The organism is Paenibacillus sp. J31P316, from assembly GCF_056269105.1.
Map to the genome: position 1 here is coordinate 230,687 of NZ_JBWDNI010000001.1, position 57,671 is coordinate 288,357.

47 protein-coding genes and 1 riboswitch (2 of these 48 running past the window's edge) are annotated in these 57,671 nt (G+C 56.6%); of the genes, 13 read left to right on the forward strand and 34 right to left on the reverse strand.

Annotated elements, in window-relative coordinates:
- The 5 genes from AC0YNU_RS00950 to AC0YNU_RS00970 form a co-directional block, all read right to left on the reverse strand.
- A protein-coding gene (locus AC0YNU_RS00950) for an ABC-F family ATP-binding cassette domain-containing protein (protein ID WP_475752445.1) crosses the window boundary here: on the reverse strand, nucleotides 1-1,434 show its 5' portion. It extends 123 nt beyond the left edge of the window; 1,434 of the gene's 1,557 nt are visible here — the first part of the coding sequence; the start codon lies at nucleotides 1,432-1,434; the stop codon falls past the left edge of the window.
- Between the two features lie 225 nt (nucleotides 1,435-1,659).
- The gene (locus AC0YNU_RS00955) at nucleotides 1,660-2,781 is read right to left on the reverse strand and encodes a Ger(x)C family spore germination protein (protein WP_475752446.1); all 1,122 of its coding nucleotides are present in this window, start codon (nucleotides 2,779-2,781) and stop codon (nucleotides 1,660-1,662) included.
- Nucleotides 2,778-3,893: a GerAB/ArcD/ProY family transporter gene (locus tag AC0YNU_RS00960; RefSeq protein WP_475752447.1), complete on the reverse strand. Its 1,116-nt coding sequence runs from the start codon at nucleotides 3,891-3,893 to the stop codon at nucleotides 2,778-2,780. The genes AC0YNU_RS00955 and AC0YNU_RS00960 overlap by 4 nt, the downstream gene beginning before the upstream one ends.
- Entirely contained in the window at nucleotides 3,890-5,449 is a 1,560-nt protein-coding gene (locus tag AC0YNU_RS00965; RefSeq protein WP_475752448.1) for a spore germination protein, read from the reverse strand. Before AC0YNU_RS00965 ends, AC0YNU_RS00960 begins: the two co-directional genes overlap by 4 nt.
- A gap of 233 nt (nucleotides 5,450-5,682) precedes the next feature.
- A complete protein-coding gene (locus AC0YNU_RS00970) occupies nucleotides 5,683-6,783 on the reverse strand; it encodes a threonine aldolase family protein (RefSeq protein ID WP_475752449.1) in 1,101 nt (366 codons plus the stop codon).
- Nucleotides 6,784-7,014: 231 nt separating this feature from the next.
- Here AC0YNU_RS00970 and AC0YNU_RS00975 point away from each other — a divergent pair, with 231 nt between their 5' ends.
- The 3 genes from AC0YNU_RS00975 (at nucleotide 7,015) to AC0YNU_RS00985 (ending at nucleotide 9,771) form a co-directional block, all read left to right on the forward strand.
- Nucleotides 7,015-7,302: a hypothetical protein gene (locus AC0YNU_RS00975; RefSeq protein ID WP_475752450.1), complete on the forward strand. Its 288-nt coding sequence runs from the start codon at nucleotides 7,015-7,017 to the stop codon at nucleotides 7,300-7,302.
- 115 nt (nucleotides 7,303-7,417) lie between these two features.
- Complete coding sequence (locus tag AC0YNU_RS00980; RefSeq protein ID WP_475752451.1) at nucleotides 7,418-8,026, forward strand: thymidine kinase; 609 nt, start codon at nucleotides 7,418-7,420, stop codon at nucleotides 8,024-8,026.
- A 278-nt stretch (nucleotides 8,027-8,304) separates the two neighbouring features.
- A complete protein-coding gene (locus AC0YNU_RS00985; protein WP_475752452.1) occupies nucleotides 8,305-9,771 on the forward strand; it encodes a DHA2 family efflux MFS transporter permease subunit in 1,467 nt (488 codons plus the stop codon).
- 400 nt (nucleotides 9,772-10,171) lie between these two features.
- Here AC0YNU_RS00985 and AC0YNU_RS00990 read toward each other — a convergent pair whose 3' ends face one another.
- The 4 genes from AC0YNU_RS00990 to AC0YNU_RS01005 form a co-directional block, all read right to left on the reverse strand.
- The gene (locus AC0YNU_RS00990) at nucleotides 10,172-11,299 is read right to left on the reverse strand and encodes a hypothetical protein (protein WP_475752453.1); all 1,128 of its coding nucleotides are present in this window, start codon (nucleotides 11,297-11,299) and stop codon (nucleotides 10,172-10,174) included.
- Between the two features lie 45 nt (nucleotides 11,300-11,344).
- Nucleotides 11,345-12,529, reverse strand: a complete 1,185-nt coding sequence (locus AC0YNU_RS00995; RefSeq protein WP_475752454.1) for a hypothetical protein — start codon at nucleotides 12,527-12,529, stop codon at nucleotides 11,345-11,347.
- Nucleotides 12,530-12,742: 213 nt separating this feature from the next.
- Nucleotides 12,743-13,444, reverse strand: a complete 702-nt coding sequence (locus AC0YNU_RS01000) for an SDR family oxidoreductase (protein WP_475752455.1) — start codon at nucleotides 13,442-13,444, stop codon at nucleotides 12,743-12,745.
- A gap of 122 nt (nucleotides 13,445-13,566) precedes the next feature.
- Nucleotides 13,567-15,369: a stalk domain-containing protein gene (locus AC0YNU_RS01005; protein WP_475752456.1), complete on the reverse strand. Its 1,803-nt coding sequence runs from the start codon at nucleotides 15,367-15,369 to the stop codon at nucleotides 13,567-13,569.
- A gap of 235 nt (nucleotides 15,370-15,604) precedes the next feature.
- On the opposite strand from AC0YNU_RS01005, the gene AC0YNU_RS01010 reads away from it, so the two are divergent.
- Nucleotides 15,605-15,775: a hypothetical protein gene (locus AC0YNU_RS01010; protein ID WP_170312128.1), complete on the forward strand. Its 171-nt coding sequence runs from the start codon at nucleotides 15,605-15,607 to the stop codon at nucleotides 15,773-15,775.
- 237 nt (nucleotides 15,776-16,012) lie between these two features.
- On the opposite strand, the gene AC0YNU_RS01015 is transcribed toward AC0YNU_RS01010, so the two are convergent.
- The 5 genes from AC0YNU_RS01015 to AC0YNU_RS01035 all read right to left on the reverse strand — a co-directional run bounded on the left by AC0YNU_RS01015 (nucleotide 16,013) and on the right by AC0YNU_RS01035 (nucleotide 20,813).
- Complete coding sequence (locus tag AC0YNU_RS01015; RefSeq protein ID WP_475752457.1) at nucleotides 16,013-16,555, reverse strand: DUF1697 domain-containing protein; 543 nt, start codon at nucleotides 16,553-16,555, stop codon at nucleotides 16,013-16,015.
- A 94-nt stretch (nucleotides 16,556-16,649) separates the two neighbouring features.
- A complete protein-coding gene (locus AC0YNU_RS01020; RefSeq protein WP_475752458.1) occupies nucleotides 16,650-17,624 on the reverse strand; it encodes an EamA family transporter in 975 nt (324 codons plus the stop codon).
- 81 nt (nucleotides 17,625-17,705) lie between these two features.
- Nucleotides 17,706-17,802, reverse strand: a riboswitch (purine riboswitch).
- Nucleotides 17,803-17,876: 74 nt separating this feature from the next.
- Nucleotides 17,877-19,058: a glucosaminidase domain-containing protein gene (locus AC0YNU_RS01025; RefSeq protein ID WP_475752459.1), complete on the reverse strand. Its 1,182-nt coding sequence runs from the start codon at nucleotides 19,056-19,058 to the stop codon at nucleotides 17,877-17,879.
- 203 nt (nucleotides 19,059-19,261) lie between these two features.
- Nucleotides 19,262-19,690, reverse strand: coding sequence for a DUF2203 domain-containing protein (locus AC0YNU_RS01030; protein ID WP_475752460.1), 429 nt, complete (start codon nucleotides 19,688-19,690; stop codon nucleotides 19,262-19,264).
- 151 nt (nucleotides 19,691-19,841) lie between these two features.
- Nucleotides 19,842-20,813: a Gfo/Idh/MocA family protein gene (locus AC0YNU_RS01035; protein WP_475752461.1), complete on the reverse strand. Its 972-nt coding sequence runs from the start codon at nucleotides 20,811-20,813 to the stop codon at nucleotides 19,842-19,844.
- 194 nt (nucleotides 20,814-21,007) lie between these two features.
- On the opposite strand from AC0YNU_RS01035, the gene AC0YNU_RS01040 reads away from it, so the two are divergent.
- The 6 genes from AC0YNU_RS01040 (at nucleotide 21,008) to AC0YNU_RS01065 (ending at nucleotide 32,229) form a co-directional block, all read left to right on the forward strand.
- Nucleotides 21,008-21,565 carry a superoxide dismutase family protein gene (locus AC0YNU_RS01040; protein ID WP_475752462.1) on the forward strand — a complete coding sequence of 186 codons (558 nt, stop codon included), beginning with the start codon at nucleotides 21,008-21,010 and terminating at the stop codon, nucleotides 21,563-21,565.
- Nucleotides 21,566-21,735: 170 nt separating this feature from the next.
- Nucleotides 21,736-22,188, forward strand: a complete 453-nt coding sequence (locus AC0YNU_RS01045) for a cupin domain-containing protein (protein WP_475753906.1) — start codon at nucleotides 21,736-21,738, stop codon at nucleotides 22,186-22,188.
- 315 nt (nucleotides 22,189-22,503) lie between these two features.
- Entirely contained in the window at nucleotides 22,504-22,941 is a 438-nt protein-coding gene (locus tag AC0YNU_RS01050) for a C40 family peptidase (RefSeq protein WP_475752463.1), read from the forward strand.
- 194 nt (nucleotides 22,942-23,135) lie between these two features.
- Nucleotides 23,136-23,774: a class I SAM-dependent methyltransferase gene (locus AC0YNU_RS01055; protein WP_475752464.1), complete on the forward strand. Its 639-nt coding sequence runs from the start codon at nucleotides 23,136-23,138 to the stop codon at nucleotides 23,772-23,774.
- A gap of 104 nt (nucleotides 23,775-23,878) precedes the next feature.
- Complete coding sequence (locus AC0YNU_RS01060; protein ID WP_475752465.1) at nucleotides 23,879-30,553, forward strand: DUF7507 domain-containing protein; 6,675 nt, start codon at nucleotides 23,879-23,881, stop codon at nucleotides 30,551-30,553.
- Nucleotides 30,550-32,229: a hypothetical protein gene (locus AC0YNU_RS01065; RefSeq protein ID WP_475752466.1), complete on the forward strand. Its 1,680-nt coding sequence runs from the start codon at nucleotides 30,550-30,552 to the stop codon at nucleotides 32,227-32,229. The genes AC0YNU_RS01060 and AC0YNU_RS01065 overlap by 4 nt, the downstream gene beginning before the upstream one ends.
- A gap of 56 nt (nucleotides 32,230-32,285) precedes the next feature.
- Here AC0YNU_RS01065 and AC0YNU_RS01070 read toward each other — a convergent pair whose 3' ends face one another.
- Both AC0YNU_RS01070 and AC0YNU_RS01075 read right to left on the reverse strand, forming a co-directional pair.
- Nucleotides 32,286-33,305, reverse strand: a complete 1,020-nt coding sequence (locus AC0YNU_RS01070) for a TIGR03943 family putative permease subunit (protein ID WP_475752467.1) — start codon at nucleotides 33,303-33,305, stop codon at nucleotides 32,286-32,288.
- Nucleotides 33,302-34,219, reverse strand: coding sequence for a permease (locus tag AC0YNU_RS01075; protein WP_475752468.1), 918 nt, complete (start codon nucleotides 34,217-34,219; stop codon nucleotides 33,302-33,304). Before AC0YNU_RS01075 ends, AC0YNU_RS01070 begins: the two co-directional genes overlap by 4 nt.
- Nucleotides 34,220-34,395: 176 nt before the next feature.
- On the opposite strand from AC0YNU_RS01075, the gene AC0YNU_RS01080 reads away from it, so the two are divergent.
- On the forward strand, nucleotides 34,396-35,202 hold the full coding sequence (locus AC0YNU_RS01080; protein ID WP_475752469.1) for a 3'-5' exonuclease: 807 nt from the start codon (nucleotides 34,396-34,398) through the stop codon (nucleotides 35,200-35,202).
- A 270-nt stretch (nucleotides 35,203-35,472) separates the two neighbouring features.
- Here the strand turns inward: AC0YNU_RS01080 and AC0YNU_RS01085 are convergent, their stop codons facing one another.
- The 7 genes from AC0YNU_RS01085 to abc-f all read right to left on the reverse strand — a co-directional run bounded on the left by AC0YNU_RS01085 (nucleotide 35,473) and on the right by abc-f (nucleotide 44,907).
- A complete protein-coding gene (locus tag AC0YNU_RS01085; RefSeq protein ID WP_475752470.1) occupies nucleotides 35,473-36,969 on the reverse strand; it encodes a response regulator transcription factor in 1,497 nt (498 codons plus the stop codon).
- Entirely contained in the window at nucleotides 36,966-38,705 is a 1,740-nt protein-coding gene (locus tag AC0YNU_RS01090) for a cache domain-containing sensor histidine kinase (protein ID WP_475752471.1), read from the reverse strand. Before AC0YNU_RS01090 ends, AC0YNU_RS01085 begins: the two co-directional genes overlap by 4 nt.
- An 11-nt stretch (nucleotides 38,706-38,716) precedes the next feature.
- Entirely contained in the window at nucleotides 38,717-39,535 is an 819-nt protein-coding gene (locus tag AC0YNU_RS01095; protein ID WP_475753908.1) for a carbohydrate ABC transporter permease, read from the reverse strand.
- Nucleotides 39,535-40,476 (reverse strand): carbohydrate ABC transporter permease, encoded by a 942-nt coding sequence (locus AC0YNU_RS01100; protein WP_475752472.1) that lies wholly within the window; start codon nucleotides 40,474-40,476, stop codon nucleotides 39,535-39,537. Before AC0YNU_RS01100 ends, AC0YNU_RS01095 begins: the two co-directional genes overlap by 1 nt.
- Before the next feature lie 69 nt (nucleotides 40,477-40,545).
- Nucleotides 40,546-41,895, reverse strand: coding sequence for an ABC transporter substrate-binding protein (locus AC0YNU_RS01105; protein ID WP_475752473.1), 1,350 nt, complete (start codon nucleotides 41,893-41,895; stop codon nucleotides 40,546-40,548).
- Between the two features lie 236 nt (nucleotides 41,896-42,131).
- Nucleotides 42,132-42,881 carry a hypothetical protein gene (locus AC0YNU_RS01110; protein ID WP_475752474.1) on the reverse strand — a complete coding sequence of 250 codons (750 nt, stop codon included), beginning with the start codon at nucleotides 42,879-42,881 and terminating at the stop codon, nucleotides 42,132-42,134.
- 196 nt (nucleotides 42,882-43,077) lie between these two features.
- Nucleotides 43,078-44,907, reverse strand: coding sequence for a ribosomal protection-like ABC-F family protein (abc-f, locus tag AC0YNU_RS01115; protein WP_475752475.1), 1,830 nt, complete (start codon nucleotides 44,905-44,907; stop codon nucleotides 43,078-43,080).
- A gap of 383 nt (nucleotides 44,908-45,290) precedes the next feature.
- Between abc-f and AC0YNU_RS01120 the strand changes: the two genes are divergently transcribed.
- The gene (locus AC0YNU_RS01120; RefSeq protein ID WP_475752476.1) at nucleotides 45,291-45,503 is read left to right on the forward strand and encodes a hypothetical protein; all 213 of its coding nucleotides are present in this window, start codon (nucleotides 45,291-45,293) and stop codon (nucleotides 45,501-45,503) included.
- 132 nt (nucleotides 45,504-45,635) lie between these two features.
- Here AC0YNU_RS01120 and AC0YNU_RS01125 read toward each other — a convergent pair whose 3' ends face one another.
- The 11 genes from AC0YNU_RS01125 to AC0YNU_RS01175 form a co-directional block, all read right to left on the reverse strand.
- Nucleotides 45,636-45,917: a YqkE family protein gene (locus AC0YNU_RS01125; protein WP_475752477.1), complete on the reverse strand. Its 282-nt coding sequence runs from the start codon at nucleotides 45,915-45,917 to the stop codon at nucleotides 45,636-45,638.
- 69 nt (nucleotides 45,918-45,986) lie between these two features.
- Nucleotides 45,987-47,015, reverse strand: a complete 1,029-nt coding sequence (locus tag AC0YNU_RS01130) for a HoxN/HupN/NixA family nickel/cobalt transporter (RefSeq protein ID WP_475752478.1) — start codon at nucleotides 47,013-47,015, stop codon at nucleotides 45,987-45,989.
- A gap of 248 nt (nucleotides 47,016-47,263) precedes the next feature.
- Complete coding sequence (locus AC0YNU_RS01135; RefSeq protein WP_475752479.1) at nucleotides 47,264-48,694, reverse strand: sulfatase family protein; 1,431 nt, start codon at nucleotides 48,692-48,694, stop codon at nucleotides 47,264-47,266.
- Nucleotides 48,695-48,713: 19 nt separating this feature from the next.
- Nucleotides 48,714-49,598, reverse strand: a complete 885-nt coding sequence (locus AC0YNU_RS01140; RefSeq protein ID WP_475752480.1) for an AraC family transcriptional regulator — start codon at nucleotides 49,596-49,598, stop codon at nucleotides 48,714-48,716.
- A gap of 55 nt (nucleotides 49,599-49,653) precedes the next feature.
- On the reverse strand, nucleotides 49,654-51,078 hold the full coding sequence (locus tag AC0YNU_RS01145) for a sulfatase family protein (protein ID WP_475752481.1): 1,425 nt from the start codon (nucleotides 51,076-51,078) through the stop codon (nucleotides 49,654-49,656).
- A gap of 1 nt (nucleotide 51,079) precedes the next feature.
- A complete protein-coding gene (gene cysC, locus AC0YNU_RS01150; RefSeq protein ID WP_475752482.1) occupies nucleotides 51,080-51,640 on the reverse strand; it encodes an adenylyl-sulfate kinase in 561 nt (186 codons plus the stop codon).
- A gap of 31 nt (nucleotides 51,641-51,671) precedes the next feature.
- Nucleotides 51,672-52,670 carry a Gfo/Idh/MocA family protein gene (locus AC0YNU_RS01155; RefSeq protein WP_475752483.1) on the reverse strand — a complete coding sequence of 333 codons (999 nt, stop codon included), beginning with the start codon at nucleotides 52,668-52,670 and terminating at the stop codon, nucleotides 51,672-51,674.
- Complete coding sequence (locus tag AC0YNU_RS01160) at nucleotides 52,663-54,102, reverse strand: sulfatase family protein (RefSeq protein ID WP_475752484.1); 1,440 nt, start codon at nucleotides 54,100-54,102, stop codon at nucleotides 52,663-52,665. The genes AC0YNU_RS01155 and AC0YNU_RS01160 overlap by 8 nt, the downstream gene beginning before the upstream one ends.
- A gap of 22 nt (nucleotides 54,103-54,124) precedes the next feature.
- On the reverse strand, nucleotides 54,125-54,928 hold the full coding sequence (locus AC0YNU_RS01165) for a sugar phosphate isomerase/epimerase family protein (protein WP_475752485.1): 804 nt from the start codon (nucleotides 54,926-54,928) through the stop codon (nucleotides 54,125-54,127).
- Nucleotides 54,929-55,115: 187 nt separating this feature from the next.
- Nucleotides 55,116-56,222: a Gfo/Idh/MocA family protein gene (locus AC0YNU_RS01170; RefSeq protein ID WP_475752486.1), complete on the reverse strand. Its 1,107-nt coding sequence runs from the start codon at nucleotides 56,220-56,222 to the stop codon at nucleotides 55,116-55,118.
- A 72-nt stretch (nucleotides 56,223-56,294) separates the two neighbouring features.
- Complete coding sequence (locus AC0YNU_RS01175; RefSeq protein WP_475752487.1) at nucleotides 56,295-57,359, reverse strand: Gfo/Idh/MocA family protein; 1,065 nt, start codon at nucleotides 57,357-57,359, stop codon at nucleotides 56,295-56,297.
- A 278-nt stretch (nucleotides 57,360-57,637) separates the two neighbouring features.
- Here AC0YNU_RS01175 and AC0YNU_RS01180 point away from each other — a divergent pair, with 278 nt between their 5' ends.
- A protein-coding gene (locus AC0YNU_RS01180) for a hypothetical protein (protein ID WP_475752488.1) crosses the window boundary here: on the forward strand, nucleotides 57,638-57,671 show its 5' portion. It continues 113 nt past the right edge of the window; the window shows 34 of its 147 coding nt (coding positions 1-34); it begins with the start codon at nucleotides 57,638-57,640; its stop codon lies beyond the right edge, outside the window.

The window sequence follows — 57,671 nt, forward strand, 5'->3', positions numbered from 1 at the left end:
CTCTTCCTTCGCGTCGACGTCCAAGTGGTTGGTCGGCTCATCGAATACGAGCAGGTTCGACTCGCGGTTGATCAGCTTGCACAGCCGCACTTTCGCTTTCTCGCCGCCGCTTAATACGGCGACCTTGCTTTCGATATGCTTCGTCGTCAGGCCGCATTTGGCCAGCGCCGCACGAACTTCGAATTGCGTAAAGGATGGGAATTCCTTCCACACTTCCTCGATGCAAGTGTTGTAATTGGCGTCCTTCACTTCCTGCTCGAAATAGCCCACCTGTTGATGCTCGCCGCGTTGAACCGTCCCGGAGATGGCCTGAATCTCGCCGAGGATGCTGCGCAGCAGCGTCGTTTTCCCGATACCGTTGGCACCGACGAGCGCGATCTTCTGTCCCCGTTCCATGCGCAGATCGAGCGGTCTGGACAGCGGTTCGTCATAGCCGATGACCAGCTGGTTGGTTTCGAAGATCAGCTTGCCGGATGTCCGGCCTTCCTTGAAATTGAACTGCGGCTTCGGCTTCTCCTTCGCCAGCTCGATGACGTCCATCTTGTCGAGCTTCTTCTGACGGGACATCGCCATGTTCCGCGTTGCGACGCTTGCCTTATTCCGCGCGACGAAGTCCTTCAGGTCCGCGATCTCCTGCTGCTGGCGTTTGAATGCCGATTCCAGCTGCTGCTTCTTCATCTCGTATACCTGCTGGAAATGCTCGTAGTCGCCGACATAGCGGTTCAGTTCTTGATTTTCCATATGATAGATCAAGTTGATGACGCTGTTCAGGAACGGAATGTCATGGGAAATCAGGATGAACGCATTCTCGTATTCCTGCAAGTAGCGCTTCAACCACGTGATATGCGTTTCGTCGAGATAGTTGGTCGGCTCGTCGAGGAGCAGAATGTCGGGCTTCTCGAGGAGAAGCTTCGCCAGCAATACCTTCGTGCGCTGGCCGCCGCTCAAATCCGTAACGTCCTTGTCGAGTCCGATGTCCGTCAAGCCGAGGCCGCGAGCGGTCTCGTCGATCTTGGCGTCGATCATGTAAAAGTCCTGATTCGTCAGCGTGTCTTGAATCGTGCCGACGTCCTCCAGCATTTGCTCCAGCTCTTCGGGCGTTACTTCGCCCATCCGGCCATACATATCGTTCATTTCTTGTTCCATGTCGAACAAGTATTGGAACGCGCCTTTCAGCACGTCGCGCATCGTCATGCCGCGCTGCAGCACCGCATGCTGGTCCAGATAACCGACGCGCATCCGCTTCGACCATTCGACTTTGCCGTCGTCCGGCTGCAGTTTTCCCGTGATGATGTTCATAAATGTGGATTTGCCTTCGCCGTTCGCGCCGATCAATCCGATATGCTCGCCCTTCAGCAGACGGAAGGACACGTCGTTGAAGATCGCACGGTCGCCGAAACCGTGGCTGAGTCGCTCTACGTTTAATATGCTCATGAGTACACCTTTTCTGTTAGACTTTTTCTCGTTATATTATAGCGTCAAGGCAGACACAACTCAACGTCAATCTGCGGAAGAACAGCAGCGGCCGCAAGCGTAAAAAAGCAGGCACCCCGAAGGCTGCCCGCTGGGACAAGACTGACGCAAGACTGAATAATGAACAACGTCGGAACTGATTTCTCCGTCGTTCGTGGCGATACCCATTTGCCGGCTGCCGATGCATTAACGGATCTCGCCCATGTCGGTGATATCGGTACGGACGCGGATGCGGATATCGGCGTTCTTGAATGCCTCTCCCCACTGATCCTGCACCTTCTTCCAGTCCCGGTATTTGTAGGCGCGCGCGAACAGGCCAAGGCCGATCGGATCCACGGCATGCTTCTGCAGCTTGTCGACGACCTCTTTCAACTGCGCTTGCAGATGCTTATCGATCTGCTTCTGCAGCTCCCCCGCATCCTTGGCCACGTCGAACGTAAACAATCGCTCCGTCAGCCGGATCGGCAGATAGAAGTCGAGATCGAACCGGAATTTTCCGTCGGCATAACGAGTACGTACCTTTCTCTTCACGTCAATGACATAGAAGCTGAGCGCGCCTAGGTTCAAAACCTTGTCCGCGCCGTCCTTTTCCGGCAGCACATACGTCAGCGACAGGTCGGAATGTTTGTCGTCCTGCAAGATTTGCAGCATTTCGTTCTCTTGTAAATCCAGCGTAGAGACGTACATGCCCCTGTTGTCCAACAGTATGCTCTTGTCGGCCACGATCTCCCGCGGCGTCTTGCGGAGTCCCGTTATAACGGGCATCTTTCCTCGTTCTAGCAGCTGCTTATTGAAATCGAAGAGCGTAGCCTCCTCGACCAAATTCCGCACATGCGCGGTATCGACCAGCTTGGCGATATGAAGCGAGAGCCTGCGTTTGTTCGGCGGCGCGAAATACATCACTTCGCTCACGGGTCCATCGACGGCGATCAACCTCGCGTTCATGCGCGTCTTGGAATCGCGGTAGGCAACATCGAGAAGCTTGATCCATCCGGGATGCTGCAGCAGCTTCCTGCCGATGAGAATGTTCTGAAGCTTGCCCGTGCTGATCAGCGCCGACACGCGGGTCTCGAGCTTCCCTCTGGACTCTCGAAGCGAAACGGCGTTGACCTGCGTCACTTCGTTCTTATCCTTCGCTTCTTTGCTGAAGACCGGACTGGAGGCATAGACGACGAGATTATTATGTTCATCCAGGTCGATGCCCATCATGAGCACGAGCGTCACGTTCTCCAAATCGACCCGATCCCTGCAGCCGGGAAGCGTCAGCAGCATGGCCGCCGCAAGCAGGACCGATAACGCTTTTCTCATGTTTGCCACCTCTTGAAGCGAAGCATGACGGACAAGACGCCCCAGAGCAATACGGGCAATATATAGGCGACCGCAAGCCCCATTTGGCTGAACCATTTCATCGCGCTCATGCTTTGATTCCAATTCGGATCCCAGATGAACGTAATGACTATCGCGACGGCAAGGAAAAGCGACGTGTACAACTTCGGATTTCCGAGGACCAGCAGGCGCTTCGTGCTGTAAACCGCCATATATAACGCCGGAATCCAGGTTTTGGATATGACCAGCAGATAACAGGTCAGCATAATGATGTCGAACCGCTCCATGAACCGAAATTCGATGATCTTGACGACCGATAGCATGGATTCGTTGAACTGCGTGATTTGATCCGGACTGTAGACCAGGAAGCAGATAAGCGTAATGAACAGATAAATGGCGAGCGTGTACGTATTGGCGGCCAACACCCCCCAGGATGCATGCTGCTTCTTATCCATATGCGGATACAGGAAGAACACCGATTCGAATCCGAGAAATGAAATGATCGTCGTATTGACCGTCTTGAATATCGGCATCCAGCCTTCCTTTACGATCGGCAGCAGATGCAGCCAATTGCCTTCCTTTAGCAGCAGAAGCAAGGCGGCCAGCATCCATAAAGATAGCATCACCACGATCTCCGCATATCGGCCGATGATCCGAACGCCTCCCGTGACAATTACGTAAGCGGGCCCGACGAACAACAGCATGAGGACGTACGATTCGGATTGCTGCATGATCCAGCTTTGGATCAGGATGACCATCCGATCCAGGATCAAGTAGGCGAATATGCACATGTAAACGCCGAATAGCAGCGCGGTCAGTTTGCCCATCCATTTGCCGAAGAAGTGGGCCATCAGCTCGATGATCGTGCCTTTCGGATATCGCTTCATGATTTGAACGATGATCAAGCTCGCGATGCTGGAAGCCATCCAACCGAAAATCAAGGCGATCCAGCCGTCCGTTCCGCTGGTGCGAGCTAGATCGCCGGGCATGGACAACGCGGCGACGCCAAGCTGCATGCTGTGAATGGTCAAGATGAATTGCAGCGTCGTGATGCTGTTCTGCTTGGTGTCGGGTTTTAAATAATCGATGCTCATCCGCCTTCTCCTCCATGCTCTTCGGAACCCATTCGCTGCTTCTGCAGCGATCGCACGCTTCTCGGACGCCGGGACATCGACCAAAGAGGGAGGCGAAGGAAGACGTCCTTCCAATCCCTGATTCGCAGCGGAGCAATCGGGACGGTGTACGATTCGCCCAGGGAACGCATCCGGAGGACCCTCGCGATGAAAAACATCACGCAGGCGATGATGCCGATGATGCCGAACAACGAGGCCATGATCATGACCGGAAATCGGATAAGCCGAACCGCGGCTGCCATGTCATAGTTCGGAATAATGAACGAGGCGACCGCCGTCGAAGCGACGACGACGACCATCAGGTTGCTGACGATGCCGGCTTGCACGGCCGCTTGGCCGATCACGATGCCGCCGACGATGCCGACGGTTTGCGCGACGGGCGCGGGCAGCCGAATGCCCGCTTCCCGCAGCATCTCCAGCGTGATTTCCATGATCAGCGCCTCGATGAATGGCGGGAACGGAACCGCCGCGCGGAATTGGCCGATGGATAGAATCAAATCAAGGGGAATGACCTCGAAATTAAACGAAATGCACGCGATATAGATACCCGGCAGCATCGCGGCAATGAAGCAGGCGAAGAACCGCAGCAGGCGCATGAAGCTCGCGATCGGCCACCGCGTGCTGTAATCGTCGATGCCATGGAAGAAAGAGATGAAATTGACCGGGGCGATCAGTACGCTGGAGGAACGGTCTACGACGACGCAGACGCGGCCTTGCAGCAGATGGGAGGCAGCCGTATCGGGCCTCTCGGTCGTGATGAGCTGCGGAAGCAGGGAAAATGGCTGATCCTCGAGCAATTCCGCCAATTCGCCCGTATTCAGAATGCAGTCCGTCTCGAGCTTCTCGATGCGCAGCGACATCGTCCGAATGAACTCGGGCTCCGTCAGGTCCTCCATGTACATGAGCGATACTTTGCAGGGCACCCGGTCGCCGACGATCAATTCCTTGATTTTCAACTCGCGGGTGCCGAGCATCCGTCGGATAAGCGCGACATTGGACTCGCTCGTCTCGACGAATCCTTGATGGGCGCCCTTCAACGTGGCTTCGATCTGGGAATCGGCGATGGCGCGCTGCGGCCAGCCTTGCGTTGCCAAGGCGAAGATACGGTCCGTGCCGTCGATCAGAAGCAGGCTCTGCCCATTCAGGATGGCATATTCGATCTGCGCCCAGCTCGAGCACGTCTCCACTTTGCCGACCGTAACGGGAAGAATGCCCGGCGTCCCTTCTTCCTCGTCCACCTGCATCAATTCATGCAAAACATTGTTGTTGATCGAATTCTTGTCCGACAGGCCGGACAAGTAAGCCAAGGCCGCCCTGCGGCCCGTCTGTTTATAGGGAAAGGTACGAATGATAAGATCGGGCGTCTCGGTGAAGATGCGCTTCAGATCGGCCAAATTGCGGTCCATGCTGGTCGAAAGCGGAGCATGCCGGTCGACCGGGCCGCCGTTTGCCTTCTTCCGGCCGGAGGCTTGCTTGCCTGTGCCCATCAGCTTGAAAAATCGGCGGATCAATGTCATGTTCGCATCCCCTCCTTTTTCTTGCTTCGATAGTTTATTTTGCCAATCGCAGCCGATCTTTATGCGCGGCGCGCCATCGCCGCAGCTGCGGCGCAGAGTGCGACGGAGAGGGGATGCAGCACAAAAAGAGCAATCAGCGAGTGACTGCTCCATCTTATGTAAATGCTTGTATCACTTGTTTCATTGTCTGACTTGTTTCTTTGTCTCACATGTTTCTTCGTATCGCTTGTATTCTACTGCTCAGCAGCCTTACGCAGCTCCTGGTCCAGAAGGAGAAACGCTTCGCGCAGCTTGTCTTTCGGGACGAGCCGGTACCGGTCGCCCAGGCTGATCTCGTAATTGCAGCTCTGCTCCGATGCTGCATTGATGTTGTGCGTCAAGCCGACGCCCGTCCGTTCGATGATCCCGATGATGATGGACTCCGCAGTCGCCTTGGAAACGTCCAAATGGACGTGAAACATATTCGATACCGGCACGACAGGCATCGTCGCGGCGCCGGAGCAGCCATTATACATCGCCGCGAGCTCGACGGCGTCCTGATAGTACTGTTCCATCTTCGGCAGACGCTGCCGGAAATAATGCGCCGCGGGCACGATGTAAGGGTACAACCCGATCAAATCGCCGCCATGCCGTCTCTTCCATACTTTGGACTCTTCCGTGAAGTCTGTGTCTCCTGCCAGAATCGCGCCAGCTATACCGCCGATTCCCTTATAGAACGAGACATAGACGCTATCGAAGAGCGCGCACACCTCCGAGGCACTCTTGCCGTAATAAGGCAGCACTTCAAACAGCCTGGCGCCGTCCAGGTGAAGCTTGATTCCTCTGCTGCGGCAATGCGCCGCGATCGTTTCCAGCTCGCCGTAATCCGGCAGTTGGCCACCGATCTCCCGTTGCGGCAGCTCCAGCAGCAGGCACGAGACGTCGTCCGGCAACGCCTCCACATCCTGCAGCGTGATGAGCCGGGACTTGTCCGCCAGAAGAACCGGTTCCAGCCGGTGCAGCTCCCGCAAGCCGTTCTGTTCGTGAATTTCCAAATGGCAGAGCGGATGGTACGCGACCTTGGCCTTGCCGCTCCGGTCGCTCCAGATCCGCAGCGCGATCTGCTGCGCCATCGTTCCGCTCGGGAAGAATACCGCGGACGGTTTGCCCAAGTAGCTCGCCATTTCCGTTTGGAAATCCTCGATCATTGCTCCTTTTCCGTACGTGTCGCTATCTGTATCTCCGTCAATCCCCTCGAACGCTTCCAACAGCACGTTCAGATTGCGTTTGCCGTGACCGCCGACGGGATGAGCCGATTCGTTGAAAGCTTGCTGCAATGTCTTGATTTCGTTCATGTCCTTGCTCCTTTTCGTCAGCGTACGCTTTCTATTTTACACGCGCCCGTTCAATTCATCTATGGTTTTCCCAAGGCGGCACCGTTATTCCTGTTGCAGCTGTTGAACGTCTCCAGCCTGTTCAGCGCCCCCCCTCCTTCGACAAAATCAGCGTTGTCCCAGTACAACCTGAACGCCGCCGGCATATGATAACGTATGCAATTACTCTTCCCGGCGGGGAGGTGATTTCAAATGACATTCGCACTTACGGATTGGATGCTGTACTCGATGTGGATCGTGCTCGGAGCCATGGGGCTCAATTTCCTGCTCGGTCTCTATCAATCGCTTAAAAGCGGCACGTTTTCGAGCGATTTGATTACGAAGTATCTCACGGATCTCCTGATGCTCGTATTTCCGTTGTTCCTGCTCGCAGGCATGACCGCATTCGACAAAACCGATTGGATCATGGAAACAGCTTACTACATTGGAGCTTTCGGCGTCGTCGTCAAATATTTGATGGATCTGAAAGGCAAATTGTAAACGCCTACAGGACAGCTGCCGGATTCCGGCGGCTGTTTCTTTTTGAAGCGGCGCCTTGCCAGCGGCGATTAAATCTGTACAATAAGGAAAGACATCTTGCTGAGGAGAGGTTCCATTGGCACAGCTTTATTACAAATACGGGACGATGAACAGCGGCAAATCGTTCGAAATCATTAAAGTCGCCCACAACTACGAGGAACAAGGCAAACGGGTGCTCATCTATTCCCCTTCCTTCAGCGCCAGAGGCACGTCGCAGCTGGTCGGCTCGCGCGTCGGCTTCGAGCGGGAAGCGATACCGGTGGAAGAGGATACCGATTTGTACGAGAACGTCAAATCCCATCTGTCTTCGTCAGGCCCCAAGCAGATTTACTGTATCCTTATCGACGAAGCGCAGTTTCTGAAGAAGCATCATATCTTGGCGCTTACGCGCGTCGTCGACGAGCTGAACATTCCCGTCATGGCGTTCGGGCTGAAGAACGATTTTCAAAATCAGCTCTTCGAGGGCAGCTACAATTTGCTCGTCCAGGCTGACAAAATCGAGGAGATCAAAACGATCTGCTGGTATTGCGACCGCAAAGCGACGATGGTCATCCGCTTCCGCGACGGCAAGCCAGTCAACTCCGGCGAGCAAATCCAGATCGGCGGCAACGAAGATTATAAGCCGGTCTGCAGGCGCTGCTGGAATCAGGCATTCCAGGTTGTCGACACGACGCTGGAGCCTTAGTTGACGACTGAGCTGCGAAGTGACTGCTTAACCGAAAACCGCCCGTATTCGTACGGGGAAACCAATCGTTTGCTTGCAGACGGTTGGTTTTTTGTTTGCGTCCAGCAATCCCGCCTCTCGCTTCGCCTCTCTCTTCGGCCGCGCTTCTAAAGAAGTCTAGTAGCCCTGTCACCCCAATGTTCGTCACCATTAAGTGAAGTTGACACGCCGAATTTTTCTTTTGACTTCCAGCCTAGGCAGCTATAAAGTGGAAGCAAATAGAAATTTAGGAGGCTTTTATGTCCGCCATACGTTCCAAAACAGCCGAGCTGCCTTACACCTCCATGCGTCAATTAGCAGGCCCTCTCATCGCCATTATCGTCGGTATCTTCATGGTTATTCTGGACAGCACGGCCGTGAACGTAGCGGTTCCCAAGCTGGTTGACGATTTCCACAGCAAACTCGAAACCGTCCAATGGACGATTACCGGTTACGCGCTGGCGCAAGCCGCCGTCATTCCCCTTGCCGGCTGGATGACGGACCGTTTCGGTTCGAAACAGATTTTCATCCTGTCGCTCGTGCTGTTCACGCTCGGTTCTATTCTGTGCGCGACCGCCCAAACCGTCGACCAGCTTATCCTTTACCGGGTGCTGCAAGGTCTTGGCGGCGGGATGGTCAGCCCGATCGCCTTTGCGATGACGTATCGGTTCAGCCCGCCGGAGAAAGCGGGTTCGATCATGGGCTTGATGGGCATGCCGATCCTGCTCGCACCCGCGCTCGGCCCGATCATTTCCGGTTATTTGGTCGACTATGTCCAATGGGAGTGGATCTTCCTAATCAACATCCCGGTGGGTATCGTCGGCGTCATTCTCTGTGCGCTGCTCCTTCCTAGTCTGCCGAAGAAAGCCTCGACCTCGTTGGACATGCTAGGCATCATCCTCGGACCGCTGGCCTTCTCGGGATTGTCCTACGGTCTTAGCGAAGGCTCGACGAGCTGGACCTCCGACAAAACGATCATCGGCCTCATCGTCGGCGTCGTCGCGCTCGCCGCTTTCATTATCGTCGAGCTTACGCGGAAGAAAGAGCCGCTGCTGGAACTGCGCGTCTTCCGTTCTTCGCTCTTTACCCGCGGTATTCTGATTCAGTGGGTGCTGCAGTTCGTGATGTTCGGCATCATCTTCTCCGTGCCGTTCTTCATGCAGAAACTGATGGGCATGTCCGCGTTCGACGCAGGCATGTGGACGTTGCCTCAAGCCATCGCGGCAGGCTTGTTCATGCCAATCGGCGGACGGCTGTACGACCGCATCGGCGCTAGGCCGCTCGTGCTGGTCGGGCTCACGATCGTCGGCGTCGGCGCGTTCCTGATCGCCCAGATCGACCCGCACGACAGCGCCTGGCAGTTCTTCCTTCCCCGCGCGATGCTCGGCATGGGAATGGGCCTGTCGTTCCTAGCGCTCAACACGCATCTGATCCAATCGGCGCCCAGCAATCTCGTCAGCCGCGTCACCTCGCTCACGAGCGCCACGCAGCAGGTGGTTACGTCGTTCTCGGTGGCAGGCTTGACGACGATCATCGCGAACCGCACGGCGCACTATGTATCCGACGGCGAGAAGCCGATGCCTGACGCGATGGCGCATGGGTTCCATGATGCGTATCTCGTGCTCGTCGGATTGGCTGTCTTCGGCATCCTATGCGCGACCACGCTGAGAAGACCGAAGACGGAACACGGGAACACGCCGGTTGCGCATTCGGTAGATATGGGTTAACTGCATCGTTGAAAAAGCGTTCCGAGCCTCTGCTCGAAACGCTTTTTTATTTTAGTTATACTAGCCAGGTTTCGAAGACTGCAGCAGTATGTCTTAGGTGAAAGCTGTCAAATGGCAGCTTTTACGCGCAATTTGAACACTTGGAGCCCTCAATTCTGCTGTTCGGCAGCTTTGAGGGCAGCAATGCCACTTAAGAGGACGAAAAAGCTGCCAATCGGCAGCTTTGAGGGCAGCAATGCCACTTAAGAGGACGAAAAAGCTGCCAATCGGCAGCTTTTCATCGTATTTCGAGCAAATGGGCCTTTCAAAACTGGATGCTGGCAGCTTTGAAAGGCGGGGCTAACTTCTAAGAATGGAAAGCGTTCCGTGCATTAGCCCGGAACGCTCATTAGTCCTATTCTTATGACATCACATGATAGCTGTCTTGCGTCCAAGTTTGTGCATGTAGGGTACCGTTGGCGTTGTTTTCGGTAGAAATCGTTCCGTGTTCGGAACCGCGATCCTTTTCATGCGAAGCATAGCTGGATACGGAGTCGTTCGAGGCGCTGGCGCTAAAATCAGCTTGTGCACGACTCTCGGTAGAAGACTCGTACCAATCGCGGTCGTTCTCGAGATTGTCGAAGCGCTCGCTCTTAGTTGCCGTCATCGCATTCGCACTCAGCCCGAGACCGGCTTGCGCGCTAGTGCTCTCGCTCGACTTGTTCCAGTTGCGTTCGCTTCCGTTGTTGTCGGAACGCTCGCTCTTGGTTGCCGTCATCGCGTTCGCATTCAGACCGAGACCAGCTTGCGCGCTAGTGCTCTCGCTCGACTTGTTCCAGTTGCGTTCGCTTCCGTTGTTGTCGGAACGCTCGCTCTTGGTTGCCGTCATCGCGTTCGCATTCAGACCAAGACCGGCTTGCGCGCTAGTGCTCTCGCTCGACTTGTTCCAGTTGCGTTCGCTTCCATTGTTGTCGGAATGCTCGCTCTTAGTTGCCGTCATCGCATTCGCGTTCAGCCCGAGACCGGCTTGCGCGCTAGTGCTCACGCTCGACTTGTTCCAGTCAAGGTTTTTCTCGTCACTCGAACGCTCGCTCTTGGTTGCCGTCATCGCGTTCGCACTCAGCCCGAGGCCGGCTTGCGCGCTAGTGCTCTCACTCGACTTGCTCCAGTTGCGGTCTTTCTTGATACTCGAACGCTCGCTCTTGGTTGCCGTCATCGCATTCGCATTCATGCCTAGATCCACGTTCCCGCCGGCGCCGGAGGAATTCCAATCGCCGTCGTTCCACTCGGAACGCTGGCCATTGATCATCGCATCCACGTTCGCGTTCAAGCCGAGATCCAAGCCGCCGTTGTAGGAATTACGATCCGACGAATCGGCATTCGCCGAGCTGCTATCCGAATGCAAGCCGATACCGAGTCCAAGATTTAAGCCCAATCCAGTATCGCTGTTCGCGGAAGACGCGTGCGTCACCGTCGAAGCTCCAATTAGCGCCAGCAGAAACGAACCCGAAAACACCGTTACTTTCATCCATTGAGGTACCTTTTTCATTTGATATGCACTCCTTCTCGATTGTTTGTTGGTTGGCAATTGCGCCTACAAATCAACGTGTGAGAAAGAGTCATATCGCGGCGGCTGCTGCGGTGGAGCCTGAGACCACTGGTCCGTTCCGACTTGATACGTTACGGGCAAGGCGTAACCGATGCCGAAACGGACGAGTTTATTCATCTGTTCCAGCACCGTAGGCGGATACGCAACTCCCGTCGACGAGCCTCCGCTGCCAGGGGCCGAAGCCGAACCTCCCAAAGGGCTTGGCGCCACATTGCCGGTCAGAGCAGGCAGCGTGGCAGCCGTTCCCGATGTACTTGTCCCGCGAGAAGCGGCATTGGGATTTCGCTTGCCACCATCGCCCTCAGAGGAATCTACGATTCTGAGACTCGACTTATCGCTTGCATCTGGCAAACTGGCTTCCATTGCCGGGACAGGTATTCGGATGATCGGATGAACGACCGGTTCAAGCGTATTGCTTGATGGAGCAGGCGGCTCCACGGGAAACACCTCGTCGGAATCCATACTCGGCTCCGAATCCGGTGTGACCGTCGTTTCAGGCAATGAAGGATTCGTTGGCTCCCAATTCGTTTCAAGCGCAGCAGAACTCGGTGACCCCGTTACGACATACGATGGCGACGTAAACGTTTGAGAAAGTGAAGCCTTAACAGTCGGCTTCTTGATCTCCACCACGACTGGCGGCTTAGTGCCGTCTTGGCTGACTTTCGACCTCAGCCCGATCACAGGCGTCGTAATCGCAACCGGCAAGAGCGGTAGTCGCACCTCCGCCGGCACGGCCGAGACCGACACGCCGTCTGCCTGTCCCGTATTTGCGCTGACTTCCGGAGTAACGATCTCGACGATCGGCGCCGTCACGCTTGCCTGCCCGACATCGGCATCCACGCCTAGGTTAGAAGCTTGTACCGACACCGGAGGAGTGGCAACGTTAACGACCGACGTATCGACTGTAACTTCAGGCAGCGTAACCTTCGCTTTCTGCAAAGCCGCTTCGCCTGAACCAGCGTCCGTAACAGTCGGAACGGTTACTTCGACAAGCGGCACTTTCACTGAAAATGCCGATTGTTCCGTATGCGCCTGCTTTGGCAGCAAATTCGGTACGGAAGCCGACGCTTTGCCCGGATGCCCGACCAAGACCGTCAACCCGATTCCCACGGTCAGGCTTGCCAGCGTGACCGTCACGGTACCCCATCGCCTAGATTGGCGAAATGTCATGCGCATTTCACCTCCTTCCGCGGCAGTATCCTTTGCTTTATGCCAAGACTTGCTTGGCTCTGAGCCATGCTTATATATAAGCGCTTCTCGCCCGCCTGAAACCCCAGCCTCTCTATGCGAACTCTCCTTTTAGCTAAAACCCGCAACTAAAAAAAAGCCACGATCCCCTGTCGCTAAACAGGAAACCATGGCTGTCATTCATGAATGGTTGCATTAAATTGGCAATTCCAACCCTGCTGGGCTAACGAATCCGTATTTGACCTTAAGCGGGCGTACGCGCTCCAGAAGACCGATCAGCTGCTCCGCCGATTGCACGGGATCGCCAGGCGCCTGCTCGCCGCCCATATCGGTTCTGATCCAGCCCGGGTGGATGGCCAGCACTTGAAACCCTTGAGGCTCAAGCTCTTTGCGAAGCTTCTCGGACAGGTAGGTAAGCGCGGCCTTCGACACTCCGTACGGGTAATCGCCGCCGCTGGCCGACGCATAGGAACCCGCATCGGACGAAATATTCATAATGGACGGCAGCGTTGCTTTGCGGAGAAACGGAAGTAGCGCTTGGATCATCTTGATCGGCCCGAACAGATTCGTATCGAACGATGCCGACAAATCCTCCAGATCCATGGACTCGATGCCGTGGTCGCGTCCGCGCAGAATGGCCGCATTGTTCACGAGCGCATCGATGGATGCTTCGCGGTCACGCAGCATGGAGGCAAAGTCCGCGATCGATGCATCATTCACCACGTCCAGCTCGACAAGCTCGATGAGTGCACGAAGTTTCGCATCCAGTCTATCGAACTTCGATCCGGCCTCCTGCATGTTGCGAACGCCAGCGAGAATCTGATGTCCTCGGCTAGCCGCGGCGACAGCAAGCTCGTACCCTAATCCACGGCTTGCTCCTGTAATGGCGATTCTCATAAACTATCAGGCTCCTCTCCGATCGGTTTCCCTTCTTAGTATAACGCTTTCATGACGTGAAAAGCCAATCAGGCCGTCCCCTCCAAAATGCACCAGGCAAAGGGGACAGCCACGATTGGAACTTATTGCACGACCAAGCCGGGAAGCGAAGCGTTCGAATCGGTAATGTCGAATTCCACCTTCGGCGATTTCCGCAGCCCGTCCGCGGAGACGGCATAGATCCGGCCCTGCTTGTTCTCCTGCATCGGGATGGTAAAATTGCCGCCGGCATCCGTTCTCGCCGCTGCCGATCGAACCGTCGCGCCTCCGACCGTGAATTCGACATAAACGTTTGCTCCGGATTCGATCAAGCCCGAGCTGGATTTAACTTTTCCGGACACATACCGCGAACCAAGCGTAACCTTGAATGCCGCTTCCGCCATGCCCGGTTTGTAGACGAACGTATAGGGCTGCGCGGAAGATTTGATGATGCTTACGAAACTAATCGCATCGCTGCTATAGAAGTCGGATCCCAGCAGCGACCACGTGTATTGCTCCCCCTCTTCCATACCGCCGATCGCTGCATAGCCGTCCGAATATGCAATGGCTTGACCGACGTAATTGCCGCTCGCGCCCTTCAAGCTGCCCAAAGCTGAATGCGGCTTTCCATCACCGTCTGTCAGTCGACCGATCATTTGAATGCGGTTCAAGGTAAACGCGCCAAGGTCCATCGGAGAGCCACTGTACGTAAACGTCTTCATGTTAGAAGGCATAAAATCGCCGATGAGCGGTTTCTCGCGTGTCGGCACCGAAACGCTGTACGCATATTTTTGTCCGCTCACAAGTCCGCGGAAAGCGAAGCTGCCGTCCGATTCCGTCTTCACCGCCACGGAAGGGCCGTCTTGATCGGTCTTCGAGATGTTTACCGTCTTGTCTGCCAATGGCTTGCCGGCCTCGTCGACCAATTTCCCGGTCGCCTGCGCGTCCGGAAGGTCCGCAAGCCGAAACTGATGGATGACATGTTCGCCGGCGTGATAGGTGAACGTATATGGAACGCCAGGCGTGTAGCGACTTTCCAGTTCCGGCGGCAGCTGTACGGACGCGGTATACGTTTCTCCGTCCTTGAGCGTATCCCAATTGAATACATCGATATTCGGCCTCGTATATTCATTGTATGCTGTTCGTTCCAGCCTGATTTCGAGCGTATAATCAAAGATCGGGTTGCCGTTCGGATCCAACACCCGGAAAGTCGCCTGATGATCTTCCAGGGCCACTTGCGAGCAATTGCCCATGTTCCGGTACTTGAAGGTACAGGTTCGGATATCCGCGTTATCCGGCCATACACCTGCGATGGCGTAGTCCTCTCCCTTTTCCAAGCCGTCAAAACGATAATTGCCATCCGCGTCAGTCACGACGTCCGCAATCTTGCGCAGTTCGCCGTCAGCGAATTGCAGCAACTGAATCGCCCTGCCGTTCACTTTGCTTCCGGTAAGGCGGCCTTGCATACCGGAACCCATGGTAATATCGATCCGCCTTGCTGCCTGATTCCAGGACACGACGTTTCCCGTCTGTTCCCCGACGAAGCGAAGCGGCACGAAGAGCGCGCCGTCTTTCAGCATGGCGGCCGTCTCCATGCCGACCTCATTGTTATTCACGAGCGCGGTTCGGTTGCCGGCTGTCAATTTTACCGACGACCAATCATTCGTTCCGGCGACCGTTTGCGCGGACTTGTCCCACGCAACCTGCAAATGCAAGGCTTCGAATATGGGTCTGAACGGCACCATGGTTACTCCTTCTTCTATGTAAGGCGACGCCGTCATTTCAAGGCGCTTCCCGTCCAAATAAACGGAAAGCAGCTGCGGCTGGGCTTCCGTTCGGCCGATCGGAATCATCGAACCGAGCAGTGCGGCGGCAGCGATCGCCGGTATCCAAAGTTGACGCTTCATCTCGTAATCTCTCCCATGTCATGTCCTGATTTCCAGCAATTGAATTATAGCTTACTCGACCAGAGGCCGCTAGACGGAATTCGGGAGAAGCGTACCCGCGCTGTTTTATCCGGCCGTCGTGAAGGGCACTCGAATAAATGAAGAAATCGTGAAGACGTATAATATCCGGTTCTTCATGGGCATTATAGTTTTTGTTGCCAAAAGCAGCCATAGGATCAGCCAAGGAGGTGTACACATGTCGAATAATCAAAATCAAGTCTCCAAAGCAGACGTACAGTCTTCCGAGCTGAACAAACTGCCTGTACCCGGTCAGGAAGACACGGAGTTCTCCGCTGAAGAAGCAGCAGAAGCGTTCGAGAACAACCAGTCGGCGAACCACTCCGCACAGAACGAAGAGCAGGAATAAGCATAGATTGAAGTCTTGGGCGGAATCCCCCCTCTGCCCTGCTCGTGCTGCCTTACGTACCGCTCTTATATCCGGCTTCGTTCCGGATAACGGATTGGAACAACGAAGAAGCCTCCCGGCACGCCGGGAGGCTTCTTCGCGCTATAGCTCAATCATACGCGTGCGCTAACCATGGTGGGCCAACAATTCAGCCGCTTTCATCGCGTCTTACGCTGTATCCCCGCTATTGGACGGAGCTCATGATTTCATCGCTTCGACCATCGCTTGCAGCTTCAGCACCGTGTTCCAGTTGCGCGTCGTGGTACCGTCCCCGAGCTTGGCGATATTGCCCGCCAGCTTGGAATCCAGCACGCTCTGCCCATAGTGGCAATAGAGCGCCGTACCGTCCGCATAATAGCGGTCCAGTTCCGAGAGACCGACGTTCAGCTTCTCAAGCTGCTTCTCGGTGAGCGGCTCGTTCAACGCCGTCAGATGAACGCTCTTCCCTTCCACGCGGGCTTCATCCGCATAGGGACAGCCTGCGATAATGGCATTCAGCTCGGATTCCGTTCGAATCATCACCTTCGTCGCGATTCCCGATATGCGCGTAATCGCTGCTTCGATCTCCGCTCCCAGCCGCTGTGCATCCTTATCCGACCGAAGCACGATATTGCCGCTTTGAATGTACGTCTGCACGCGCTCCAAGCCGATTGCTTCCAACTCGCGCTTCAAATCCGCCATGGCCAGCTTGTTCTTCCCGCCGACATTGATGCCTCGAATCAGCGCAATATAATTCGTCATTTAGACAGCCACTCCGTTCGTTCCAGCTTTCCGACATGAAACCACTATACCGCGAAGAAAATTGGATGACAATGGAAAGCGTCAGGCTGCGAAATTACGCTCTGTGACTGTGGGCATAGCCCTTCGCCCTTGTCCGCGGCAGCCGCTTCACCAGCTCCGGCAGCGCGACGCCGAGCAAGACGAGCACGACGCCCGCCCATTGCAGCGCGCTCACGCTCTCATGAAGAACGATCGCCGACAGCATGACGGCGACCGGCAGCTCCGAGGCGCCGAGAATGGCGGCCATGCCTTCGCCGATATGCGGAACGCCTGCCGCGAACAGCACCGGCGGGATAAAGGCGCCGAACAGGCCGAGAAGCAAACCGAACAGCAGCAGATGACCCCAGATCAACCCGTTAAACAGAAAAGCCGGCGGGAACAGAATGAATACGAGAATCAGTCCGCCAGTAATCATCCATGCGCTGCGGTAAGCAGGCGCTGCGGAAGGCACGGCCTTGCCGCTGAATAACACGAACAAGGAATAGCTTACGGCTGCGAGCAGCCCCAGAACGACGCCGAGCGCATCGAAATGGCTCATGCCTTGGTCCACGATACCGGCCGCGAGCAGCGTGCCGCCAAACAACACAACCAACGTGATCAGCATCATATTGCTTGGCCGTTTGCGGTTCCTTAGCGAATGGATCAGCACGCCCATCCACGTAAATTGGAATAATAAAATGATGGCAAGCGAATTCGGGATATAGCGCAGCGACTGGTAATACAGCAAACCGGTAAGCGCCGTCGGCATGCCGGCAGACATCAGCAGCAGACGCTGCTTCCATGTTAATCCGGGCCGCGTCGTGCTCGCGGAAGCCGAAGCACCTGCGGCCGCTCGGCGAGACGTATTTCGTTTCCGCGCCGAGTGAATTTTCGTAAACAAGGCAAGCAGCCAAGAAAGCACGAATCCGACCAACAGCTGCGAACCAACCACCTCGCCCAATTGATAACCTTCGCCGTAAGCCTTTACGACGATCGTAGATAAAATGCCATAGCTGACGGCACCCAGAAAAACGGCAATTGCATATTTCATCTCTAAGCTGTCCCCTCTCTTGAGCAGGCAGTCGGGTTATGCGGACGCAAAAAAACTTCCTAACCGCAAATATGGAATCCGCTGAGGATCGTCCATATTCGTAGTTAGGAAGTTACGGCTTCCTGTAGAAACCCCCGCCCTGCTGCGAGGCTATACGAATGAATTCCGAACTGCTAATAATACTCACTTCCCGAAATATTACATGACAAGTAAGCTCTTGTCAACCGCGTCTTGCTTCCATTTCGTATAAAATCAGGTCAGTTTGCCGAAGTCGCCGCGCATGATCGTTCGGACATGCCCTGCCCATAATCCGTTGGCCGGGCAGTACTTTCGCGCCACCTTATCGATCGTCGTAAATCCCTTCGCTACGTAATTATCGTTGATGAGTTGTCCGAATTTCCGGATGCTGTCCCCCTTGGTCGCGAAGCTGAACGCCTTTTTACGCGCGTTGCCGGTGACCGCATTCAAACCGAAGAGATTGTTTTTCGTACGGGCAAGCGTGCTCTTGCCGTTTCCGCTTTCCAGCTTCATAACCGCGATCGTGAAGAAAGCGTTGATGCCATATTGTTTCTCTACGCCGAGAATGACATCCTCGAGTCCCAGCCCCTGCAGCTTCGTTCCCTTCAACAGCGCGGCGATATGAGACTTCGTCAGCCCGGAATCGGACATCACCTTCGAGGTCGGCTTCAGCGGATTGCCAGCTTCATTGGAGACGGATCCGTCTGCGGTGTCGGTTGGAACAGCAATCTTCGTAACGCCGGCTTTCGTCGATACGGCTTGCTTCGCTTGATTCGGCGCAGTCTGCTCCGAGCTGTCGAGCGTTGCGGCTCCGGTCGCTGCAATGAGCGGAATCGCTGCCCCGGCAATTGCCGCGGACGATGCAGCTTCCTTCGCGGCGAGAGCCCCTGTCTCCAGAACGGCATAGCCTCCGTGAACGTAGCCTCCGCCTTCCAGCGTCAACCATCCATTCGCGGTCTGGGCTTTCACCCGAAGAAGCGTGCCCTTCTCCACCGCCTTAAGAATCTTGGACTCCGCATTCGGCAAGGCGCGGACATTGAGATAATACGAGGTAACTCTATATGTAGGTAGAGGTTTCGCAACGGGAGGAGCGCTGACCTTCGCTGCATCGACCGGAACGGCCTTGGCTGTAGGAGCTGTAGAAACAGCAGGAGCGGTAGGAGTGACCGAAGGGGATTTGGGAATGACCGTGGCGGGCTGATAGCTGGATTTCGGGGATAATGGATGAACGGGCGCGTGCCCGACGTCAGGCACGAACGAGGTTTTCGTTTTTAGCCATAACGGGTAATTGACATCTGCGGCGCTTTTATGCGACGACACGCTATTCATGGACAGATTAAACGAGAAGAATAACGACGCGAGTAGCGCCGCGACAATCATATAAGCCACTGCATTCCACTGGAGACTCCGAGACATTGAAACACCTCTTCCTAGGATTTTTAGGGCCTTTCCGATATAGGTTAGATTGTAAAGGCTGTCAACTGAAAAGCATGTCAAAGCTTCTGTAAGAATCGTATGATCTTTTGTCGACGGACATGCCTCTTGTGACGAAACAAAAAGAAGCCTGATTGCTCAGGCTCCTTAAATGAGAAATTTCCAATCTTTTTTCAAAACCGCCGTCAATTCGTCAAACCCGCGTCAGGATAACGTTTGCGGCCCATATATCCGTCGTCGTAGCCATGATAATGGGTCGCTCGCTCCTCTCCTTGCTTCCAACAGATTAGAATTTCCTCACCATTGAGTATCGAAGGGAAATCGATCAGTCCAGGATTGATCATTTTGAGCAGTACGCCCTGTCGTTCGAAGTTGCCGACGGCGAGCTCGACTTCCATTCGCATGAATTCCAGCTGGCTTTCCAGCTCGAAGAACGGGTCCATTCCGTCGCCGTTTGCGGGCAGCAAGCCTTTACGGTGCTTATCCTTCAGCTGATGCAGCATTTCGAACTTCATTTCAAATTGCTGCGTCAACAATTGAAGCTTGATTAAATCTTCCTGCAGCCGAGGCAGCAGTCGATTCGCTTCTTCTAATGTAAACGTAACCGGCTTCATCGCGTCCATCCACTCCTTACAGCCAAGTTTACTGCATATCGACACAAAATGCCATTCTGCGGCGCTCCTGCAAAAGAATCAAAAAGGCGTACAAAAAAAGCCGGAGTCCCCATCAAGGAGGCTCCGGCTGTTCAGCCGTGATTATAGCGGATTACACGCTGGCGAGCGGCGCGTAGCCTGCCGATTCATAAATCATTTCCGACAATTTGACGACCTTCAAGGCAAACTCGCCCGGAACCAGTACCTCATGCCGGCCGAGAATCGCATCGATGAAGCTCTTGTCTTGGTTCGTGGTCGCTTGAGGAAGCTCAGGCGTCACATGCTCCTGCCCCTTGCGGCGAAGCGTGATTTTGCCGTTATCGAAGAATATGCCGCCCGTTTCGCCGCAGAAGACGAAGGTTTCATGCCAGCATGGCGCATTGCCGACGAGATTGAGTCCCGCCACGGCACCTTCCGCGAAGCGAATCGACGTGAACGTGTCGATCTCGACTGGCGTGCCGTGCATTTGCAGCTGCGGCTTCACTTCGATCGGCGTCAGGCCCGTCGTCCAGAGCAGGACGTCGATGATATGGCTGCCGGAATCCATCAGGAAGCCGCCGCCGGACAATGCAGGGTTCTGCCGCCACGAGCCGACCGTTCCGACCTGCCATTCCTGGTAGAGGGACGCGGTGACGGACGTGAGCTTGCCGATTTCGCCCCGGGCGATCGCGTCCCGGATGTACAGGTATTCAGGCTGAAAATGACGCTGGTACGACACCTGCATGATTTTGCCGGCATCCTCGGCGATCTGAATCAATTGACCGGCTTCGACGGAAGAGCAGGTCATCGGCTTCTCGATCATGACGTGCAAGCCCTTGTGAAGCGCATCGCTCGCCTGCTGGAAATGCAGCGTGTGCGGCGAACAAATAATGACCGCGTCCACTTCCCCGGAATCCAACAAATCCCGGTAATCCGCATACGTATGTACGCCGCTCAAGCCATGTTTCTCGATAAAACTGTTCCTGTTCTGCTCGCTCGTATCCGCGAGTGCCGTAATGACCGCGTCCGGCAGTTCCAGCAGCTGACGTGCATGCCAGCCCGCGATGCCGCCTGTTCCAATAAAACCGATGCGAATTGCTTTCACCTGTTTCGCCTCCCGATGAGTAAAAGATAGCGCTATCATCACTAAAGTAGCACACTTTGCTAGTCCGACCAATCCAATATTGCGCCAACATCAGGAGTGCCTGCCAAAAATAGATGTTTGCCGAACGCCGATGCAGGAAATGATAAACGGGAAACACGACTACCCGGAGCTGTACACAGGAGGATGATTCCGATATGAAACAGGCAAGATCGTGGAAAGGAATAACCGCTTGCGCGTTGATTGCCAGTCTCGCAGCCGTGAACCCAATTCACGCGCTGGCGAGCGACCACCATCATCAACAGGCGCCGCAAGTTACGGTGAAGCTCATCAACACGAAAGGAGAAGCGATCGGCACCGCCTCGCTCACCCAGAAGGATGATGCCGTCGTGGTTCGCGTGGAAGCGAGCAAGCTGACCCCTGGCGATCACGGGCTCCACTTCCATCAGGTCGGCAAATGCGAGGTACCCGACTTCAAAACCGCAGGCGCTCACTTCAATCCCGCGGACAGGCAGCATGGCTTCAACAATCCGAAGGGCTTCCATAACGGGGATCTTCCTAATCTGAAGGCAGACGCCGGCGGCAATGCCAAAGCCGAATTCGAGACGAAGGTCGTGACGCTGGCGAAAGGCCAGCCGAATTCGCTTCTGAAGGACGGCGGCTCCGCCCTTGTCATTCATGATAAAGCCGACGACTATGTAACCGATCCGTCCGGCAATTCCGGCGATCGGATCGCCTGCGGGGTTATTCAATAAAGAAGCTTCACGCGCAAACGCTGCGAAGCCATGGCAGAGGAATCAACTGCCTTGGCTTCTTTCGTTTACTTCAGGAACAAAATCCGCTACATTGATACTATTGAATTAAAGAGAGATAGATAGAGAGAGACTAGAAATGGATAAGGAGAATGGACATCAACATGAACAACATGACGAAAGAATTATCCCCTTGGGTAAAAGCACTGGATCTGTCTCCGCACCCGGAGGGAGGCTGGTACAAGGAGCTCTGGAAGGCATCGTTCGAAATTCCGCGCGACGTGCTTGGCGGCTCCTATTCCGGCGCGAGGGTTGCGGCCACTTCGATCTACTTCGTGCTTCACCCGGACGAAGCTTCCGAATGGCATACGGTCTTATCCGATGAGCTGTGGCTATGGCATTCCGGAAGCCCGCTGCTGCTGACGCTCGGAGGCACGGAAGAGCAGCCGCATGCGACCGAAGAAATCGTCATCGGTCCCGATATCGCGAACGGCCAGTATCCGCAGGCACTCGTTCCCGCAACCGTATGGCAGAAGGCGAAGCCGCTTGGCAATGAACCCGTGCTCGTCTCTTGCGTCGTTGCGCCAGGCTTCCATTATGACGACTTCAGACTCATTGATCGATAATCAATTAGGCCTTATGACCCACAAAAAGCCAATCAGGGATAAACCTGGTTGGCTTTCTAATTGTCAACCCCTGTTTCATGAGTCATTTCTCATAATTTTCTAAGAAACAACGCTATCCCCTTGGTAGGCAAGGTATTCCTCTTACATTGGTAAATGGTGGCATGTTTAGGCGTGTTATAGTAGTTTTCGAGAAGACGTCCAAGCAGAAATAACCAACCACTAGGAGGAATTCAGTTGACTACACCTAAGAAACGCATCTCTCATAAAATACTTTCCCTTACACTAGGACTTACGATCGCTTGCACAGGCGGAGCGATGACTTTAGCACCACACGAGACGCAGGCAGCTTCGTCATCCGCATCGTCATCCAAGACGTCGCTTGCGAGTAAAATCACGGCCACGGGCAAAAAATATTTGGGCGTGCCGTACAGATTCGGCGCGAAAGCCGGCATTACAAGCGCTTTCGACTGTTCGTCCTTTACCCAATACATTTTCAAGAAGAACGGCATCAGCCTGCCCCGTTCCTCCAAGGCGCAGTCCAAGGTCGGCGTGAAAGTATCCAAGAGCAACCTGAAGGCCGGCGACCTCGTGTTCTCGGACACGAACGGCGATGGCGTCATTAACCACGTCAGCCTGTATATCGGCGACGGCAAGCTGCTTCATACCTACCGCGTAGGTATCGGCGTGACGATCTCTACCTTCAAAGGCAGCACGTGGGACCACAGATTCATTACAGCCCGCAGAGTCCTGTAAGTTATAAGTATCCGCGAACGCAAGATTTTACGCACGGCTAAGCGTGATGTAATATAGAAAGAGTTTTTCTTGACCCCCTATTCGCTCTTATGCGGACTAGGGGGTTTTTGGCGCGAATGGGCAAGCGTATAATCGTCCATCAGCGGCCTTCCATACAATGAAGAAGTGGTCAATACCCTAGGGAGGCGTGGGCAATGAAACTGGATATCGGCTGCGGCTTGTTTAAGCGTCCGGATTATTATGGCATCGATCGTATCTCGCTGCCCGGAATCAATTTGGTCAGCGACTTGAACGCGGCACTGCCGTTTCCCGATCATTCCGTCACATCCATCGCGGTTTGCCGCATGCTTCCGTACGTGGATAATCTCGCCTACTCGCTGGCAGAGCTTTACAGGGTCAGCAAGCACGGCGCCGTACTTACGCTTCTCTGCCCTTACGCGCATCATTTTCGCCACAGCTCCAATCCTTACTTGAAGCATCGCTTCGATGAACATACTCCTCGCTACCTGAGCACCCAGTTCATGCAGCCCGATGAAGGCGCTGTTTGTCCGCCGCTTGCCCCGTACGATTACGTACCTGAGCTCCCCTACGATTTCCGACTGCTCCATATGGAGTTGTTTTTCGAACCGGCTTATAGTCCCCCGCTATATGAGCCCGACGAGCTGGAGATGCTCAAGGAGCTTCAAGCGAATGTCGTGAATGAAATCCTCTATCGATTCGTTGTCGTCAAAGGCTCGCTCAGCCGCGGAGCATGGCAGGAACTATGCCAAACCTCGTATTCGGAGCCCGTCGCCGTCCAGCAGATCAGAAGCCGATTGCAAGCAGAGTCTTAAGCTTCTCAGATGCAACTATTCCGCATATGCTCCTATAGTGTATTCAGTAATTGACACGTTAGGGGGTGAGGAACATCGCTCTCGTAGTACGGGCAACAGTCAATATGACTGGCGCCATCACCTTCACCGGCAACACGCTCGGCCTCAGCCGCTCCACGACGGAAGGCGTCCCCGGTACCCAGGATAGCATCGGAGCATTCAGCACGACCAATACCGCCCTTCAGTTCGGGACGTATCCTGCGGGTACTACGAATAATTACCTGATCAACAATGCCAATGCGATACTGACGATGCCCGCCGGCAGCACCGTCGTCTACGCCGAGTTGATCTGGGGCGGCACCTATGTCGTTCCCGGCGTCAATCTGACGGCGGCGATCAATAATCCCGTCACGCTGAGGCTGCCGAGCAACGTCAGCTTCAGCATCAGTCCCGACCCCGCGACGAGCAACAACTACGATCTGGGCTCCGGCGCGCTTGGCTATACGCGTTCCGCGAACGTCACGACTCAGATTCAGCAAGGCGGAGCCGGTACCTATAACGTCGGCGGCGTGGTCGGCACGATCGCCCTAACCGATCCGACCGCCAATCATGCCGGCTGGACGCTCGGGGTCATCTATTCCAATCCGACGCTGCCGTTCCGCAATATGTCGCTGCGTGCCGGCGCCGTGCTCATTCAGGCCGCTTCCGGACCGGTGAACACGACGATTACGGGCTTCGCCACGCCGGTCACCGGCGTGCTCGGCGGCCGCGCGCTGCTCAGCGGCCAAGAGGGCGATGCCAACCGAACCGGCGACCAAGCGCTGTTCGGGCCGACGGCGGCCACGCTTGTCGCGCTGTCGGGACCGAACAATTTTGCCGCCAACTTCTTCGCCTCGCAGATCAACAACGATTCAGGCAATCTCGACACGACGGGGACCTTCGGCAACCGCAACCAAGTGAACGGCGCTCCAGGCAGCAACATCATCGGCGGTCGCCAGGGCTGGGACATCACGAACGTCGACGTGTCCGCTCGCCTCATCAACAATCAATCGTCCGCGGTGCTTCAGCTGACGACGTCCGGCGATGCGTACGTCGTCAACGGACTCGCGCTGCAGGTCAATATCAATTCGCCGACGATTGCAATCTCCAAGAGCGCGAACACGACGAGCACCATTATCGGCGATCAGATCACGTATACCGTTACCGTCAGCAATACCGGCAACGCGAGCGCAATGAACGTCGTGGTCAGCGACGCGCTGCCCTCCGGCTCCACGTTCGTCGCCGGCAGCGTCGTCGTCGCCGGGGTGGCGCGGCCGACCGCCAATATTACGGCCGGCGTGGCCATCGGCACGTTAGCCTTCGGCACCTCTGTTACGCTTACATACAAGGCTAACGTAACCTCGCTGCCGAACTCGCAGCAAATTTCCAACACCGCCAACGCCGCGTTTACGTTCCAGAGCGTCGCCGGCGGGGATGTCATCACCGGCGTCATACCGTCGAATACCGTCAATACGCCTGTCTACGCTCCCGTTCTGACGATGACCAAGAGCGCGAACACCGCCAATGCGTCCGTCGGCTCCACGGTCACGTATACGATTCTCGTCGCGAACTCCGGCAGCATCGGCGCGACGACGACGTTGACGGACAACATTCCGGCGGGCAGCACCTTCGTGCCGAACAGCTTCACCGTCAATGGAATCGCGCAGCCCGGGGCCAATCCGGCCGTAGGCGTCCCGATCGGTCTCGTCCCCGCGGGCGGATCGCGAACGGTGACGTTCCAGGTGCTCGTGAACTCGCTGCCCACGCCGCCTCAGCTGACGGACCAAGCGACCGCCGCCTATACCTATAGCCCGCCCGACGGCCGAACGCTGAACGGTACGGCTGCATCCAACACGCTGGTCCTGCCCGTCAGCCTGCCGAACGTCACTTCGGTGAAGAGCACGAATCGCACGGCCACGACCGTCGGCGATACCGTCACGTTCACGTCGGTCCTATCCAATACGGGCGTGGCTGCCGTGACGAACGTCGTGTTCACGGATCCAATACCCGCGGGCTCAAGCTTCGTAGCCGGATCGGTCACCGTCAATGGAGTCGCGCAGCCGAGCGCCGTTCCGCCTGCAGGCATTTCGATCGGAACCATTGCGCCCGGCAGCTCGGTGACGGTCGCGTTCCAAGTGCTCGTGAACTCGCTCCCCAACCCGGCGCAGCTCAATAACCGTTCCACCGCTTCATACAGCTCCGGCACGTTCACCGGCGTATCGTTGTCCAATATCGTGAGCGTCCCCGTGTTCTTGCCGGTCATCGCCGCACAGAAGACAGCCAGCCTGACGCAAGCGACCGTCGGGGATACGATCACGTATACGTTCGCGGTCCAGAACACCGGGAATTATCCGGGTTCGCTTACCTTGACAGACTCGCTGCCAGCCGGAACGACCTATGTCGCGAACAGCATTACGGTCAACGGTTCGCCGAGACCGGGAGAAACGCCCCAATCGGGGATTTCCGTCGGAACGGTCAACGCCGGCGCTTCCGCATCGGTTGCCTTTTCGGTTCTGCTGCAGTCGCTGCCCAATCCGCCGAACCTCGTCAACCAGGCGGCGGTCGGTTATGCTTACACGCTTCCGGACGGCCGTGCGTTTGGCGGAAGCATCAACTCCAATACCGTTTCGATTCCGGCATCCAACCCGAACGTGACGGTCGGCAAGAGCGCCAGCGAGGCCGTTGCCGCGGTCGGCGACGAAATCGTTTATACGCTCGTCGTGAGCAATAACGGCATCGAGGCGGTCAATCAGGTCATCGTCTCGGATCCGATTCCGGACGGCTCGCAATTCGTTGCCGGAAGCGTGTTGATTAACGGCGTGGCTTCGCCTTCCGCCAACCCGGCTTCAGGCGTATCCGTCGGCACCATCGCCCCGTCCGTGTCCGTAACGGTATCTTTCCGGGTAATCGTCAGCTCGATTCCGGTTACTGGCTCGTTAAGCAATCGCGGCGCGGTCAGTTTTACGTCAGGCGCTTTCAGCGGTTCGTCATTCTCGGACACCATCGTTATTCCCGTCTTTCAAGCGATTATATCGGTTGCGAAGAGCGCGAATCGGACGGCTGCGACGCTCGGCGATACGGTCGTGTACACCCTTCAGGTACAAAACGCCGGGAATATCGCCACGACCGTCAATTTGACGGACAATATTCCGGCCGGCACGACTTTTACGACGAACTCCGTCCAAGTGAACGGCGTTCCGCTTCCAGGCACCAACCCGGCAACCGGTATCCCGATAAATTCGGTCCCGCCGGCGGGATCGGCCGTCGTCACCTTCGAAGTGACCGTCGACTCGCTGCCGAATCCTCAGCAGCTCGTCAATCAGGCTTCAGCGGCGTTCACCTATACGCTGACGGATGGCAGAATCATCAACGGTTCCGCGGCTTCGAACACCGTCTCCATTCCCGTCTCCGCGCCGAACGTTTCCGTCGTCTTGAGCACGGGCGCTATTGATGTCGTGACCGGCGATACGATCACCTATACCGGCATCGTGACGAATAACGGCATCGCGACGGTCAATAACGTTACCTTCGTCGGCCCCTCAATACCCGGCACGACCTTCGTTCCCGGCAGCGTCACGGTGAACGGAGTCGCAAGACCACAGGCGGATGCAACCGCCGGCATTCTGATCGGTTCCTTGGCGCCTGGCGCCTTTGCGACCGTAACCTATGGGGTGATGATAACAATGCCTGTATCCGATCAGATCATTAATCAGTCGACCGTCAGCTTCACGTCCGGCGCCTTCTCGGCCACGTCCTCCTCGAACGTGACCACGACGCCGGTCATCCAGCCGATTATCGGGTTGGTCAAGACGGGAAGCACGTCGAACGCCAGCGTCGGCGACACTGTGACGTTCACGATCGCAGTAAGCAACACCGGCAACATTGCGGCAACCGCCATCATTACGGATACGGTGCCGCCGACCTCCACCTTCGTGCCGAACAGCGTCATCGTCGGCGGCGTTCCGCAGCCGGGAGCTACCCCGAGCGGAGGCATCAATGCGGGAACGGTCAATCCGGACAGCACCGTATTCGTCATGTTCTCGGTCGTCATCGATTCCTTGCCGAACCCGCAGTTTCTCGTCAACCAGGCGTCCGCCTCTTATACGTTCACCCCGCCTGACGGCCGGGTGATTACGCGGACGCAGCTGTCCAACACGTTGACGATTCCGGTCTCGTCTCCGAATGTCAGCGCCGCCAAGTCGTCGACGTCGACGGCCGTGTCCATCGGCGACACCATCCCGTACACCGTGCTCGTCTCGAATACCGGCATTGCGCCCGTCACGAACACCGTGTTCATAGACGGCATTCCCGCAGGCACCGCGTTCGTGCCGGGCAGCGTTACCGTGAACGGGATCGTCGTGCCGGGCGCCAATCCGGCAGCCGGCGTCTCGATCGGTACGATCGCAAGCGGCGCCAACGTGACGGTCACGTTCTCCTTGATCGTCACGTCCGTGCCTACGCCGTCGACGATAACGAACCAGGCGTCCGTTACCTTCACCTCGGGTGCGTTCTCCGGCCTTACGTTCTCGAACGGCGTATCCATTCCCGTGTATCAGCCTGTCGTCAGCGCAGTCAAAACAGCCAGCACGACCAACGCCACCGTCGGTGATACGGTCACCTATACGATCGCCGTATCGAATACCGGTAACTACCCGGCTTTCGCGACGCTGACCGATACGGTTGATCCATCCGTCTCCTTCGTGCCGAACAGCGTGATCGTCAACGGAGCGCCGCAATCGGGTACGGATCCGATTACGGGCATCACGGTCGGCGTCGTCAATCCGGGCGCCTCGTCCATCGTCACGTTCTCCGTCGTCATCAATTCGCTTCCGGCAGGACAACAGCTCTCGAATCAGGCAACCGTTCCTTATGCATACATCCTTCCGGACGGCCGGACGCTGAACGGTTCGATACTCTCGAACACGCTGTCGTTCCCGGTGTCGCCTCCGGATGTCGGCGTCGCGAAGAGCACGCCGAGCACGGCACTGACGATCGGAGATACGCTGACGTACAATATCGCCGTCTCTAATGGCGGCATCGCGCCGGTAGACAACGTCATCTTCTCCGATCCGATTCCGCAAGGGACGTCATTCTTGACCGGCAGCGTTACGGTCAACGGCGTTGCCGTGCCTGCCGCCAATCCTGCTGCGGGCTTCTCGCTCGGCTCCATTCCGGCTGGAGGCTCGGTTCCCGTGACCTTCAGCGTGACGGTGACCGCCGTGCCGGACGGCGGCCTCGTCAGCAACCGTTCTTCGGTCAGCTTTACATCCGGCGTCTTCGCGGCCGTCACGTTCTCCAATACGGTTACGACGCCTGTCTACCAGCCGGTAATTACGCTTGCGAAGACGTCGCTAACCAGCGTTGCGGTTGTCGGCGGCAACATCAGCTATTCCGTCGTCACGACGAACAGCGGCAACTATCCGGCGCAAGTGACGATTCTTGACAACGTGCCGGAAGGAACGTCGTTCATTCCGAACAGCGTCGTGGTGAACGGCAGTCCGCAAGCCGGCGCAGACCCGTCGGTCGGATTCAGCATCGGCACCGTCGCTGCCGGAGCCAGCGTTACGACGACCTTCGAATATCTGATCAATACGCTGCCTCTGACGCAGCAGCTCACCAATCAGGCAACCGGCAATTATTTATACACGCTTCCGGATACGCGCGCCTTCTCGGGTACGTCGCTGTCCAATACGCTTCAGGTACCGGTCAGCTCGCCGAACATCACGATTTTCAAGAGCACGCCTGCGACGGATGCCGTCATCGGCGACGTCGTGACCTACTCCAGTCTCGTGACGAACGTCAGCATCGCAACCGTGAACAGCGCGGTGCTATCGGATATCGTTCCGGCAGGCACGTCGTTCGTCCCGGGAACCGTCATCGTCGGCGGCATCCCGCGGCCGGCCGATAATCCGGCCGCCGGCATCGCGCTTGGCGCGCTTGCTCCCGGCGCCTCCGTCACGGTAACCTTCAACGTAACCGTCAATACGCTCCCTGCGAGCGGATTGATCAGCAACCAATCCGTGGTCAGCTTCACATCCGGCGTATTCTCCGGAACGAGCTCATCCAATATCGTCACGACGCCCGTCTATAATCCGATTCTTGCCGTTCTCAAGAGCGCAAGCACGGCGAATGCCACGGTCGGGGATACGATCACCTACACGCTGGACGTCACGAATACGGGCAATATCGTAGCGGCCGTCACGATTTTCGATACCGTGCCGACCGGGGCCGTGTTCGTGCCGAACAGCGTCTCCGTCGGCGGCATTCCGCAGCCAGGCGCGGATCCGACGGCCGGCATCCCGATCGGCAATGTTCAGCCAGGCACATCGGTCCATGTCATCATTACGCTGCAGGTTACCGTCGACGCGCTGCCATCGCCGCAGCAGCTTGCCAACCAAGCGACGGCATCCTACTCGTTCTCGCCGCCGGACGGCCGCACGCTGACCGGGTCCGTACTGTCGAATACGGTCATCATTCCGGTCTCTTCGCCGAACGTCTCGGTCGTCAAAGCGACGGATGCCGTCGACGCCGTCAGCGGCGATACGATCACTTACACGATTACCGTCACGAACAACGGCATCTCGCCGGTCAATAACGTTACCGTCGTCGATCCGGTGCCCGCCGGCGTCACCTTCATTCCGGGCAGCGTCAGCGTCAATGGCGTTCCAGTTCCGGCAGCCAGCCCGAACAGCGGCATCCCGGTCGGAACGATAGCCGCAGGCGCTTCCTCCACCGTAACGTTCCAGGTTCTCGTCTCATGATCGAGGACGACAGCCTGCCGCAGACGATAACCAATCAATCGGTCGTCACCTTCCATTCCGGATCGGCGACGAGCTTCTCGTATTCCAATATCGTCAACACAGTCATCAACGGCCCGAGCATCGCGATCGCGAAATCAGCCGATACGGCGCAAGCCGGGTTATCCCTTCCCGTCACGTTCCGCATTGCGGTCAGCAATAGCGGGAATCGGGCCGCGAACGTGACCGTCTACGACAGCCCGCCCCCCGGTACGGTGTTCGTCGCGAACAGCGTGCTGGTCAACGGATCGCCCGTCCCCGGCATCTCGCCGGCTGCGGGCATTCCGCTGGGCGAAGTCAATCCGGGTACCTTCTATACCATCGTCTTTCAGTTGATCCTGACGGTCGTCCCCCCTTCCGGCCGGATCGAGAATCAGGCACGCGCGGACTATGACTTCGTGACATTGGACGATCGCGTCATCACCGGTTCCGTCATGTCCAATGTCGTATCCGTGCCCGTTACCATGCTGGCAGTCAGCTTGCTCAAAAGCGTCTCGAGCGCGGTTACGTACGTCGGGGATATGATCACTTACACCGTCACGGTAGCAAACGAAGGCTCTGAACCCATCAGGCAGTGCGTGTTGATCGATCCGCTGCCTGCGGGCACGGGCTTCGTCCCTGGCAGCGTGACGATCAGCGGCATCCGCAACCCTTCCGTTTCGCCGGACAACGGCATTCCGCTCGGAACGATCGACCCAGGCGCTTCCAAGCAAATCCGCTTCAATGCCGTCGTTCTTGATGTGCCGGTTCAAACGAGGCTGACGAATCGGGCAAGGCTGTCCTTCTATTACGGGCAATTCGAGCAGTCTGCGCAGTCTAATGCCGTCACGGCCATCGTCTCGGGACCCGCCTTGAATGCCGTCATCAGCGTCGATCCCGGGATCGCCGCGATCGGCGAGGTATTGAAATACGCCGTCGTCATTACCAATACCGGATCGCTCGAAACAAGCACCCTCGCCAGAGACTTGATTCCGTACGGTACGGCATACGTGCAGGGCAGCGCAGCCTTGAACGGCCGAGTGCTATCCGCCGCCGACCCGATTAACGGCATCCCGCTTGGCCCGCTTCCGCCCGGCATTACGTATACGCTAACCTTCGATGTCCTGGTTACGCGCACGGTCTTGCAGCCGCTCCTGCCCGCCATCAACAACCGCGCGGTGCTTGAATACGGTTTTCGGCTTCCTGATGGCATGGCCGTGACCGATACGCTCGCGACGAATTCGGTTTCCGTTCGCCTCGTCCTTCCTGTTATCGGCGTTCAACTGACCGTTAAGCCGCAGCTCGTCGAAGCGGGCGGAACGCTGTTCGCCGAAGTACGGGTCACGAATAGCGGCAATTATCCCGCTGACGTCACGCTGATCGATTTCGTCCCTGAAGAAACCTCGCTCGAGGCGGACAGCGTGCATCTAAACGGTCAGTCGGCACCGGGCGACGCAAGCACCGGCGTTCCGATCGGGACGCTCTCTCCGGATCAATCCGCGCTAATCACGTACCGACTCCGGGTCGATCTGCATCCCTATCAATACCGAATTCGGTTCCGCGTCCGTGCGGCCTACAGGTTCGCGGTCCATACCGCTTATGCGGATGCGGTTGCCTTTTCCAACGAAGCGATGGTTCGCATCGAGTCGGATGAAGAATAAGAGGATACGACAAAGGCGCAGGGCTCCAATCGAGGAGCACTGCGCCTTTGCTGCGGTCAAGCACGGTATACGTAGGGATCCTTCGGCTTCGGAATGCCCGTCCATTCCTTCACTTCGAGCACGGGCAGCGTCTGCTTGAACGGCTGATAGAATTCCGAGCTGAGCTTGCCGGTCACATGAACCCACTGATCGTTCTGAAACGACTGCCCGTCCGGGAACGTCACCAGCATGCCGAACACGCCGGAATCGGCCACGCAATGGATGAATCCGAATCGGAAGACGAAATACGAATTGCCTTCCGCCTGCTGGCCTTTATAGATAAATCCGTCGAAGCTGATCGTCCGTCCGATGAACGCATCCGGGTAATTGTACAGCGCCTCCAGCCCTTTTAAGAAAGTGGCGTCGGTCAATTGCACGTCCTTGGCCGTCTCGAACTCGTTCAATTCCTTCTTGGACACCTTGGCATACCCTTGCTTGCCGTAGAAGACGCTCGTATCCGGCTTCAGAAACTGGTGGAAGCCCGGATTGTCGGCCGACACGTTGAAATCGGGAAACGAGAAGCCCTTCGCTTTCACGAAGCTGGAATCCAGCGTTTGCACGGGCAGGATAAATCCGGTCAGCAGCGGGAAAATTAAGATCCCGTAGCCGAGGTACCTTTTCCATCGGATCGGCTGCTCATGAGAGTGGCCGTGATGGTGATCATGGTTGTGGTCATGGTGGTAATCATGCTCGTGATGGTGATCGTGATGGTGATCGTGATCGTGCTCGTGCTCGTGCTGATGATCATGTGCAGACTCATGGTCATGCGCATGAGGCTGCTGTTTCCGTTCGCCGAGCGAACCGCCTTCTTCAACGCTCATTCGTTCAGCTTCAGCCTGTGCTGCCTTGCGTTTGGCCGCCTCCTTCTCCTTCGCGTACAGGCGTACGAATTCGAATACGAACAAGATGGCCAGCAGCACGATCGCGCTTTCGGATAAATAGGCATATTTGGTATTAATGTATTTGTTCAAGTTGCCGTTCAGGTTCATCATCAGGAACAAACAGCCGAAGCCGGCCAATACATAAAGTCGGATCATCCGAACAGCCTCCCCACGAGCAGCGATACGCCAAGCGTACTTACGACGACGAGTCCGATCAGCACGAGCACGAACTTGCCGCGGAAGACGCCGAGCAGCATAAGCGTATTCTTGATGTCGATCATCGGACCGAAGACGAGGAAAGCCGACAGCGCTCCGATCGAGAACGTGCTGCGGAACGACGAGGCGATGAACGCATCCGCTTCCGAGCAAAGCGACATGACGAACGCAAGGACGATCATGACGAGCGAAGCGGTCACGGGATTGCCGCCCAGCTTCATCAGCGACGACGTCGGAATGAACGTCTGCATCGAGGCCGCGATGAATGCGCCGAGCACCAAATATTTGCCGACGGAGAAAAACTCGTCGATCGCATGCAGCATCACGTCGTACAAACGACGGTACATGGGCATGCGGTTCGCGGAAGACGCAATTGCCGTATCCGTGCTCGCCGCAATTTCCGGCATGGCATCCTCGTGCAGACGCATCGGCAGTTTCGGATACAGGAATGACAGGACGATCGCCGTCACGTAAGCGACCACGATCGCCGCGCCTCCGCGCACGAGCACCATATGCCAGTCATTGCCGAACGCGATATAGGTGGCGAAGAGCACGATCGGATTGATGATAGGTCCGGTAAGCATGAACGCGATGCCGGCATGCAGCGGAACGCCTTTGCGCAGGAGCCGGCGCGTGATGGGCACGATGCCGCATTCGCAGGCGGGAAACAACAAGCCGACGCCGCAGCCGAGAAGCGATGCCGCATAGCGATTGCGAGGCATGACGCGTGCGATCCAGCGCTCCGACAGAAACGTTTGAATGAGTCCGGAGACGATGACGCCGAGCAGAATGAACGGAATCGCTTCCATGATCATGCTGAGAAAAATCGTATTGAGCTGTAGAAACGTAACCATGAAATACCTCCGAAACAAAGTCCCCTAATCTCTCTATTTCCCTCATTATCTATCATTCCGTCATCAAAATCCAATGACGCTTCTGCGTCCGCACGCGATCCGCATTTTGCACCGCGACAACGCTTGCGGTTATCTGTTAGAATGGAGAGCGACATCATTGAGCGGAGGAAATGAACGTGGACTACATCATACTCGATATCGAATTCAACGGAAGAAAATTTGCCAGCGACCTGCCGATGGAGGTCATCGAGATCGGCGCGGTCCGACTGGATGCGGAGCTGCGTCAGACCAGCCAATTCACCTCGCTCGTCAAACCGGTCTATTTTGCCAAATTGAACGACTTCATTCAGAAGAAAACCGGTATCCCGCAGGAAGGCATCGATGCGGCTGCCGGCTTCCCGGCCGTCATCGCCGATTTCCTTGCTTGGCTCGGCCCAAGCGAAGAGCTGCTGATCGTTACTTGGGGCGGCGAAGATATGAAACGGATCGTCTTCGACACGCGGATGCACGGCATGGACGATGCCTACTGGCTCGGCGTCGACTATTACGACTTGCTGAAAGGCTACATTCAGCACAAGGGCGTCACGAATGACGTGAGCGTGGAGAACGCGCTGGCAGAGCTCGAAATCAGCGGCGACGACAATCAAGCCCACCGCGCGCTGGACGACGCCAGAATGACGGCGGAAATTTTCCGCGCGGTATTCCCGCATCTGAATTTCGACCGTATTCAGCGCTATGTGGACGTCTATTCCAATGCCAAGGAGCGCAAGCTGGTGAAGAACGCGATCCGCATCATCGCCGCGCAGAAAGTGACGCCGACGTGGGCGCTCATCGTGGAGCATGTGCTGACGGGCAAGATCGCGACGGACGATGTACGCAAAATGGCGGAGCTCGAGGCGGTGTTCGAGGCCGAGATGGCGAAGCCGCAGCGTAAGCTGAAGCCGGCTGCACCGCAGCCGCAGCAAGACACGCCGGCGAATTAAGCTTTAGGCCGGCTGGAGATTGCGATTGCGCCAAATGGAACCAGAACAGGAACAAAGGGATGGAGCAGAACTGCTTAGCTCCACCCCTTCCAGAGTGTCGAGTTAGTCCAACGGACTTTTCGGCACTTTTATTTTTTCGGTGGGTTTCTAACCGCCGATGTATTGGTGTTCACACCTAGTACACCTCTTGCTCCGATTTCGCTGCATTTCCGCCAATGTACTGCACCCAGTACAAGCTCTTGCTCAACCGCGAGCTTGCTCCCACCCGTCCTAGACCGACTTCCGATAATCGGACGGATACTTCCCGAACGTCTCCGTGAACAGCTTCGTGAAATGCCGCGTACTGAAGTAGCCCACTTCCTCGGCGATTTGTTTGATCGACAGACGGGTGCCGAGCAACAGCTCCTCCGCCTTTCCCATCCGCAGCCGCGTTAAGTATTTCATGAACGTCATGCCGGTCTTCTTATGAAACAGCGTACTCAGATAACTCGGCGTCACGTTCAACAGATCGGCGATTTGGCCGATACCGACCTCCTCGGCATAATGTTGATCGATATACCGCAGTACCTGCGTGACGACGTCGCTTTGCGCGATGTCCCTCGATTTGAGCTGACGCAGCATTTGCTCGCCGTACATTCGGAGCTCCTGCGCCACGGCATCGGACCCGCTCTGCACGGTAAGCCGAATCCCAGGCGCGGCGTGCCCGATGTATCGGAACAACGAACGTCTCTCGTCTTCGGTCGCCGTTCGTTCCCAGTTCGCGATCGCTGGTTCCAGCTCGGAGATCGTATTTTGAAAGTTTAAATAGCGTCCTTCATGTAAATATTCGAATGCCGCCGAAAGCTTCCGACCCAATGTCAGCAGCTCCTTCCTGTCCGTCATCGCCTGAAGGCCGGCATGCGCGATCACGCCGCCGAAACCGCAGAAGAACCGCAGCTCGCGCAGCTGCTGAAGACCTGCCAGCCGCATATTCAGTTCCTTGAATCCGCGGCAATCCCCCGTCGAGAACACGGTGACCGCTTCCTCTTCCGAGCTCGCTGCCGCCGCTTCCCGAAGCGCGTCTTCGAAGAATCCGCCAACCTGCCGCCTGCCCTCGCAGCCTTTGCCGATATTCCATGCGCCGACCGCGGCCAGTTCTCCGCCGGGCAGCGTGACGATCGCCAAGTAGATGCCGCAGTTCAGATGCCTGTCGACGCTAGCCGACAACTGCCTATAGAACGCGGCATGCGCCTCGGTACGCGCCTGCCCTCCCGCCGGACGGTCCTGCTCGAACACGGCACCCATGAAGCTGCCCTGATGGAAGACCCCTTCCCGGTCTTCCTGACGAACGGCAATCAATCCGTGGAGCAGCGCCGATAAATTGCTGCCGAACCGCTCGTTGTGAAGCAGGAGCATCTCTCTGCTATCTTTGTAGGTCGCATAGAGCGCTCGTTCCAGATCGTCAGGGCTGACCGGCTTCAATAAGTATTCTGAGGCTCCAAGCTTCACGGCTTCCTGCGCGTAGTGAAAGTCGGAATAGCCGGTCAGGATGATCCATTTCGACATCGGCGACAATGCTTTGCCGCGCCTTATCGCTTCAAGTCCGTTCACGCCCGGCATATGGATATCGACGATCGCCACGATCGGCTGCTGTTCGGCGAGCAGATCCAGCAGTTCTTCGCCGTTCGTCGCCTCGCCGGCAACCACCCATGCGGCATCCATCTCGCTGACCATGCTGCGAATCGCGTAACGGACCAAATTTTCGTCATCGGCAATGACCAGCTTCATGCAAGCAGCACATCCTTCAACGGGATTTGTATGGAAGCCTCCGTCCCTTCGCCCGGCACCGATCGCATATGAAACGTCGCATGCTCGAATGCCAGCTTCAGCCGTTCGCGGACATTCGTCACGCCTACGCCGCTGCGGCCGGATCCGGGATCGAAACCGATGCCGTTATCGGATACCGTGATAATCAAGCTGCCGTCCTCCCCGCCAATATCTTCGTAGCGGACGACATGCGCTTGAATGCGCAGCAGGCATGTTTTCTTGCAGGGTTCGATGCCATGAATGACCGCATTCTCGACGAGCGGCTGGAGCAGCAGCTTCGGAATGAGCATGGGATACACTTCGGGGGAAAAATCGATCTCGAATTCCATTTTGTCCGTGAACCGCATCTGCTGCAGCTCGCAGTATTTCTCCACGAACTCCATTTCGTCCTTCAGGCTTGCGCGGTCATTCTTGTCCAGCGTATAACGGAGCATGCCGCCAAGCGACAGTATCGCCCGTTCCAGCAGCGCGCTCTGGCCCGACCGGTTCAGGCCGATGAAGCCGTTCAGCGTGTTGTACAGAAAATGCGGTTGAATCTGCGATTGCAGCGCATGATATTCCGCGTTCCGCTGCCCGAGCACCGCGCGGTACTCGCGATCGATCAGCTCGCCGAGCCGGCTGATCATCGTATTCAGGCTAGAACCCAGCTGCGCGACCTCATCGTTGCCCTTTACCGGATAGAACGCCCCCATATCGCCTCGCTGCACCCGTTTCATCGTTTGGATCATCCGCTTGAACGGCGTCACCATCCAATGGGAGACGGTCGTATACAGAATAAGCGCGACCACGAGTCCGCCGACGGCAAACCAGATCCCCACGTCATACACGCGATTCAACTGCCGGCGTACCGCGGTTTCCGGAAACATGACATAGATCCCCCACTGAGAGCGCGCGATCGTTTTGCTCACGACATGGTAGTCGTCTCCCGGGGCATGGACGTAACCGGCGCCTGAAGCCAACTGCGCGCGCAGCTTGCCGACGGCGGGACCGCTCGCGTAGATGAGCTTTCCTTTGTCGTCCAGAATCGCGGCCAATGCGCCGTTCTTCAACCCGATGCCGTCGATCATGCGCTCGATGGCGACCGTGTCCGCATCCGCCATGATGACGCCGAGCGGGCGCCTCGTATCGGGATCCTTGATCAGACGGGCGACGGAAAAGACGCTTGCCCGCGCGCCGTTCAAGTAGTCCTGATCGTGGACGCTGATGAACGCCACGTCGCCGTCCGCCCGCAGCGCTTGGATATACCAAGCCTGCTTCGTGAACGGGAAGCGCTCGACCGGCCCGGTCAAATTGCTGGACGACGAGACGTAGACGGAACCGTCCATCGGCAGCAGGATCGTTCCGAGTATATCTTTGCGGGTATTCTTGAGCGCGTTCGGAAGCGTGGACGACAACGTTTGCCCTGCCTCGAACTGCTCGAAGGGCGTCAGCAGATTCCAGCCGTAGGTGGATTTCAGCTTCATCGCGCGCATGACGTCGTCATAGAAATACGGGGTGACCGTCATCCGGTCCAGGTCGTCGAGATACGTCTCGATATGCGACGTAAGAGCAGCTAAAGTCCCCGCCATTAGCGAGGACTGCTGCTCTTTGATGGAACGAACGTAATAGGCGGGGAGCTCCACGACGATGAGAACAATCGGAAGAATGATGGTGAGCAGGAATAGAAGCGTCAGCTTGAGCCGAATGGATTGTCTCATGAATCACTCCCCTATCCTTTGATGGCGCCGGAGGCAAGACCCGAGATGAAGTACCGCTGCAGAAACAAATACAGGACGATCATCGGCAGCGCGCCCATGAGCGAGCCCGCGGCCACCCATCCGATATTGCTGTTGTATTGGCCGAAGAACGAGGCGAGCGCGACCGTGATCGTCCGCGTATGCGGATGCTGCAGGAAGAAGACCGAGAATTGATAGTCGTTCCATACCGCGACGCCCGTCAGGATAATGACCGTGGCCGTGATCGGCTTCAAGAGCGGCAGCAGAATCCGATAAAACAGCTCGAACCGCCCGGCGCCGTCGATCATCGCGGCCTCGTCGAGCTCCCGCGGAATCGTGCTGATGAAGCCGGTGTACAGGAAGATCGTCATCGGCAGGTTGAACGTCACGAACAGGAGAATAATGCCCCAATATTGATTCATGCCTCCGATATCGACCATGAATTTATAGAGCGGCACGAGAATCGTGAGCGGCGGCACGATCAGCGCGGACACGAATACCGCATAGACGAATTGATTCCAGCGCGTCTGGTAGCGGGCGAGCGGATAAGCGGCGATGGAACCGATGAGGATGATCAGCACGACGGAGACCGCCGTCACGATGAGGTTGCTGCGGAACGCCGACATCATGTTCGCTTCGCGCCAGGCGCTGGAGAAGTTGTCGAGAAACAGATACCCCGGCATGACCCATTTGGAGCTCAGATCGTCCGCCGCTTTGAACGAGGTCGTCAGCAAGATGTAAAAGGGCAGGATATGAATCAAGCAGATAACGAGCGACAACGAGGTCAGCCATCCCGACCGGCTTCTTCTCATCAAGCGTGAACCTCCCTTCTACGGAGCAAGTACAAGGCGAAGATGCTGACGATGGAGATCATGACGAACATCAGAATGCCGATCGTGGCCGCGTAGCCCGCATCCTCCCTGCCGAAATACAGCAGATACATGATGGACGACATGGAGGCCGAAGCATAGCCAGGGCCGCTGTTCGTCATCGCGACGATGACGTCGAACAGCTTCAGCCCGCCGATCAAATTAAGCACCATGCTGATCGTGAGCGACGGAGCGATGAGCGGCCACGTGATGTGGCGGAACCTGCTGATTGCCGTGGCGCCGTCGATGGTCGCCGCTTCGTAATAATCCTTCGGAATCGTTTGCAGGCCAGCCAAGAACAGCACCATCGCGATACCCAGGTATTGGTACGTATTGACGAAGGTGATAATCCAGCTGTTCCAATCCTTGTCTCCGAGCAAATTAGACGGTTCGTCCTGGAACAACAGCAGGATATCGTTAATGGCGCCGCCGTCGTACTGGAAGAAGAAATACCAGATATAGCCCATGATCAGCGAGCTGATGATGACGGGCAGGTAAATAACCGTTCGCACGACGCCGCGCGTTCGGATATTCATATTCAGGAACAACGCATAGGCCAGTCCGATCAGATTCTGAAGGAACGCACTGCCTACGCCGTAAATAATCGTATTGCGAATGACCCGCCCCATGTCGGGGTCGTTGAAGAAACGCTTATAGTTCGAACCGCCGATCCATTTGTAATCCTGATTGTAGCCGTCCCAGTTCGTGAACGAAATTTGGACGCCCTTGACGAACGGATAGAAAATGAACACCGCGAACAGCAGCAGTGCCGGTACATAGAGCAGATTGAGCCACGCGGTGCTGCGCATCCGCTTCCGGGCAAGGCCCTGCAGCGGCGCGGAGGCGCGGTTCGTGCTGCGAACGACAACGGTTGTTTTCGCCATGCGCTCCCCTCCCAGCCTGAGATGGTGGTACGGGACGGAAAGAGCGGCGCCCTTCCCGTCCCGGCCTGACTATTGATTGCGGAGACGGTCGTATTCCTGCTTCATTTTATCTGCGAACTGCTCCGGCGAAACGTCCCCGGCGACGAGCGCCGTCCCCGTCTTGCACATGACGTCCCACATCCCGTTAGGCAGATATACGCGGTCGAAATAAGGGAATACGCGCACGTCGCTGAATTGCTCGTAATACTTCGTAAACTCATGCTCGGATGTAATATCCTTGAGCCCGGGCGGCAGCTTCGTGGCATTGGCGATCTTGGACATATTCTCGGGCTTGGAGAAAAAGGCAATCAGCTTCTTCGACTCCTCCAGATGCTTGCCGTCTTTCCAGGCCCCCATCGTATAGCGTTCGCCGCCGGAGAAGGTCTGCGAATCGCCGTCGACCATCGTCGTGAGCGGCATGATGCCGATCTTCACGTCCTTGTTCACCTTGTACACTTCGTCCGCGAAGGAAGGAGCGCCGAAGACGAACGCGATCTTCCCTTGCGCGAAGCGCTGCGGCATATCCGTGTATTTCGCGGTCAGGACGTCTTTATTGATGTAGCCGTTCTTCTGCATGTCGAGCAGCTTCTGGGCGAGCGGCGTCCATTTCTTCCAATCGAATGAGCCGTCCAGCAAGGTCGCCGCATCGTTCGTCGCCGGACTGATATACTGCGAAGTGGCGTATAGATCAAGGAAGCCGCCGATCATGCCGTTGTCGATGCCGGACATGAAGAACGGCGTAACGTCCCCTTTGCTTTCCGTCTTCAGTTTGTCTGCGGCTTCCATCAGTTCGGTGAACGTCGAAGGCGGCGCGATGCCATACTTCTCGAGCAAATCGGCGTTGTAGGATATCCCGTCCTTCGCCTCGCTCAGCACCAGCGCTTCGACTTTGCCGCTCTTGTTCGTGACCACCGGCTTGATCGTATCGGTCAGATTGGCCGCCCAAGTCTCATCCTTCAGGTCGGCCAAATACTTGTCGTAACGGATGACGGCCCAACCATGCGTGTCGAACACGTCGGGAAGATCGTTGGCGGCCATCTTAACCTTCAAAATATTTTCGTACTCCGCGCCGGGAAATTGGAATTCCACTTGGATGTTCGGATTCTCTTTCGTGAAGTCGGCGGCGATCGATTTCATCATATCCTGGTTCTTCAATTCTCCGATCGTGCTGTACACCGTTAGACGGACCTTCTCGCCGCTGTCCGGCTTGGGCGTATTAGCCGTATCGTCGGTCTTCGGTGCGTTGCCGTCTTCGTTCGTTGCAGCATTGCCATTGCCTCCGGAATTGTCGGCGCTGCTGCCGGATCGTTCCGAGCAGCCGACGAGTGCCGTCGAGACGATGAGCGATAGTGCGATCGTCGTGAACCAAGTTTTCCTCATCCTTAACATCCTCCCCTTATCGTTTGGATTGGAATGGGCGCTTCCGATTCCATACCTCCATCCTAGCATCGCTGACAGCGCTTTCAAATGATCCAATTCTGCTCGCGGCGCGCTCATTTCTTCACCCCGTGCCTCCCAATGGATTCGTGCGCCGGGCAGCGATTTCCTTCTCGGGCGAGCATGGATTGGTTTTTTTAGGAAAACTTAAAGGGCCGCATCCACGATGGATGCAGCCCTTATATGAATCGCGAGGCGCCGAGACACAGCTCCCTTGCGATTCGTTCCCAAATCGTATCGGTAATCATCCCGAGGTTAGAGCCCCGTTCCGGATGAACGAATGGCTCTTCCTTGCGAAAATAATGCTTATGGCCGCCGATCATCGGGATCGGAATGATATGCTTCGGCGCGTATTTGGATCGGTTCCAGAACGGGAATCCTCGTCGGCCGAGGCTTAGACCTCCCCAGCTTCCGAGGCTGGTCACGAAATCCGTGCAGTCCCCTTTCTCGTCGACCGAGACGACGTAATGCACTTTATCGGCATACTGCCCGTGAATCGGCAGCTTCGGCGAACCGATCTGGACGACGCGCCAATCCGGGATAATCCCTCCCCGGCTGAGCATGACGGCCGCCTGATAGGCAGCTACGCCTCCGCCGCTGTGGCCGATGAACAGGACCGGCCTGCCCGAGGAAAGCTTCCGAATCTGCTTCGCGACCGATTTCGCGCCGGATTGAGCCGATTTGGGAAGCCGCGACAAATCCCTTCGTACTTTAAGCAGCTGCATATAGAAATTATGCGTATGGTCACCGTAAGGAAAAAGCTCGCGAATGCGCGGGAAGAAGCCCGATTCCGCGTAGAGGCGCTGCAGCTCCTTCATGCATTCGGTGAAGATCGTGCGTGACGACCCGACGCCTGCCAATAAATAGATATCCCAATCGAATGCCCCTTCGGCTTCTGCTGCAGTCGCTGCCGTAGACTCCATCTGCATGCTGCCAACACCGCCTTTCTTGCGCCGAATGCTCCGCCGGCGTTTCCCTGCTGCTAGTATGCGGCAGGGAATGCGCTGACATTCACGTCTGCAAACGGTTGCTACATCGTATTCGCGATGCGGCGTCTGCGTTTACAATTTCGTTAAATTCGGGCCAAGCTTCGGATGCAACTTAAGGCGAATGCGGCCAGCAAAGCTAGTTCAGCAACTTCTTCTTCGCGATTTCGCTTTTCAGCTCTTCATCGAGCACCGCGTATCGGCCGTCCGTCGGCTTAAGCAGGCTCAACTCGCCGATCAGATAAGCGATTCGTGTCGTGACAAGCAGCAGTTCTTCTTCCCGCTGCCGCTTCTGTTCGCGTTTGCTTGCTTTTGAGCCCTCTGCGCTCGTGGCACTCTCCTGCCGTCGTGTACGTTCATCCCCGCCATCGCCGTCATTTCCACGATCGCTATCATCGTTGTCTTCAGCCTGCTGCTTCAGCGTATAATCGCGGAACCCGTTCTCCCACCGGCGCACGGCGCCGTCTTCGATGACGAGCAGCTTATCGCAGAGCTTCTCGATCAGATACCGGTCATGGGACACGATAATCAGCGTCCCTGCATAGGATTCCAGCGTCTGCTCCAGCTGTTCCCGGCTCGCCAGATCCAGATGATTCGTCGGTTCGTCCAGGATAAGCACATCCTGCTCTTGCAGGATCAGCTGAGCCAGCTTGATTCTGGTTCGTTCGCCGAGACTGAGCTGCCGGATCGGCTTCTCCAGCATCGGCTCATCGAAGCCCATGTTCGCAAGCAGCGTCCTCGCTTTGCCGATGTCGCCGCTCAGGTCGAACGTATGCCGCAGCAGGTCCAGCGCGGATTGTTCTTCCTTGAGGTCCGACACGTCCTGCGTCAGGTAGGCGATTCGCGCCGTCGGGCTGATCCATAGGACGCCTTCGTCTGGCGTTTGACGATGGATGAGCATCTCGAGCAACGTCGTCTTGCCCGCGCCGTTCGGCCCGATCAGCCCGATTTTCTCGCCCCTTTGAATATAGAATGAGCTGTCATGGAATAACCGTCGGTCCCCAAACCGCTTGCCGATACGGTTCGCTTCCACGATTCGGCGTCCCCGCTTGCCGGGATTATCCCAGCCGAAAGCGACCTTCGCCTCTTCCTTCGGCTTCTTTACGCCTTCGACGTCGATCTTCTCCAGCCGATGAATGCGCGATTTGATCTGCTTATCCATGCTCTTCGCTTTGCTGCGGTAAAATTCCTTGATGCCTCCGCGAGTTGCGGCTGATTTGGCTGAATCCCGATGAGCCTTCTCGGACCAATTCTTCAATCGATTGATCTCGGCTTCGATCTTCCGCTCGTACTTATGCTGTTCCTCGTAATGGTGGAGCTGACTGGCGTAACGGCGCGCCTTCTCCTCCCGGTAATACGTATAGTTGCCCGGGTAATCGATCGAGATGCCATCTTGAATCTCGACGATTCGGTCTACCGCCTCGTCCAGGAAATAGCGGTCATGGGAAATGATGATCGTCGTGCCGCCGAAGCTCCGAAGCTCGCCGATCAGCCAATCGACGCCTTGATAATCCAGGTGGTTCGTCGGTTCGTCGAGGAGCAGGATATCCGGCTTCGATGCCCAGATATGCGCGATGGCCAGCTTCGTGCGCTCTCCGCCGCTTAATCCCGCGAAGCGGGATTCCTCCCACTCCTTCACGTTGCGCAGGCCAAGGCGGCTCGATATCTCCAGGAAACGCTGGTGATCACCCTCCGATTGTTCCGCCTTCATCATGCCGCTGAAAGCGTGAATGGAATAAGAAGTCGATTGGCGCAAATAGCCGATCCGCAGTCCTGCCGCATGATAGGTCAACGTGCCGCTGTCCGGCTGCGAGGAACCGAAGATCATTTCGGCGAGCGTCGTTTTGCCTGCGCCGTTCATGCCGACGAGGCCGATCCGTTCGCCGCCGGCGATATCCATATTGATTTTTTCCAGCACGGTCAGATCGCCGAACTGTTTGTTCACATTCCGTATCGTAAGCAATGTCATCTTCATCACCACTCCAATTTGTAGTTCACTAACTGACAAGGGCGATGATCATCGAACGCGTTGCAGAGCATTGCCTGACCGACCGAAGATCGACCGCGCGGTACGATCTTGGCCTCGCAGCGCAACAAAAAGAGCCGCAGGCAGTGCCCGCGGCTCGCGAATGAACGAAATTGGGTAGACGGCAATACAACTGCCCTCATGAAACGACGTCCGCCAAAAGGTACGGCAAACAGCAACGTTTTCGGGCGAACGCTTCATTAGCGTTCAAGCAGCAGGAGTATTCTCATCCAGACACACATAACCAATTCCGCTTCGCGCACAGGCAAAGCATCTCTGTTCGTCCTATTCGAAAATCATGAACGAAGAAAGGGAATTAAGTCCACATGATGTCTAAATGGATACCTCCAGTAGTTTCAATTGGCCTCATTATAACACAGGTCTGCTTTGAAAAAGCAAGTGCTTTTTGTCTCGGTGCTGGTCTTGGTACAGGTTTGGTGCGGGTTTTGATGCTGGTTTTGATGTTGGTTTCGGTACTGGTTTCGGTACAGGTTTTGATGCTGATCTTGATGCTGGTATCGATGCTTCTAAAGCGTTGAAATCCGCAGGTAAGACGCGCAAGCCACCGCAGGCCTAGCAAGAGAAAAAGCCCCTTTCCGCATTGGGAAAAAGGGCTCTTCAGACGTGCGCCCGGCCGTCATTTTCGACGGTGGCTTCGATTGACCGCGTAATCAGCTCTTATTGGACTTCCAATCCATCTTGCTATTGTTCAGCAAATATTCAAAGTCATTGTCCAGCCGCTTCTGTTCCGCCTTGCGGGCGTCCTCTTCCTGCTTCCGGAGGTCTTCCCTGCGCTGCTCTTCCGCGGATTTCAAATCCTGCGCCGTCGCTTTCAGCTTTTCCAGCACGTCAGGCCGGAGCAGATCCTTCAACGTTGCCGCTTTCTCTTCCTTCGGCTGCGCGTTCGATTGGGCTGTTGCGGCTGCCCCGCGATGCTTGTCTTTCTTTGCCATACGATCACCTCGATTAGAATGTCATCATTATAGCAAGAGCAGCGGCAGCGTGCCAAGCATGGCCTTCGATCAGCCTGATAACTCGGTGGCCCGATCCTCGAATTTCATCGTCTTCCATATCGAGAACGAGATCAGCCATGCGGCGACGAACAAGCCCACTAGAATATAACCGAGATCGCCAAGCTCGATCTCATTCACCCACCGAATGGCAGGACCGGTCCAATGCAGCCGTTCGGACAAAATTTGAAGCAGCTCGACGACGCCGATCAGCAGCGCGGAGACGACGGATACCGTCGTGACGGTAACGTTGTAATACATCTTCCGCAGCGGCGTATGGAATGCCCAGCGGTAGGCTTTGGTCATGAACATGCCGTCGGCCGTATCCAGCAAACTCATCCCGGCAGCGAACAGCAGCGGCAGCGAGAGAATGCCGAGAATCGATACCGAGCTCTTCGCGGCCCCGGCGGACAACGCCAGCAGACCGACCTCCGTTGCCGTGTCGAATCCAAGCCCGAACAGGAACCCCAGCGGATACACATGCCAGCTGCGATTAATGAACTTGAACAACGGCTTGAACAGCCGAGCGAACAAGCCTCTCGCCTCCAGCAGCCGATCGAGTTCTTCGCCGCTGTGACCTCCTGTGCGCATACGACGGAAAATCTGAAACAGATTGACGAGAATGATCAAATTCAAAATGCCGATCAGGATCAGGAAGACGCCGGATACGGAAGTACCGATCAGGCTGCCGGTTTCCTGCAGCGCAGGCATCTCGGTTTGGATCCATTTGACGGAACAGGCGATGGCGAGCACCATCAGGAAGACGACGGAAGAATGGCCAAGCGAGAAGTAAAAGCCGACGCCGAGCGGGCTGCGCTTCTGCTGTACGAGCTTGCGTACCGTGTTGTCGATGGCGGCAATATGGTCCACGTCGAAGGCATGCCGCATGCCCAGCGTATACGCCAGTACGCCCAAGCTCCAGAAGGCCATGTCGTTCCGTGCGGCGGCGATAAGGCCGATCAAGCCCAGTACGTGAAGGAGGAGTACGACGATCACGTATCCCGACCAAGATTTCCTGCTTGTCCACAGCTGTCTGAGCATATCAGTCCCCTGCTTTCCATGTCATATAAGCTAACATACGTTAGTTCATTATATAAGCAACGATTGGAAAAAGCTAGACGTTACGTCCATTCTGCAGAATCGCCAGGCACCGCCTCTTTGACGCACGAACGAAAGGCTGCCCGAGCGAGGCAGCCTCCAATCATCATCTATCTTTTTTCCGCTGCGGTTCGCGTTCAATCTCGAAGGGCCGGCCGACGCTCACCTGTCGAGGGAGACTAGTTCGTGCTTTACTCGCGTTTATCGAGAATGCCTCCTGCCAGCAGCTGGCGCTTCGTCCATTCATTCGCTACGGCCGGATCACCGTCCTGCTTCAATTGGGCATACAAGCGCTTGCGAAGCTCGTCCGTCCGCTCCGCGTGCTCTGGCTGGCCGATCAGATTGTTCAGCTCCGCCGGATCGTTCTTCATATCGTACAGCTCGTCCAGATCGGTCAGATTCCACACGTATTTCCAAGCTGACGTTCGAATCATGCGCTGCGTGAACAGTCCGAATTGCTGACCGTTATACGAAGCAACGACATGATCGCGCCACTCCGCCTCTTCATCGGGGTTATTCGCGGCAACGTCCAGCAACGGAAGCAGCGATTTGCCGTGAAATCGATCGGCGCCCGCTTCGATGCCGGCCAGCTCGAGAACGGTCGGTCCCATGTCCAGCAAATTATATACGAGTTCCGAGGATGTCACACCCGCAGAATTGCGCATATGCTCCGGCAGTCGAATCATGAGCGGCACATGCACCACATCGTCGTAGAGGATGTAATGCTTGTCCATCATCCGGTGGGAGCCGCACATATCCCCATGATCCGCCGTGAAAATAACGACCGTGTCATCAGCGGCACCAGTCCGCTCTAGAGCTTCCAGCACGCGGCCGATTGCTTCGTCGAGTTGGCTGATAATGCCGTAGTACCGGGCCACGACAGGTGCCCAGTCCTCCCACCGGTAGTCCTGAATCCCCCAGCTGTACAGCTGCTGCTGCTGGATGTACGGCTTATTACGGAACGTCTCGCGGAAGCCGTCCCATTCGGGAACTTCGGCAGGATCGTACATATCCGCGAAACGTCCCGCCGGCCGGCATGGCAGATGCGGCTCCGAGAAATGCAGCGCCATATGCCACGGTTCCCAGCCGGCATTCAGCTTCTCCATCGTCTCGATCGCGCGTGCGGCGAACCAATGCGTCTCCGTGTCTTCCACCGGAATCGGATTCGTCTCCCCCATGAAGCCGTTCGTATACGCGACCTCGGGATAGCGGCTCTTCCGGAATGCCGAATAGTCGCTTTCGCTGATATAAGACCCGAAGCCGAATGCAGTGGGATCATGCTGCGGATTGACGCCCCATTTGCCGAGGAAGGCGGATTGGTAGCCGTTCCGCGCGAGCTCCGCCGTCCATGTATACTTGTCCGGCGTCAGATACCCGACAGGCAGGAACGCATTGTAGTTCCACAGCGCGCCGAATGTCTCCGGCCGCAGGCCGTGCAGCAGCGACTGCCTAGCGGGGCAGCAGACCGGAATATGAGAATAGGCTTGCGAGAACAAGGATCCTTGTTCCGCAAGCCGGTCTAGATGAGGCGTATGCACGGGATATTTGCTGCTGCTGCCGATACAGTCGTAACGCAGCTGGTCGGCGGTGATGAGCAGGATATTGGGCTTTCGATCGTTCACTGAAACAGGTCTCCTCTCTTTAGCCCGTCGCGCGGAATTGGCTTGGCGAGCAGCCGACATGGCGCACGAACAACCGATTGAAGAAGGACTGATCCTCGTATCCGACCATCGTGGCCACGACGATCACCTTCTCGTCCGTCTCCAGCAGCAGATGCTTCGCCCGTTCGATGCGCACCTCGTGGAGCGCCTCGAAGACGCTGCGGTCGTATTCTTCGCGCATGAGGCGATTCAGCTGGCGAATGCTGGAGTTGAATAGCGTCGACAACGATTGCAGCGTGATTTTCTTCTCGTAATTCCGCTCCAGGTAGCCGTAGATCCGTCTCGCCGTCAGCTCGCGGTCCAATTGCCGCGGCGAAGGGTGGGAACGGTGCTGCTGCATGAGCGTGTAGTAGCGAGAGAGCAGGATGAGCAGCTCGATGAGCTGCAGCCGGATAATCGTCTTATGCCCGGACGGGCGGACGTTGAGCTCGCGAATCATGCTCTCCAGCAGCGTCAGCACATGGGAAGCGTCCTGCCCATGCAGATTCAAATGGTGGTTGAACCGCATGTCGTGCGTCAGGAAAGGATGCACATAGAAGTAATCCATCGAGTCCGTGATTTCGAGCTCGGCGAGCAGCGCGTCCGGTATGAACGAGGGCATGAACAAGCAGTTGATGATTTCCATCTGCCCGCCCGGTTCCACCTCGTACGCATGCGTCTCCCCGGGATTGATGATGAAGACGTCGCCCGCTTGCAGCTCGTAACGCGACCCTTGGAACAGATGATACCCGCTGCCTCGAACGACATAGACCAGCTCGACGAATTCATGGCCGTGCTCGTTAATGTCGCCTTGACTGGTGCGGGTAATCCAGAACGGAAATTCCGATTTCATGTAATTGTTGCTAGTCAGAATATTATCTCTCATGTGCATCCACCCCTGATTTGGTTCTGACAAGCGGTATCGATTCGCGCGAAGCCGGTTAATGCCGTTGCAGGTCCGATGTAGCTTTGTCGAAAATCGCGCGGTCCGGATTGCGCTCCCACTGCTCCCACGTAAGTCCGGCAGCGTTCAAGATCTGTTCGATACGCTTGCGGAACGGCAAACCTCTGCGCGCCAGCTGCTCCTTCATCGGATCGGGACCGCCGGCCAGCTTCTCCGCCACGAACGCGTTCAATTGGCTTTCCAGCGCGTCCGCGATATCCGATCTCGACTCGGCCAGATTGACCGTTTCAAGCGGGTCCGCGTCCAAGTCGTACAGCTCGCGGGGCGGTCTGCGGAACGGTCCGGAATCGTAAGTGACGATCAGCTTGTAGCGATCGTTCCGAATGGCGCGGGCGGCCTGCCAAGCGCATTCGCTCAAATAGAGCGTCTCTCGGGTGCCATCGGCCGATCCTTCGATCGCGTTCCACAGGCTTCGGCCATCCAAGCCTGTTGGATCGGCAAGCTTGCCGGCCGCGATTCCCTCCGGCGCTTCGCGTCTCACGGCTTCGAGCAGCGTCGGCAAAATATCCGCTTGCTGCACCAGTCCCGGCACTCGTCTTCCGGCAGGCAGCCGTCCCGGCCAGCGCAGAATGAGCGGCACGTGGACCGTTGGCTCGTAGAGACCGCAATGATCCCAATAAATGTCATGCTCCGTCAAGCTTTCGCCATGATCGCCGAACAGCACGAGGAGCGTCTCTTCTTGAATACCTAGCTTCGCCAAATGATCGTCGAGTTCCTTCAACCGATCGTCCAAATAGCGAATTTCGGCATCGTACAACGCATCGTAATAGTCCGTGTCCGTCACTTGGCCGACCAGATCGTAATGGTGATGCTTGAAGAACGGATACGCCGTATGGTTGTACGCCGGCTCCATGCTCTTGTTTGCCGGGTCGAACGGATCCTTCGCGGAATCGTAGAATTCGGGAACGTAGGAGTCCGGCGGCAAATACGGCGTATGCGCATCCCAGTAATGCAGGAACAAGAAGAACGATTCGTCCTTGTGCTGCTCGATCCAGGGAAACGCCAGATCATTGATTTTGCTGCCGTCGATCCAGCGGTTGCCGCCGACGGTGTTGAGATAATAATTATATCCGCGGGCGAACCACTCTTTGAGCTGGTAGAGATTATCGACCGCTCCCGTCGTGAACCCCGCGCCGCGAAGCAGGTTCGGCAGCCATTCCACCGATTTGGGCAGATTCGTCAAATCCGAGCCATGGGAGATGACGCCGGTCGTCAGACCGATTTTGCCCGTAAAGACGCCCGTGTGGGCTACCTCCGTCGGAATGTCCGCCGCGTAGGCGCGCTCGAACAGCACGCCGTCCCTTGCGATCTGGTCCATGTGCGGGCTGGTTCGTTTGCCATACCCGTAGCCGCTTAACCTGGAAGCCCGGAGCGTATCGAGCGAGATCAGGATGATTTTCATGCTAGATCGCATCCTTCCCGGGCATATGGTGGAAGCGGTGTTTCTTCTGGTCCAGGTAAGCGATGACGGCCTGCACGTTCTCCTCCAGCGTAGCTGAAGCCGAGTCCAGCGTGATCGCCGGCTGCAAAGGCTCCTCGTAAGGATCCGACACGCCCGTGAAGTTCTTGATTTCTCCGGACCGCGCCTTCGCGTAAAGCCCTTTGACGTCCCTCATCTCGCAAACGTGCAGCGGACAATGGACAAAGATTTCAACGTAACCCGGAATTTGTTCTTTCGCATACTCCCGCATTGCCCGGTACGGACTAATGGCTGAGATCAGCACGTCGACGCCGTTGCGCGACAGCAGATTGGCAATATAAGCAATCCGTCTCACGTTCTCGAAACGGTCCTCCATGCTGAAGCCGAGCCCTTTGCAGATTACGGTCCGTAGCTCGTCGCCATCCAGCAGCTCCACGCGGCGACCTCGCTCGCGCAGCTTCTGCAGGACGGCGGTTGCCGTCGTCGTCTTGCCGGCGCCCGACAAGCCGGTGAACCAAAGTACCGAGCCATGACTGTTGTTCATTATGGTTTCTCCTCCATCTCCCGCAGCATCCCTACGAAGGGACTGTAACCGGAGCTCCCCCGGACTGATGCGACCGAATGGCCGCCTCGATGACTTCCTGGGCTGCCAGCGCGTCCGCTCCCGATGCGGTAATATCTTCTGGTTTCACGCCGTTGTTAAGCTCTTCGATAAATTTGCCGATCCGCTGTCCGAACGTATCGTCGAACCCGTTCATCCCTCCGAAGATCGAATTGCGCACGACCGTAAGCTCGTCGGAGTGATGCGGGTAGTACGTCATGCTTTCATACACATTGTCCACGACAAGGCGGCCTTGATGACCAGCGACTTCGCAAAACTCGATCGGATGGCGCATCGACATGTCGTAGCTGCCGGTAAGATGACCGACCGCGCCGGATGCGAATTCCATGTTAACCGATACCGTCGACCACGACGTACGTCCCGGCGCTTTCGTCATGAACGCCTGAACCCGCTTGATGTCGCCCGCGAAATAGCGCATGACATCGATGGAGTGCGGATGCAGCGCGCGCATGTGCAGCCATTCCGTATCTTCCTGCGGATTCTGAATCGTGAGCCGCATGTTGAGGAAGAGCAGTTCGCCAAGCTTGCCGCCGTCGACGAGTTCCTTCGCTTTGTACGCCGCCGGCGTGAACCGATGATTGAGGTTGCAGGCGAGCACCAAGTTCTTCTCCCGGGCGAACGCGACCATACGGCGCGCTTCCTCGATATTGTTGGAAATCGGCTTCTCGACGAACACCGCCTTGCCTGCCTCCAGCGCAATCATGACCGGTTCATAGTGATGGCTGCCCTTCTCCACGCCGGCCGTCGCCACGATGACCGTGTCAACGCTCTCCTTGCTCAGCAGTTCCCGCAAATCCGTGTAAGCGGGGACGCCATGCAGGCGCCCCGCTTCTTCTGCCCGCTCAGGCATAAGATCGCATACCGCGACAAGCTCCGTGGCGGGATTGCGTTTATAGAACAGGCAGTGGATTTTACCGATATTGTTGACGCCGACGACCGCAACCCTAATCATTGCTGACCGTTTCTTTCTCTTGCTCTTCCTCTTGTTGCTCCACCTTGTCCTTCGCCTGCAGCGAGCGGGCGTTGACGATGGAACCGATGTACATCGAATTGTACGCATCCTCCGTCGACTCGAAGAAACGGTTCTGGCCATTCCAGTTCGTGTTCGTATAGATCGGATTCGTCCGGTTCACTTGGCCTTCGCGCTTGGCGATATAGTCCAGCATGCGGCCGCGCAGCAATTCGACGATGCCCGGCTCCTGCTCGGCCAGGTTGACGTTCTCTTCCGGATCGCGGATCAAATTGTACAGCTCCACCTCCGGCTTGCCGTGGAAATCCGGCTCCAGCGCGACGATGAGCTTCCATTCCGGCGTGCGCCAGCCGTGCTTGCGCATCCACGTGCACTCCGTGATGTACAGCTCGGTCTTCTCCTCGGACGGATCGGACTGGCCGTTCATGAACGGCACCAGATTGCGTCCGTCGAAGGATTCGCCGTTATCGATATCCAGCAGGCTCAGCACGGTCGGCATGATGTCGGCGATGACGCTGACGCTTTCGACGCGTTTGCCGGCAGGAACGCGGCCCGGGAATTTGAAAATCAGCGGCACGACGAGCGTGTTATCGTACAGACCGTGGTGGTCGAAGAAGCAATCATGCTCGTAGAGCGTCTCGCCGTGATCCGCCGTAATGACGATCAGCGTCTCGTCCTCGATGCCCATGTCCGCAAGCTTCGTGAAGATCGATTGGATGCAAATGTCCATATACGCCACGGAACCGTCATATTGCGCGGTCACGTATTCATGGTCGGTTACGTCTTCGCCGATCCATGATTTCAAGAAATCGCCGAACGGTCTGAAGTTATAGACCGGCTCCATCGACGAATTAGAAGGATCCTTCTCGTCTTTGCCGTAGAACATCCGTTCGAACGGCTGCGGCGGCAAATAAGGCGAATGCGGGTCCATATGGCGCAGGAACAGGAAGAACGGTTTATCGTCGGCCGCGAGTCTCTCCAGCTCGGGAATAGCGACATTGTTCAGATTCTCGGCCTTCGGCGTTCTGCCTGTATTTTCGTCCGGCAGCCACGATTCGAAATTCAAGTATGTTTGGAAGCCGCGGGAGGACGGATTGCCCGTGAAACCCACGCAAGTCGTATTATAGCCGTTCTCTTCCAGCACCTCTGGAAGTGTCTTCACATGACTGCCGAGCGGGCCTTCGTGGCGCAGCGCGACGACATCGGTTCCGAACACGTCGTGGCCCGTCAGCATGGAAGCATAGGCAGGCGTCGTCGGAATGCTCGGGCTGAAATGCTGCTCGAACAGCACGCCTTCGGAAGCAAGTCGGTCGATATAAGGCGTCGTCAGCTTGCCGTAGCCGTAACCGCTCATATGGTCGCGGCGCAGGCTGTCGATGCCGAACAAAATCAGATTCGGTTTTTTGGCGGACATGGGAGTTCCTCCTTGGCGGCGATTAGCGCGCTCCTAATTTTTTGAGGCAGGCATTGAGGTAACCGTAGGACTCGGCTGCGACGGCCGTTACTTGCTCGATGCCGTGCTCCGGCGACGCGCCGATCACTTCCAGCACGACAGGACCGTCGTATCCGCCTTCCACCATTGCGGCGCAGTAGCCGAACAGGTCGATGTCTCCGCGTCCGCAGGCTTGAAGCTCGATCGGACCCGGTCCTTGCGCGCGGCCTTTGCAATCGCGAATATGGATGTGTTTGACGCGGCTGAGCACGGCCGGAAGCGCTTCTTCCGCGTTCTCGCCGGAGCGGTGAACGTGGCTCGGATCCATGTCGATGCCGAATGCCGGCGATGCGATTCGGTCCATCGCAGCAAGCGTCGTCGGCGTATTATAGATCGCGTTGCCGACGTGCGCCTTCACGCAGAGCGTCACGCCGTACGATGCGGCGATATCGGACAACCGTGCAAGCTCCGAGATCGAACGCTCCAAGTCTTCCTCGACGCCGGACTTGCCGCCGGGACCTACGTTGATGACCGGGATGCCGATTGCGGCGGCAGCCTGGAAGGCCGGAATAAGGCGCTCATCGGAGAGCGAAGCGACTTCCATGGAGAGGAATTTCAAGCCGTGTTCGTTCACGATCGCCTGAAGCTCTTCCTTCTGCTCCTCCCAACGGCTGAGGTCCAAATGCTCGCACATGCCTTGGATGGCGGAGATTTCGACGCCGTCGAAACCGCAGGCCGCGATCAAGCGGGCCGCTTCGGCAAATTCGTAGGTCTTGAACAAGACCGAGTTGACACCTAATGAAATCATGAATAGTAGACCTCCTATAGTGGGGGGAAATGGTTGTAGAGTCAGTTGTTCGTAAGACCGGTCAGGTACAGCAAGGCGCTAATGCCGGTAAGGATTGCGCCTCGCCTACCTGTGTTCCAACCTATGTTCAGCAGGTTTTCTCGTTATTTGACAGCTAGTCGCACATATGACAATCGCTTGTTGCCTGTTATCTCATGAACAAAGGATCGCCATGAAGCGGCGGCAATGGATTCGGGCGAACCAGCTCTCCGCCGCGTTCGTACGACTCGATGACCGCGAACGTGTACTCCAGAACGGCAAGCGCATCGCGGCCGTTGGCGCGCAGCTGCTCGAACGGCACTTTCGCGGATACGTCTTCCAGGAACGCGTGAATGCGATTGTTGAACGTGCGGTCGAAGTTGGTCGTGCCGTAATCCGTTACTTCGGGCACGATCGGCTGGCTGATCGCCGGAACGCCTTTCTCGGCTTTCCAGTACGACACCTTCTCCACGCAGTTCTCGATACAGAACGTGCCTTTGGAGCCGGCCATCTCGAGGCTCCACCAGCCGCCCAGACCGTACACGGCATCGCCGCGCTGGCTCAGCAAGTAGCCTACGCCGCCATTGGCGAAGCGCACGTGGATGCTGTTGATGGAAGCCATGACGTCCCCTGCGTTGCGGCGGAAGCCCGGACGGTCGGAGAACGTTTGGATATGCGTGATGTCGCCGCAGAAGTGGCGCATGACGCTGAACGGATGCGTCAGGAATGCTTTCATATGGAAGTACGGATGGCCTTTCACTTTCGGGCTGCCTGCCAAGCCGTAGTTGGCTTCGCCGCCGTTAAAGCCCATTTTGGCCAAACAGTACACCAGCTCGCCGATATCGCCGTTGTCGACGTATTGCTTCGCTTTCGCGGCCGGCTCCGTGAAATAATGGTTCAAGTTGCAGCCGAGGTATACTTTCTTCTTCTCGGCGAAAGCGACCAGCTCTCTCGCTTCGCGGATGTCGTGGCAGAGCGGCTTCTCTACGAGAACATGCTTGCCGTAGCTGATGGCTTCCATCGCCGGCTCGAAGTGCCAGCTGCCGTTGTCGATGCCGCCTGTCGTGATGTCGATGACTTCAATGTCGGGCTCGTTCTCGATCATGTCCTTCAGGCTGTAATAGGCCTTGATGCCGTATTTCTCCGCAGTCGCGTCGGCGCGCTCCTTCACGACGTCGCATACCGCGACCAAATCCGCCAACTCTTCTTCCTGATAGATAGATGCATGCAAATTTCCGATTCCGTTCAAGCCGACCAAACCGATCTTAACTGCCACGAATACCACTCCCGAATACGTATTTTGGCGAAGCATGTTTGAATGTATGGATGATGGATTGCATAACTCGATTTAAACGTCGTTGACGGCAGGATCGTTCAGCGAGACGCGCCGCCCTTCCCGCGATGAAACGTAGGTTGCGAGCACCATGCGCAGCGACGTGCGTCCTTCCTCCGCCGTTGCGAGCGGCCCGCGCTCACCTTGCAGGAAGGCTGCCAGCGGAGCTGCTAGTCCGCGGATCCGTTGGTAATGGTTCGGCGGGGACGCGATATCGCTGTCCACCCAGGCATTCGCTGCCGCGTCGAACCGGCGAAGGCCTGCGCCTTCATCCGGCCTTGGCGCATTCGCGCTTGGAGCGTCGCCGTAATTCTGTACGATCGTCCCGCGCTCGCCGATGATTTCCGTCGTATTCTGAATCGCATGGCAAGTGAAGGAGCAGCTTACCTCGGCGATCGGTCCATTCGCATATCTATAGATCGCAATGCCGTTATCATTCGGAATGCGCGGATTGAACAGCGAGGCGAGCTCCGCCGTGACGCTCTCCGGCTCTCCCAGCAGCCAATGGATAAAATCGGCGGGATGCGAGCTGTCGTCCGCCCAAATATCCCGGTTGCTGGCCGGATCGACATGCCAGGTGTTCGCGAAGTCGGCGTTCAGGCCGGCATTCAATCCATGGCGACGACGAACCATAAACACTTGTCCGAGCTCGCCGCCCTGCAGCCATTCTTTCATTTGAATGTTTTGCGGATCGACCCGCATCTGCCAAGCGAGCGTGAACGGTACGCCGTGTTGTTCGACGGCGGCGACGATTCTGTCCGCTTCAGCCATGGTCAGTGCAATCGGCTTCTGCAAAATGATCGCCTTGCCTGCTGCCGCCGCGAGCTGCACAAGCTCCGCATGTCTGGACGTTTCTGAAGCAATGACGACTGCCTGCACGTCTTCCCGCGCCAGCAGAGCTTCTGCGCTGCCGCAGCCTTCTAATCCATAGGCATTAACGGCGGCTTCAAGCCTTTCCGGAGCGTGATCCCAGCCCGCGACGACGCGCACGCCCAGATCCGCCTGCTTCCATTCCTCGCAATAGGCGTTGACATGGCCGTGAGCAAAGCCCAAAATGCCAACGCCGATCGTATCGTTCATATTCAGCCTCCACTATCAATTTTGGCTTACAATAGATGAAACGAATGTCATTTCAAGGCTGCATTGAACCTTTCACCCTTGAGAAAACGCTTACTACCCTCATCATAGCGGTCTAAACGCTTCGTTTCATGGCTGATCGGGACAAAGAATTATCCGATTTGGACCATTTTGGCGGTTTTGGCTGCCAATTGCATGCCGACACCCCGTCATAGGGCAATCTATAGTGGCCTGCATCGATTGGTTGCGGGCTTATTTTCTCAGCGCAAGGAGGGATCGAGATGGGGCGCCATCAGAATCAAGGGATTCCAGGGA

Bases quoted from the DNA above. Each gene is read 5' to 3' on its own strand.
- AC0YNU_RS00955 (WP_475752446.1), bottom strand. From the start codon at position 2,781: ATGAGAAAAGCGTTATCGGTCCTGCTTGCGGCGGCCATGCTGCTGACG.
- AC0YNU_RS00960 (WP_475752447.1), bottom strand. From the start codon at position 3,893: ATGAGCATCGATTATTTAAAACCCGACACCAAGCAGAACAGCATCACG.
- AC0YNU_RS00965 (WP_475752448.1), bottom strand. From the start codon at position 5,449: ATGACATTGATCCGCCGATTTTTCAAGCTGATGGGCACAGGCAAGCAA.
- AC0YNU_RS00970 (WP_475752449.1), bottom strand. From the start codon at position 6,783: ATGAACGAAATCAAGACATTGCAGCAAGCTTTCAACGAATCGGCTCAT.
- AC0YNU_RS00975 (WP_475752450.1), top strand. From the start codon at position 7,015: ATGACATTCGCACTTACGGATTGGATGCTGTACTCGATGTGGATCGTG.
- AC0YNU_RS00985 (WP_475752452.1), top strand. From the start codon at position 8,305: ATGTCCGCCATACGTTCCAAAACAGCCGAGCTGCCTTACACCTCCATG.
- AC0YNU_RS00990 (WP_475752453.1), bottom strand. From the start codon at position 11,299: ATGAAAAAGGTACCTCAATGGATGAAAGTAACGGTGTTTTCGGGTTCG.
- AC0YNU_RS00995 (WP_475752454.1), bottom strand. From the start codon at position 12,529: ATGACATTTCGCCAATCTAGGCGATGGGGTACCGTGACGGTCACGCTG.
- AC0YNU_RS01000 (WP_475752455.1), bottom strand. From the start codon at position 13,444: ATGAGAATCGCCATTACAGGAGCAAGCCGTGGATTAGGGTACGAGCTT.
- AC0YNU_RS01005 (WP_475752456.1), bottom strand. From the start codon at position 15,369: ATGAAGCGTCAACTTTGGATACCGGCGATCGCTGCCGCCGCACTGCTC.
- AC0YNU_RS01010 (WP_170312128.1), top strand. From the start codon at position 15,605: ATGTCGAATAATCAAAATCAAGTCTCCAAAGCAGACGTACAGTCTTCC.
- AC0YNU_RS01015 (WP_475752457.1), bottom strand. From the start codon at position 16,555: ATGACGAATTATATTGCGCTGATTCGAGGCATCAATGTCGGCGGGAAG.
- AC0YNU_RS01020 (WP_475752458.1), bottom strand. From the start codon at position 17,624: ATGAAATATGCAATTGCCGTTTTTCTGGGTGCCGTCAGCTATGGCATT.
- AC0YNU_RS01025 (WP_475752459.1), bottom strand. From the start codon at position 19,058: ATGTCTCGGAGTCTCCAGTGGAATGCAGTGGCTTATATGATTGTCGCG.
- AC0YNU_RS01030 (WP_475752460.1), bottom strand. From the start codon at position 19,690: ATGAAGCCGGTTACGTTTACATTAGAAGAAGCGAATCGACTGCTGCCT.
- AC0YNU_RS01040 (WP_475752462.1), top strand. From the start codon at position 21,008: ATGAAACAGGCAAGATCGTGGAAAGGAATAACCGCTTGCGCGTTGATT.
- AC0YNU_RS01045 (WP_475753906.1), top strand. From the start codon at position 21,736: ATGACGAAAGAATTATCCCCTTGGGTAAAAGCACTGGATCTGTCTCCG.
- AC0YNU_RS01050 (WP_475752463.1), top strand. From the start codon at position 22,504: ATGACTTTAGCACCACACGAGACGCAGGCAGCTTCGTCATCCGCATCG.
- AC0YNU_RS01055 (WP_475752464.1), top strand. From the start codon at position 23,136: ATGAAACTGGATATCGGCTGCGGCTTGTTTAAGCGTCCGGATTATTAT.
- AC0YNU_RS01060 (WP_475752465.1), top strand. From the start codon at position 23,879: ATGACTGGCGCCATCACCTTCACCGGCAACACGCTCGGCCTCAGCCGC.
- AC0YNU_RS01065 (WP_475752466.1), top strand. From the start codon at position 30,550: ATGATCGAGGACGACAGCCTGCCGCAGACGATAACCAATCAATCGGTC.
- AC0YNU_RS01070 (WP_475752467.1), bottom strand. From the start codon at position 33,305: ATGATCCGACTTTATGTATTGGCCGGCTTCGGCTGTTTGTTCCTGATG.
- AC0YNU_RS01075 (WP_475752468.1), bottom strand. From the start codon at position 34,219: ATGGTTACGTTTCTACAGCTCAATACGATTTTTCTCAGCATGATCATG.
- AC0YNU_RS01085 (WP_475752470.1), bottom strand. From the start codon at position 36,969: ATGAAGCTGGTCATTGCCGATGACGAAAATTTGGTCCGTTACGCGATT.
- AC0YNU_RS01090 (WP_475752471.1), bottom strand. From the start codon at position 38,705: ATGAGACAATCCATTCGGCTCAAGCTGACGCTTCTATTCCTGCTCACC.
- AC0YNU_RS01095 (WP_475753908.1), bottom strand. From the start codon at position 39,535: ATGAGAAGAAGCCGGTCGGGATGGCTGACCTCGTTGTCGCTCGTTATC.
- AC0YNU_RS01100 (WP_475752472.1), bottom strand. From the start codon at position 40,476: ATGGCGAAAACAACCGTTGTCGTTCGCAGCACGAACCGCGCCTCCGCG.
- AC0YNU_RS01105 (WP_475752473.1), bottom strand. From the start codon at position 41,895: ATGAGGAAAACTTGGTTCACGACGATCGCACTATCGCTCATCGTCTCG.
- AC0YNU_RS01110 (WP_475752474.1), bottom strand. From the start codon at position 42,881: ATGCAGATGGAGTCTACGGCAGCGACTGCAGCAGAAGCCGAAGGGGCA.
- abc-f (WP_475752475.1), bottom strand. From the start codon at position 44,907: ATGACATTGCTTACGATACGGAATGTGAACAAACAGTTCGGCGATCTG.
- AC0YNU_RS01120 (WP_475752476.1), top strand. From the start codon at position 45,291: ATGATGTCTAAATGGATACCTCCAGTAGTTTCAATTGGCCTCATTATA.
- AC0YNU_RS01125 (WP_475752477.1), bottom strand. From the start codon at position 45,917: ATGGCAAAGAAAGACAAGCATCGCGGGGCAGCCGCAACAGCCCAATCG.
- AC0YNU_RS01130 (WP_475752478.1), bottom strand. From the start codon at position 47,015: ATGCTCAGACAGCTGTGGACAAGCAGGAAATCTTGGTCGGGATACGTG.
- AC0YNU_RS01140 (WP_475752480.1), bottom strand. From the start codon at position 49,598: ATGAGAGATAATATTCTGACTAGCAACAATTACATGAAATCGGAATTT.
- AC0YNU_RS01145 (WP_475752481.1), bottom strand. From the start codon at position 51,078: ATGAAAATCATCCTGATCTCGCTCGATACGCTCCGGGCTTCCAGGTTA.
- cysC (WP_475752482.1), bottom strand. From the start codon at position 51,640: ATGAACAACAGTCATGGCTCGGTACTTTGGTTCACCGGCTTGTCGGGC.
- AC0YNU_RS01155 (WP_475752483.1), bottom strand. From the start codon at position 52,670: ATGATTAGGGTTGCGGTCGTCGGCGTCAACAATATCGGTAAAATCCAC.
- AC0YNU_RS01160 (WP_475752484.1), bottom strand. From the start codon at position 54,102: ATGTCCGCCAAAAAACCGAATCTGATTTTGTTCGGCATCGACAGCCTG.
- AC0YNU_RS01165 (WP_475752485.1), bottom strand. From the start codon at position 54,928: ATGATTTCATTAGGTGTCAACTCGGTCTTGTTCAAGACCTACGAATTT.
- AC0YNU_RS01175 (WP_475752487.1), bottom strand. From the start codon at position 57,359: ATGAACGATACGATCGGCGTTGGCATTTTGGGCTTTGCTCACGGCCAT.